At 33.0% G+C, this 57,671-nt stretch carries 53 protein-coding genes and 1 riboswitch (1 of these 54 running past the window's edge); of the genes, 10 read left to right on the top strand and 43 right to left on the bottom strand.

Features of this window, described 5'->3' with window-relative positions; genetic code table 11:
* The 3 genes from L866_RS08980 to L866_RS0101845 all read right to left on the bottom strand — a co-directional run.
* Positions 1-484, bottom strand: partial view of a LysM peptidoglycan-binding domain-containing protein gene (locus L866_RS08980; protein WP_025728601.1) — the 5' portion only. Its footprint begins 146 nt before the window's first position; only the first 484 of its 630 coding nucleotides appear in the window; the start codon lies at positions 482-484; its stop codon lies off the left edge, out of view.
* 92 nt (positions 485-576) lie between these two features.
* On the bottom strand, positions 577-2,037 hold the full coding sequence (locus tag L866_RS08365; RefSeq protein ID WP_025728599.1) for a RecQ family ATP-dependent DNA helicase: 1,461 nt from the start codon (positions 2,035-2,037) through the stop codon (positions 577-579).
* On the bottom strand, positions 2,022-3,053 hold the full coding sequence (locus L866_RS0101845) for a helix-turn-helix domain-containing protein (protein WP_025728597.1): 1,032 nt from the start codon (positions 3,051-3,053) through the stop codon (positions 2,022-2,024). The genes L866_RS08365 and L866_RS0101845 overlap by 16 nt, the downstream gene beginning before the upstream one ends.
* Before the next feature lie 18 nt (positions 3,054-3,071).
* On the opposite strand from L866_RS0101845, the gene L866_RS0101840 reads away from it, so the two are divergent.
* Entirely contained in the window at positions 3,072-3,302 is a 231-nt protein-coding gene (locus tag L866_RS0101840; protein WP_245578422.1) for a ferredoxin, read from the top strand.
* Between the two features lie 167 nt (positions 3,303-3,469).
* Here the strand turns inward: L866_RS0101840 and L866_RS0101835 are convergent, their stop codons facing one another.
* The 13 genes from L866_RS0101835 to L866_RS08350 form a co-directional block, all read right to left on the bottom strand.
* Positions 3,470-4,066 carry an ECF transporter S component gene (locus tag L866_RS0101835; protein ID WP_025728593.1) on the bottom strand — a complete coding sequence of 199 codons (597 nt, stop codon included), beginning with the start codon at positions 4,064-4,066 and terminating at the stop codon, positions 3,470-3,472.
* An 82-nt stretch (positions 4,067-4,148) separates the two neighbouring features.
* Positions 4,149-4,265, bottom strand: a riboswitch (FMN riboswitch).
* Between the two features lie 31 nt (positions 4,266-4,296).
* Positions 4,297-5,025: a pseudouridine synthase gene (locus L866_RS0101830; RefSeq protein WP_025728591.1), complete on the bottom strand. Its 729-nt coding sequence runs from the start codon at positions 5,023-5,025 to the stop codon at positions 4,297-4,299.
* A gap of 27 nt (positions 5,026-5,052) precedes the next feature.
* A complete protein-coding gene (gene scpB, locus L866_RS08360) occupies positions 5,053-5,613 on the bottom strand; it encodes an SMC-Scp complex subunit ScpB (protein ID WP_035445917.1) in 561 nt (186 codons plus the stop codon).
* Between the two features lie 3 nt (positions 5,614-5,616).
* On the bottom strand, positions 5,617-6,393 hold the full coding sequence (locus L866_RS08355; protein ID WP_025728589.1) for a segregation and condensation protein A: 777 nt from the start codon (positions 6,391-6,393) through the stop codon (positions 5,617-5,619).
* On the bottom strand, positions 6,393-6,782 hold the full coding sequence (locus L866_RS0101815) for a GNAT family N-acetyltransferase (protein ID WP_025728587.1): 390 nt from the start codon (positions 6,780-6,782) through the stop codon (positions 6,393-6,395). The genes L866_RS08355 and L866_RS0101815 overlap by 1 nt, the downstream gene beginning before the upstream one ends.
* Before the next feature lie 25 nt (positions 6,783-6,807).
* Entirely contained in the window at positions 6,808-7,635 is an 828-nt protein-coding gene (locus L866_RS0101810; RefSeq protein ID WP_025728585.1) for a purine-nucleoside phosphorylase, read from the bottom strand.
* A gap of 32 nt (positions 7,636-7,667) precedes the next feature.
* The gene (gene deoB, locus L866_RS0101805; RefSeq protein ID WP_025728583.1) at positions 7,668-8,837 is read right to left on the bottom strand and encodes a phosphopentomutase; all 1,170 of its coding nucleotides are present in this window, start codon (positions 8,835-8,837) and stop codon (positions 7,668-7,670) included.
* A gap of 23 nt (positions 8,838-8,860) precedes the next feature.
* Positions 8,861-9,772 (bottom strand): site-specific tyrosine recombinase XerD, encoded by a 912-nt coding sequence (xerD, locus tag L866_RS0101800; RefSeq protein ID WP_084030241.1) that lies wholly within the window; start codon positions 9,770-9,772, stop codon positions 8,861-8,863.
* A complete protein-coding gene (gene fur / locus L866_RS0101795) occupies positions 9,753-10,232 on the bottom strand; it encodes a ferric iron uptake transcriptional regulator (RefSeq protein WP_025728579.1) in 480 nt (159 codons plus the stop codon). Before fur ends, xerD begins: the two co-directional genes overlap by 20 nt.
* Positions 10,233-10,243: 11 nt before the next feature.
* Positions 10,244-11,107, bottom strand: coding sequence for a S1-like domain-containing RNA-binding protein (locus L866_RS0101790; RefSeq protein WP_025728577.1), 864 nt, complete (start codon positions 11,105-11,107; stop codon positions 10,244-10,246).
* A gap of 352 nt (positions 11,108-11,459) precedes the next feature.
* Positions 11,460-13,217, bottom strand: a complete 1,758-nt coding sequence (pyk, locus tag L866_RS0101785; protein WP_025728575.1) for a pyruvate kinase — start codon at positions 13,215-13,217, stop codon at positions 11,460-11,462.
* Positions 13,218-13,230: 13 nt separating this feature from the next.
* A complete protein-coding gene (pfkA, locus tag L866_RS0101780; protein ID WP_025728573.1) occupies positions 13,231-14,196 on the bottom strand; it encodes a 6-phosphofructokinase in 966 nt (321 codons plus the stop codon).
* Between the two features lie 163 nt (positions 14,197-14,359).
* Complete coding sequence (locus L866_RS08350) at positions 14,360-17,701, bottom strand: DNA polymerase III subunit alpha (protein WP_025728571.1); 3,342 nt, start codon at positions 17,699-17,701, stop codon at positions 14,360-14,362.
* Between the two features lie 78 nt (positions 17,702-17,779).
* On the opposite strand from L866_RS08350, the gene L866_RS0101770 reads away from it, so the two are divergent.
* Complete coding sequence (locus L866_RS0101770) at positions 17,780-17,965, top strand: DUF2929 family protein (RefSeq protein ID WP_025728569.1); 186 nt, start codon at positions 17,780-17,782, stop codon at positions 17,963-17,965.
* Between the two features lie 62 nt (positions 17,966-18,027).
* Here the strand turns inward: L866_RS0101770 and queA are convergent, their stop codons facing one another.
* The 16 genes from queA to L866_RS0101690 all read right to left on the bottom strand — a co-directional run bounded on the left by queA (position 18,028) and on the right by L866_RS0101690 (position 39,604).
* Positions 18,028-19,080, bottom strand: coding sequence for a tRNA preQ1(34) S-adenosylmethionine ribosyltransferase-isomerase QueA (gene queA / locus L866_RS0101765; protein WP_025728567.1), 1,053 nt, complete (start codon positions 19,078-19,080; stop codon positions 18,028-18,030).
* Positions 19,081-19,089: 9 nt separating this feature from the next.
* Positions 19,090-20,133, bottom strand: coding sequence for a Holliday junction branch migration DNA helicase RuvB (ruvB, locus tag L866_RS0101760; protein ID WP_211236674.1), 1,044 nt, complete (start codon positions 20,131-20,133; stop codon positions 19,090-19,092).
* Between the two features lie 23 nt (positions 20,134-20,156).
* A complete protein-coding gene (gene ruvA, locus L866_RS0101755; protein ID WP_051452835.1) occupies positions 20,157-20,741 on the bottom strand; it encodes a Holliday junction branch migration protein RuvA in 585 nt (194 codons plus the stop codon).
* A gap of 27 nt (positions 20,742-20,768) precedes the next feature.
* Positions 20,769-21,197, bottom strand: coding sequence for a peptide-methionine (R)-S-oxide reductase MsrB (gene msrB / locus L866_RS0101750; protein ID WP_025728562.1), 429 nt, complete (start codon positions 21,195-21,197; stop codon positions 20,769-20,771).
* A 40-nt stretch (positions 21,198-21,237) separates the two neighbouring features.
* Positions 21,238-23,169 carry a DNA mismatch repair endonuclease MutL gene (gene mutL, locus L866_RS0101745; protein ID WP_025728560.1) on the bottom strand — a complete coding sequence of 644 codons (1,932 nt, stop codon included), beginning with the start codon at positions 23,167-23,169 and terminating at the stop codon, positions 21,238-21,240.
* Complete coding sequence (mutS, locus tag L866_RS0101740; RefSeq protein WP_025728558.1) at positions 23,156-25,720, bottom strand: DNA mismatch repair protein MutS; 2,565 nt, start codon at positions 25,718-25,720, stop codon at positions 23,156-23,158. The genes mutL and mutS overlap by 14 nt, the downstream gene beginning before the upstream one ends.
* A 159-nt stretch (positions 25,721-25,879) precedes the next feature.
* Complete coding sequence (gene rny, locus L866_RS0101735) at positions 25,880-27,445, bottom strand: ribonuclease Y (protein WP_025728555.1); 1,566 nt, start codon at positions 27,443-27,445, stop codon at positions 25,880-25,882.
* A 308-nt stretch (positions 27,446-27,753) separates the two neighbouring features.
* Positions 27,754-28,845, bottom strand: a complete 1,092-nt coding sequence (gene recA / locus L866_RS0101730) for a recombinase RecA (RefSeq protein ID WP_025728553.1) — start codon at positions 28,843-28,845, stop codon at positions 27,754-27,756.
* Positions 28,846-28,980: 135 nt separating this feature from the next.
* Positions 28,981-30,213, bottom strand: a complete 1,233-nt coding sequence (locus L866_RS0101725; RefSeq protein ID WP_025728552.1) for a competence/damage-inducible protein A — start codon at positions 30,211-30,213, stop codon at positions 28,981-28,983.
* A 149-nt stretch (positions 30,214-30,362) separates the two neighbouring features.
* Positions 30,363-30,920, bottom strand: a complete 558-nt coding sequence (pgsA, locus tag L866_RS0101720) for a CDP-diacylglycerol--glycerol-3-phosphate 3-phosphatidyltransferase (RefSeq protein ID WP_025728550.1) — start codon at positions 30,918-30,920, stop codon at positions 30,363-30,365.
* 14 nt (positions 30,921-30,934) lie between these two features.
* Positions 30,935-31,801: a helix-turn-helix domain-containing protein gene (locus L866_RS0101715; protein WP_025728548.1), complete on the bottom strand. Its 867-nt coding sequence runs from the start codon at positions 31,799-31,801 to the stop codon at positions 30,935-30,937.
* A 328-nt stretch (positions 31,802-32,129) separates the two neighbouring features.
* On the bottom strand, positions 32,130-33,089 hold the full coding sequence (locus tag L866_RS0101710) for an ABC transporter permease (protein ID WP_025728546.1): 960 nt from the start codon (positions 33,087-33,089) through the stop codon (positions 32,130-32,132).
* Positions 33,090-34,172 carry an ABC transporter permease gene (locus tag L866_RS0101705; RefSeq protein ID WP_025728544.1) on the bottom strand — a complete coding sequence of 361 codons (1,083 nt, stop codon included), beginning with the start codon at positions 34,170-34,172 and terminating at the stop codon, positions 33,090-33,092. It abuts the gene before it with no gap.
* Complete coding sequence (locus tag L866_RS0101700) at positions 34,156-35,724, bottom strand: ABC transporter ATP-binding protein (RefSeq protein ID WP_035445926.1); 1,569 nt, start codon at positions 35,722-35,724, stop codon at positions 34,156-34,158. The genes L866_RS0101705 and L866_RS0101700 overlap by 17 nt, the downstream gene beginning before the upstream one ends.
* A 183-nt stretch (positions 35,725-35,907) precedes the next feature.
* Complete coding sequence (locus L866_RS0101695; RefSeq protein WP_025728540.1) at positions 35,908-36,954, bottom strand: BMP family lipoprotein; 1,047 nt, start codon at positions 36,952-36,954, stop codon at positions 35,908-35,910.
* A 178-nt stretch (positions 36,955-37,132) separates the two neighbouring features.
* A complete protein-coding gene (locus L866_RS0101690; protein WP_169729063.1) occupies positions 37,133-39,604 on the bottom strand; it encodes an FtsK/SpoIIIE family DNA translocase in 2,472 nt (823 codons plus the stop codon).
* Between the two features lie 105 nt (positions 39,605-39,709).
* Between L866_RS0101690 and L866_RS0101685 the strand changes: the two genes are divergently transcribed.
* From L866_RS0101685 to L866_RS0101675, 3 genes are all read left to right on the top strand, one after another.
* Entirely contained in the window at positions 39,710-39,985 is a 276-nt protein-coding gene (locus L866_RS0101685) for an acylphosphatase (protein WP_025728536.1), read from the top strand.
* A gap of 103 nt (positions 39,986-40,088) precedes the next feature.
* Positions 40,089-41,006 carry a membrane protein insertase YidC gene (yidC, locus tag L866_RS0101680; protein ID WP_025728534.1) on the top strand — a complete coding sequence of 306 codons (918 nt, stop codon included), beginning with the start codon at positions 40,089-40,091 and terminating at the stop codon, positions 41,004-41,006.
* 181 nt (positions 41,007-41,187) lie between these two features.
* The gene (locus tag L866_RS0101675) at positions 41,188-41,994 is read left to right on the top strand and encodes a DeoR/GlpR family DNA-binding transcription regulator (RefSeq protein WP_025728532.1); all 807 of its coding nucleotides are present in this window, start codon (positions 41,188-41,190) and stop codon (positions 41,992-41,994) included.
* 48 nt (positions 41,995-42,042) lie between these two features.
* On the opposite strand, the gene L866_RS0101670 is transcribed toward L866_RS0101675, so the two are convergent.
* From L866_RS0101670 to gndA, 3 genes are all read right to left on the bottom strand, one after another.
* On the bottom strand, positions 42,043-43,515 hold the full coding sequence (locus tag L866_RS0101670; protein ID WP_025728530.1) for a sensor histidine kinase: 1,473 nt from the start codon (positions 43,513-43,515) through the stop codon (positions 42,043-42,045).
* Positions 43,515-44,216 carry a response regulator transcription factor gene (locus tag L866_RS0101665; RefSeq protein WP_025728528.1) on the bottom strand — a complete coding sequence of 234 codons (702 nt, stop codon included), beginning with the start codon at positions 44,214-44,216 and terminating at the stop codon, positions 43,515-43,517. The genes L866_RS0101670 and L866_RS0101665 overlap by 1 nt, the downstream gene beginning before the upstream one ends.
* Positions 44,217-44,522: 306 nt before the next feature.
* A complete protein-coding gene (gndA, locus tag L866_RS0101660; RefSeq protein WP_025728526.1) occupies positions 44,523-45,959 on the bottom strand; it encodes an NADP-dependent phosphogluconate dehydrogenase in 1,437 nt (478 codons plus the stop codon).
* 252 nt (positions 45,960-46,211) lie between these two features.
* Between gndA and L866_RS09210 the strand changes: the two genes are divergently transcribed.
* Positions 46,212-46,376 (top strand): DUF4044 domain-containing protein, encoded by a 165-nt coding sequence (locus L866_RS09210; RefSeq protein ID WP_084030240.1) that lies wholly within the window; start codon positions 46,212-46,214, stop codon positions 46,374-46,376.
* 70 nt (positions 46,377-46,446) lie between these two features.
* On the opposite strand, the gene L866_RS0101650 is transcribed toward L866_RS09210, so the two are convergent.
* The 4 genes from L866_RS0101650 to rpmG form a co-directional block, all read right to left on the bottom strand.
* Entirely contained in the window at positions 46,447-46,851 is a 405-nt protein-coding gene (locus L866_RS0101650; RefSeq protein WP_035445914.1) for a rhodanese-like domain-containing protein, read from the bottom strand.
* Between the two features lie 17 nt (positions 46,852-46,868).
* The gene (locus L866_RS0101645; RefSeq protein ID WP_025728522.1) at positions 46,869-47,840 is read right to left on the bottom strand and encodes an ROK family glucokinase; all 972 of its coding nucleotides are present in this window, start codon (positions 47,838-47,840) and stop codon (positions 46,869-46,871) included.
* A 27-nt stretch (positions 47,841-47,867) separates the two neighbouring features.
* Positions 47,868-48,575, bottom strand: coding sequence for a rhomboid family intramembrane serine protease (locus tag L866_RS0101640; RefSeq protein WP_245578421.1), 708 nt, complete (start codon positions 48,573-48,575; stop codon positions 47,868-47,870).
* 127 nt (positions 48,576-48,702) lie between these two features.
* Positions 48,703-48,855, bottom strand: a complete 153-nt coding sequence (rpmG, locus tag L866_RS0101635; protein ID WP_025728518.1) for a 50S ribosomal protein L33 — start codon at positions 48,853-48,855, stop codon at positions 48,703-48,705.
* A 362-nt stretch (positions 48,856-49,217) separates the two neighbouring features.
* On the opposite strand from rpmG, the gene L866_RS0101630 reads away from it, so the two are divergent.
* Entirely contained in the window at positions 49,218-49,784 is a 567-nt protein-coding gene (locus L866_RS0101630; RefSeq protein ID WP_025728516.1) for a helix-turn-helix domain-containing protein, read from the top strand.
* A 10-nt stretch (positions 49,785-49,794) separates the two neighbouring features.
* Positions 49,795-50,298 carry an endolytic transglycosylase MltG gene (locus L866_RS0101625; protein WP_025728514.1) on the top strand — a complete coding sequence of 168 codons (504 nt, stop codon included), beginning with the start codon at positions 49,795-49,797 and terminating at the stop codon, positions 50,296-50,298.
* A gap of 122 nt (positions 50,299-50,420) precedes the next feature.
* Here the strand turns inward: L866_RS0101625 and L866_RS0101620 are convergent, their stop codons facing one another.
* Positions 50,421-52,535, bottom strand: a complete 2,115-nt coding sequence (locus L866_RS0101620) for a peptidoglycan D,D-transpeptidase FtsI family protein (RefSeq protein ID WP_025728512.1) — start codon at positions 52,533-52,535, stop codon at positions 50,421-50,423.
* Positions 52,536-52,737: 202 nt separating this feature from the next.
* Here L866_RS0101620 and L866_RS0101615 point away from each other — a divergent pair, with 202 nt between their 5' ends.
* Complete coding sequence (locus L866_RS0101615; protein WP_025728510.1) at positions 52,738-54,048, top strand: DEAD/DEAH box helicase; 1,311 nt, start codon at positions 52,738-52,740, stop codon at positions 54,046-54,048.
* A gap of 48 nt (positions 54,049-54,096) precedes the next feature.
* On the opposite strand, the gene yaaA is transcribed toward L866_RS0101615, so the two are convergent.
* The gene (yaaA, locus tag L866_RS0101610) at positions 54,097-54,837 is read right to left on the bottom strand and encodes a peroxide stress protein YaaA (protein ID WP_025728508.1); all 741 of its coding nucleotides are present in this window, start codon (positions 54,835-54,837) and stop codon (positions 54,097-54,099) included.
* A 30-nt stretch (positions 54,838-54,867) separates the two neighbouring features.
* Complete coding sequence (locus tag L866_RS0101605) at positions 54,868-55,629, bottom strand: DUF1189 family protein (RefSeq protein ID WP_025728506.1); 762 nt, start codon at positions 55,627-55,629, stop codon at positions 54,868-54,870.
* Positions 55,630-55,807: 178 nt separating this feature from the next.
* On the opposite strand from L866_RS0101605, the gene zwf reads away from it, so the two are divergent.
* Entirely contained in the window at positions 55,808-57,262 is a 1,455-nt protein-coding gene (gene zwf, locus L866_RS0101600; RefSeq protein WP_035445910.1) for a glucose-6-phosphate dehydrogenase, read from the top strand.
* Positions 57,263-57,448: 186 nt separating this feature from the next.
* On the opposite strand, the gene L866_RS0101595 is transcribed toward zwf, so the two are convergent.
* On the bottom strand, positions 57,449-57,671 hold a 223-nt coding region (locus L866_RS0101595), incomplete at its 5' end, for an IS3 family transposase (protein WP_025728502.1).

Below are 57,671 nucleotides of genomic sequence, written 5' to 3'. Positions count from 1 at the left end.
CTGCTTGATTAGGAGTTGTTTGTTCTGCAACATTAGGACTAGCTTGAGCTTGTTCGTTTTGACTAGCTGCTGTTTGATCTAATTCTTCTTGTTGACGTGCTAATTTAGCTTCCTCTTCTTCTTGTTCTTTAGCTTTCCGAGCCGCTTCTTTAGCTTTTTCTTCTTCTTTTCGAGCCAGTTCTTTTTCTTTCTCAATTTGAACTTTTTTCTGCTCTTTTACCGCTTCTTTTGAAATCAATACTTCATTTTTTGATTGCGATTCAATCGCGTTTGTACGTTGTTGACTATCATAAAAATAGTAAATGATTGGTGATAATAACATAACAATAAAGACAACTAGTAAAATTTTTGTTGTTAAAGATGCGTCATTTGATTCATTATGACGAGCTGCACGAGACAACTCTGAATCGGAATGACTTTCTTCAAATGAATTAGACCATGGCTTTTCTTCAGCTGAGTCTTTGCGCTTGTTCAAATTAAACAAGTCGCCACCTCCTTTAATAGCTTTCGCTTACCATTTTAGCACACAGAGGTATGAAAATGGTATAGTTAAATTTTTTTTAATAAATCTATTGATTAATTCATATAATTTTTGGGAAAAAGTTTTTTTAATCGCTTTAATGGATTGGTCGACATCGGTTTATAAAGGGGTTGCTTTTGATTAAACTGTAATGTCTCAATTAGTGGTTTGATTTCCTGATAACTTCCCTCCCAAAACCCAGAAGTTAAAAATGTTTCAAATGTCTCTCTTGGATTCCTAATACCATTTATATATTCTTGCATCATTTCAATTTGTTTTAATTGATTACTATAATGACCAATTAATAATTTTTGAATTTCATGCACATTATAGTTTAATTGTTTTAACCCTTCAATCGCTTGTGCAATAGGTTCTTCTAATTGATCAACATTTAATAAATTGGTCTGATTTCGTAACTTCTGTATCGTATCAAAAATAATCCGATATTTCCAATTTAAGTATTGCTTATCCTGAAAACAAATGGATTGATTGGATAAACCGTCTCTTCCAGAACGTCCTGTTTCTTGAATAAATTGGGCAATGGAAGCACTTGGATGAAAGTGAATAACTGTTCGAATGTTTTTCTTATCGATCCCCATACCAAATGCACTCGTTGCAATGACAATATCTGCATGATTTTGTAAATATAGTTCTTGTACACGCCAACGTTCATCATTAGTCAATCCTGCATGATAACTTAAAGCTACATAGTGATTGGAACGCAAAAAATCACTTAATTCATCACATATATCTCGAAATCCTGCATATATCAATACAGGATATTCAACATGTTCCAACAGTCGAAGTAAAGCTATAAATTTAACCTCTTCTAACGTCATACCAGATGAAATATTATACATTTCTTTTTCAGATAATATGTTATATGAACGATTCATTGGCAAATGGTCATGTCGAAACATTTGAACAGTTTCTTTTTCACTAAATAAAAGTCGCATTACATCTTTAACGACATTTGGTGGAGCAGTAGCTGTGAGTGCTAATGTTTGAGGGTTATTCAGTTGTTGTCTTAAAGCCTTAAGGCCTAAATAATCTTGTCGAAAATCTCGTCCCCATTCAGAAATACAATGTGCTTCATCTATTACCAATAAAGGATCCTGAATTTTTTTTAGATGGTTTAAAACTTCTTCTTGATTAATCATCTCAGGTGAAAGAAATAGATACTGAAAAGTATTTAATTGCCGATAAATAATATCCTTTTCTTTTCGGTTTAAATCGGAAGTTATTGCAACAGACTGAAAACCTTGATGAACGATTCGACTAACTTGATCATACATTAAAGCTTTTAAAGGCGAAATAATAATTACCGGTCGTTGTTTAAACGCACCAAAAAATTGATAAATTAAGGATTTCCCCGTTCCTGTAGGCAATATCGTAAAAACATTACGACCTAATACAAGTTGTTCTATAGATTCTAGTTGCTGATTATGAAAAGATTCATAATTAAATTTTTTATTTAAAAATCTTTTCATTACTTCTACATTTATTCGATGGTCCATATTTTATCTCCTTGCCTAACTAATTTTGCAAATAAAATATAGCTATAAGTTAATTCAGGACGATTTAACATTTCTTTTATTTCACCAAAACGCAGATGAGAATCTTGCTTTAATAAATCAGCTATTTCTTTTACTAACTGAAAATCGTGTGCTTCTTTAAAAGTAAATGTTGGATACATCAGTTGAAATTCAAATAAATGATCAATAATTGTACTGTCTTTCAATCGTCTTTTTAATGCAATTTCATTAACTGTCTCTCCGCTATGAAATAAATGTGCGGTGTACTCTACACTTTCTGACACAATGCTTCGCTTTTTTATATACGTTTTTATCATTTGTTTTAATTCATTAGAATGATCAATGACGTGTAAGAAAAAATGCCATAATAAATATTTCATCTCTGCTTCTTTCATATCAAAGACTTGTTCTAATGCTTGATAACTAAAAGTTTCTACTTTCGCCCCCACTAATTGACTAACAATTATTTCTTGATAGCTTTCATCATAATGATCTAAACATTCCACTAAAGCCTTAACAAGCTCTTCACTCAAATATTTTTTATGATGCATCAAATTATGAATAAAAAGTTGATTTAGATAAGTTCCTGATGGACGATAATCAGTTAAAAGATCGTGTTGTTTGAATGATAACATTTGATATATACTTAAACAAAGAGAAAATAATTCTTGATCAATTAGTTGATAACGCATTGCATCAGGATGCCAATATTTCTTTAATGATTCATTTTTTTGAATAATTGATGAGCCTTCATCAGTCAAAATTAGTTGATTATTTGAATCATCTACGTAATTTAATTTTATTAACTCATTAACCATTAAATCGAACGACTGATACCTTTGAAATTTAAATGCACCATAAAAAGCGGTTAATTGTCGTTCAATGGTTTCCATCATTTGATAAACCGTGCGTTTACCATATAAAATATGCTTTAACGTATTCCGTTTAATTCCGCGTTGTTCTAAACACATTAAAACGATATATTTAAAATAATCCATTATTTCCTCCGAAAGTAGGTGTTGTTATTGTTTTTTAAAGTAAATCAAGAAGAGTGCATTGCATGTGGTTTATGTGCACTAAAAGCCGAACAATATTTTGAAAATAACCATGAAGGTCTTGCTTATTTAATTCAAGATAATAATTCAGGAACTCATGATTTCAATCAAAATGATATGATTAAAATCAAAGTTGCTTATACAGCTTGCCCAACTGGAGCGATAAAAAGAAAAACTCAACCATTTTCTTAGTATATCAAAAAAGAAAGTCGTGCGCATCGATTGTCATTTGAATATGTCTTATTGATTCTAAGCACTAAATTCCACTAATTAATTCAGTAACAAGCATATGTCCTAAAAAAAGAAGATGCTCATCATATAGTGACGACATCTTCTCTTCTTTAATTTATTTCATTTTTTTATTTTAACTTTGTGGTTGTGCATGTTGGTTTTACTTTTAATCTTTTACGTAAAAATGGATATACTTTTAAATACACAAGTAAATTCACGATTGAAACTAAAACACCTTTAATCATGTTAAATGGTACGATACCATAAACAATCAATTCTTTTAGCGATTCAATTTGTAAGTTAAATAATTTAAAATATATTGGAGTAAGGACAAACCAATTCAAAATCACCATAACAATTGTTAAGATAATGATTCCAAAAATACTACCTTTCACGAAATTTTTTACAGATAATTCCGTTTTAGTTGCTTGTAGTACAGGTAATAACAAACTAATAGAAGCAATAAAACTTGCTGTTACTCCGATTGGATATCCTAAGTCTCCCCCTGTTTGAATATAATGTAATGCACTTCGTATGAAACCTGTCATCAGTACAGCTTGAGGCCCATACAATAATCCACTTAGCAAAAGAATTGTGTCGCTAAAATCAATTTTTAAATACGGTACAAATGGGATAATGGGAAAATGAAAAAACATAACAATAAATGCCACTGCCCCTAAAATTGCCGCACCTATTTGACGATTAATTTTTGATTGTGACGCCATAATGATTTCCTCCTAACGATTCATATCAGGAAGGATAAATAAAAACTCTATTTCTCGTCAGAAAAATAGAGTCCATTAAAAACCCCATCTTCTTTATCCAGACTATACTGTCGGTACTGGAATTTCACCAGTTCGGCTCTTTCGAGTTCGTAGACTATAACTACCGGTGGGGAATTGCACCCCGCCCCTGAAGACGAATCAATTGATTTTTTATTACATTTGCATTTTACTTAATTTTTACTATCTTGTCCACTAAGTTGTTTTAATTTGACAATTTCATAAGGTTTCAATGGACGATGTTCGCCTGGTGTTAACTGACCTAATGTCAGAAAGGCAACACGTTCTCTTTTAAGTTTCATTACGGGATGTCCAATTGCTTCAAACATTTTTTTTACTTGATGGTTCCATCCTTCATGAATGACTAATGAAATAATAGCTGTATTTTTCTTTGTGTTTCTTTTAATGACTTTTACTTTTGCTGGACTAGTTTTTCCTTTTTCAAGTTGAATACCTCGTTCCAAACGTAAAAGTTTTTCATCCGTTGGAACACCTGAAATGGTTGCAATATATTCTTTTTCTACTTGAAATTTAGGATGCATTAACGATTGGCTAAATTCTCCGTCATTTGTCATTAAAAGAACACCAGTTGTGTCAAAATCTAGTCGTCCCACGGGATAAATACGTTTATCTGTTTCAAAATAATCGACAACGACTGAACGTCCCCGGTCATCACTCACACTCGACAATACATTTTTCGGTTTATAGAATAAATAATAGACTTTCTCTTCTTTAGTAATTAAAACGCCATCTACTTTAATATGATCATTCATTCCTACTTTAACGCCTAACTCTGTCACTACTTGACCATTCACCGTCACTCGACCAGACTGAATAATTTCTTCGGATTTTCTTCGAGAAGCAATACCTGCTTGTGCTAAGACTTTCTGTAATCGTTCCATTTATAAGCTCCTTTATTTCACTTCATTTTATTCAAAATTATCTTTATCAAACAAATCAATGGGTTGTTTGATTTCTAAATCAATTGGATCAAATAATGCGGGTAAATCATCAATTGTATTCAACCCAAAATAATCTAGAAAATAATCTGTCGTTTCATATAATTTTGGACGACCTGGCTTCTCAAGTCTTCCTGACTCTTGTATCAATCCGCGAAGAATTAAACGTTGAATGGCTGCTTGTGACTGCACACCACGAATATGATCAATTTCAACACGAGTTATCGGTTGACGATAGGCTATGATAATTAAAGTCTCCAATACTGCTTGTGACAGCTTCACTTGAAGTGGAGAGTGCGCAAACTGTTCAATGATTGGGTAAAATTCTTTTTTAGTACTAATTTTGTAACGTCCAGCTGTTACTATAATAGTTAAAGCAGATGGCCTCCAATGATAGGCTTGTTGTAATGTTAAAATATTGTATTTCACTTCTTGTTCAGATGAAGATAGCAGCATTGTTAGTTCTTCTATACTAATTCCCTCTTCACCTGAAACAAAAAGTAAGCTTTCAATTTGTTGTAATAATTTCATTTATTAATCGTCCTTGCTCATCTTTTCAATCCAAATATCATCATTTCGATGTTCTTGTTTAAATGTTATATCACCATTACGGACTAATTGTAAAAACGCTAAAAAATAACTCACTACAGCTGTTTTATTTAATACGTCAATACTATCGATTAATCGAATGGGTTGATTGGATTGGGTTAATCGATTCATTAATCGTTTCATACTTTTTTCAACAGTTATTGGATCTTTTACCATTGTTCTTACAATGGGTTGATCTAATTTAAAACGTAATGACATTTTAGATAATGCACGAAATAAATCTTGTAATTCAACTTCTCCTGATTCTAACGGTACATGAACCACTAAGTCAGATAAATCAGCAGGGGGACGATGCTTATGAAATCCACGTTTATCTTCAAGAGATTTAAAGGTTTCATCCATTGCCTTGTACTGTTGATACAATTTTAATTGTTGAATTAATTGTTCTTTGGGACTATCTATGTTTTCTTCTACTTCTTTTTCAATTTGTGGCAGTAGCTCTCGTCCTTTAATTTCGATTAGTGTAGCTGCCATCACTAAATATTCACTGGCTACTTCAAGCGATAATTCTTGCATGGAGTGAATATAATTAATATACTGCGTCGTTACTTCACTAATTGGTAAAGTCTCAATATCTAATTTTAAAGAACGAATTAAAGACAAAAGTAAATCTAACGGGCCCTCAAATTGATCAATTTTTATTTGCATCACTTCATTCGAAGTTCCCTCAAAAGAAGTCTCTTTTGCAACTGACTTAATCACTAATCAATCTTCCCATCATTAGAATTATTGGCTTGGTAATTAGCATTTTCCCAATGAGCAACAATTGAATTCATTTCTAAAGTACCAATCATGTTTTTATTCGGGAAGATTTGTTGCAATTGATCTAATACTTGATGTGCAATTCCTTCATTACGAAAAGATGGATTAACGGCTAATTGTCGAATAATAACTTCATCTCCAATTTCAACACCGATTACTGCTACAAAATTGTCTGTTTCTTTATCTGACCACAAGTATAAGTGTTTCTGCTCATTTTCCCGATATGTATCCATTAGTTGGTTCAAACGATCCATGTCTTTAAAATCTGAAATATAAGACAATAATCCCATGGCAATTTTTTGTTGCTCTGGTTTACATCTAACTAACACCTTCTCACCTCATCAATAATCTCTTTTATTTGCTATTATGAATTTCAACAACTAATTCTGTCACTAACTGTTTGAAAACATTTTTAACACGTTGCGTTGTTTCAACTACTTCTTCATGATTTAGATTAACTTGCAAACCAGCCGCCATATTTGTTATACAGGAAATACCCACACATTTAATACCACTATGATTTGCCACAATAACTTCTGGAACTGTTGACATTCCAACTGCACTAGCACCAAGTACTTGAGCCATTTTTATTTCTGCTGGCGTTTCGTATGTCGGACCAGTCATTCCAATGTACACACCGTGTTTAATTGAAATATCTAATTTTTGAGCAACTTTCTCTACTAATTCACGATATGGTCTATAATATGCTTCTGACATATCTGGGAATCGCGGCCCAAATTCTTTCATATTTGGTCCAATTAATGGATTTGTACCAAAGAAGTTGATATGGTCATCAATAATCATTAAATCACCTGGCGTAAATGTTGGATCACATCCACCAGCAGCATTTGTAACAATTAATGATTCAATATTCAATAAACTCATCACACGAATAGGAAATGTCACTGTACCCATTGAATAGCCTTCATAAAAATGAAAACGCCCATCCATAATTAAAACTGAAACACCTGCTAATTCACCAACTACTAATTGACCGGCATGTCCTTCAACAGTAGATACTGGAAAATTAGGAATATCTTCATAAGGAATTTCAATTTTGTTTGATAATTCTTCTGTTAATACGCCTAAACCTGAACCTAAAATTAGTCCAATCTTAGGTAAAACGTCAAGTTTATTTTCTAAAAAAGATTTTGTTTCTGCTAGTTGTGTTGAAATATTCATGCTCATAATACACCTCGGATTTTTTAGTTATTTTATACTAAGTGATCTAAGAAACTTGTACCAAATTCTGTTTTTTCAACATTAAAGTTTTCGGCAATAGTTGCTTGAATATCAGCAAAATGTCCAACTGGTATTAAACCATTTCCTTTAAATTTTGGACTGTAAATTAAAACTGGAATATATTCACGTGTATGATCTGTTCCAGGGAATGTTGGATCATTTCCATGGTCGGCAGTAATGATTAATAAATCATCCAGTTGCATGTGTTCTTTGATTTCTGGAATACGTGCATCAAAATCTTGTAATGCTTCGCCATATCCTACCGTATTACGACGATGTCCAAATAAAGCATCAAAATCTACTAAGTTTGTAAAGCTCATACCTGTGAAGTCTTTTTTCATTACTTCTATTAATTTGTCAACGCCATCCATATTGCTTTTCGTACGAACGAATTCAGTAATTCCTTGACCATTGAAAATATCGTTAATTTTACCAACTGCAATTACATCATAATCAGCTGCTTTTAATTGATCCAATACTGTCTTACCTGTAGGGCTTAGTGCATAGTCATGACGATTTGATGTACGAGTAAAGTTACCTGGTTCTCCCACATATGGACGTGCAATAATACGACCAATTTTGTATGGTTCATCTAAAGTAATTTCACGTACATATTCACAAATTTCATATAATTCTTCTAATGGAATAATTTCTTCGTGAGCAGCAATTTGTAATACAGGATCAGCAGAAGTATAAATAATTAAATCGCCTGTTTTCATTTGTTCTTCACCGTATTCATCAATAACTGCTGTTCCACTAGCTGGTTTATTTGCTAGAACGCCACGCCCTGTATGTTCTTTAATTTGATCCAGTAATTCATCAGGGAATCCATCAGGAAATACACGAAATGGTGTGTCGATATGTAAACCCATTAATTCCCAATGACCAGTCATCGTATCTTTTCCCACTGATTCTTCTTCTAATTTCGTATAATATCCTTTTTCTGGTTCAATTGCTTGTATTCCATTTAATGGTTCAATTTTAGCTAGACCCATTTTCTCCATTTCAGGAAGATTTAATGACATATTTTCGGCAATATGTCCAAGGGTATGTGCTCCAACATCACCAAATTTATCTGCATCAGGTTGTTCACCAATTCCAACTGAATCCATTACAATAACGTGTACTCTTTTAAATTCCATTTTTTGCACCTCATCTATTCTATTTATTCTCTTGGATGTGACTGATTATATATGTGTCGCAAATGACTTGTATTCAAATGCGTGTAGACTTCTGTCGTACTTATATTTTCATGACCAAGTAAATCTTGAATTACTCGCAAGTTTGCCCCGTTTTGAAGCAAATGGCTAGCAAATGAATGCCTTAATGTATGTGGTGAAATATCTTCGCTTAATCCAGCGACAATCAAATATTTCTTTAAATTTTTCCAAAATCCTTGGCGTGTAAAACCACTACCTCTTTGTGTCAAAAAAACTAAATTCGTTTCTTTATCTTTTAATAATTGAGGACGAATTTGGTTTAAATATTGATCTAAAAAAACGTTTAAACGTTCGCTTATAGGAATCAGTCTTTCTTTTTTACCTTTACCAATTACTCGAATAAAACCAAAATCTAATTGTGTTTGATCAAGTGATAATTGACAAAGCTCGCTCACACGTAATCCTGTGGCATACATTACTTCTAACATCACACGGTCTCGAACACCATATAAAGTATTTAATTTAGGTGCTTCAAGTAATCGTTGCATCTCATTGATTGATAAAAATTTAGGAAGTTTGTCTCCTTCTTTAGGAGAAGCAATCGTAACAAGTGGATTATCTTGACGTAACTGCTCATGAATTAAAAACTTTGTAAACAACCGCAGCGAAGACAATTTACGTTGTCTTGTTGATGCGGTTAGATTTCGTTTGCTTAATTCTCCTAAAAACAATTGTATATCAATTATCTCAAATGAGGTCAAATGCTGACTAGACTGATATTCATTGATTAAAAATTCCTGAAACTGCTTAATATCCCTTAAATAACTTTCTACCGTCAATGGTGCTAAGCCGCGTTCTGTTTTCAAATAATTTATAAAATCAACAATTACAGGATGCTCATTTTGACTCATTAGCATATCCTTTTTTATTTAACTGCTTAGCTTGACATTCTGCACATATACCATGAAAAGTTAAACGATGATCAACTACTTTAAATTGGTAATCTCGTTCAACGATTGGCTCGATATCCACTAGTAAATCATCAAATACTTCATCTATTTTGCCGCACTCTAAACAAAGTAAATGATGGTGGAAGTGTTCAGAACCCGTTGTTTTCAAATCATATCGAGCCAAACCATCATCAAAGTTCACTTTATAGATAACACCAATCTCAGTTAATATATCTAACGTTCGATAAACTGTTGCTAAGCCAATTGAAGGGTAATTAGCTTTTAATAACATATAAATTTCTTCCGCACTCAAATGTTCTTCATCTTTATCTAACAACACTTGAAGTGTCATTTCACGTTGAGGCGTTAATTTATAACCTGCGGCTTGTAATTTTTGTTGAATCGTTCGATTGGTTTGCTGCCCCACGCTAACCCTCCTTATTTAATGAGTTCAATCCCATTGTCAATTTTTTTGATTAATCGTGCTTTTAATAAATGACCAATTGCACGTTTGAATTGACCTTTTGAAATACCAAAGTAGCTTTTAATTTCTTCAGGATCGCTTTTATCATGATAAGGCAATTGATTGCCTGGCATACGACGTAACATTTCTAAAATCATTTCAGCATCTTCACCTATCGCTTCATGAGCTCGTGGTTTTGTTGAAATGTTAATTGTTCCGTCACTTTTTACATCAATTACTCGAGCAGAAATGAGTTCACCCAGGGTTGGCTCTTCAATTCGTTCGTTCGGATGTAAGAAACCTAAATAACCTTCTGTCGTTAAAACACGTGTTCCTACGAGTTTTACTTCAAAACAGATTGCTTCTACATTTTTGTTGAATAAGTCGGCTGGTGCTTTAACTAATTTACTTTGCATAATTAAATGATCCGCTAACTTACCCCACATTCTTTCTTTATGATCTGTATATAAAGTTAAGCAGAGTTTGTTGCCAACTTTTGGCCACAAATGCTTCTCACTTGGTAAATCATCCATTGATACAACAATATCCTTATCTTCAAGCCCAACATCGACAAACACGCCTAAATCTTTGCGTACTTTCACAACTTCAACAAATTCATATTGCTCGTTAATAATATTAGGTAGGTTTGGCGTTAAACGCATTTGTCCAAAACGATCTTCATAAACAAAGCCCGTTATTGTATCTCCTAAATTAATCGTCTTTACATCAGCTTTTTTTAAATCCTCTTTACTGACAGCCATTGTGCGGCCTTCTTTTTGTACAAATATATTGTCGGCATTAATATCAATCACTAAAGCTGTTACGATTGTTCCAATCATATATTCACTCCTTTCATTTCCTTCGTTCTCTTTTATTTTACCACAAACAAGCAAGTCTATCATATGAAAAAATAGTATAGGAACATCCATTAGCCTATTATATATAATTTTAATCATACTGATTAAAGGTTTTAAACGTGATTTTTAAATGTTTTCATCCAAAACTATAAGATTGAGTTTTGTTAATATTCAAACAAAAAATGTTTCATATGATTGACTTAATCAACTTGTGGCGCTTTCAAAAAATACTATAGTATAATATTATCTTTAAAAAAGACTAGATGCAATTGATTTATAATCAACAGTACATCTAGTCTCTGATAAAAATAATACAATTTAATTCTTTATTACATTAAAATGCTGTAGTTTCTCCAGCATAAACGATGCCACGACGTGCATCTACTGTTAATGTTTGACCATCTTCAATAATTGATGTTGCATTTTCAGCGCCTACAATTACAGGAATACCACGATCAATTCCTAGTACAGCTGCATGACTTGTTAATCCACCTGTTTCAATAATTAATGCTTGTGCTTTCAAGATCGCATCATTATATGATGGATCTGTTGATTTAACAACTAAAATTGAATTTTCACTCATTTTGCTCATTGCTTCTTCAGGAGAACTTGCTACAACAGCTTGACCTACCATGTTGTCACGACCGATACCTTGTCCTCTTAACAAGATTGTATTAATCGCTTGAACTTTCATGATATTAGTTGTTCCTCGTTCACCAACTGGAACACCGGCAGTAATTAAAATTAAATCGCCTTCACTTGCATAACCACGTTCTGTTGCCACTTCAGTAGCTAATTCAAACATTTCGTCTGTCGTGTTGGGACGAGTAGTTACGTGAGGATATACACCCCATGATAATGCTAAAGCACGTTTTTGACGTTTACTAAATGTTACAGCCACGATATGTGCGTTAGGACGATATTTAGAAATCATACGAGCAGTATGCCCTGATTCTGTTGCTGCAACAATCGTTTTAATATTTAAATTACGTGCTGTATGTCCTACAGAACGACCAATCGCTTCTGCAACATCTGAATCTGAAAAGGCACGCATTTTAAAGATATCGTCTGTTGTTAAAGCTAATTCTGTACGAACACAAATGTTAGCCATTGTACGAACTGCTTCAACTGGGTAATCACCGGCAGCTGTTTCACCACTTAACATAACTGCATCAGTACCATCAAAGATAGCGTTCGCTACGTCTCCTGCCTCTGCACGTGTAGGACGTGGATTGCGTTGCATTGAATCTAACATTTGAGTAGCTGTAATAACTGGTTTACCTAAAGAATTACATTTTTTGATTAATTCTTTTTGAACAATAGGCACTTCTTCAGCTGGGATTTCTACCCCTAAGTCACCACGAGCAATCATTAAACCTTGAGAAACTTTTAAGATATCATCAATGTTATCGACACCTTCTTGGTTTTCAATTTTTGGAATGATTTGAATATGACTTGCGTTGTGCTTGTCTAATAATTCTTGAATTTCAATTACATCACTAACGCGACGAACGAAACTTGCTGCAATAAAGTCAATATCATTTTCGATACCAAATACAATATCTGCACGATCTTTATCTGTTAAAGCCGGTAAATTTACTTTAACATTAGGAACGTTAACACCTTTTTTATTTTTCAAAATTCCAGGGTTTAAAACAGTCGTAATGATATCGTTTGCTTCTTTATCAAAATCAGTTACTTGAAGTTCAATTAAACCATCATCTAATAAGATTTTTGAACCAACATGTACGTCATTAATTAATTCAGGATATGTAATTGAGAAACGTTCTGGAGTTCCTAAGACTTCTTCCATTGCTACGCGAATTGATTGACCTTGTTTTAAGTCAAGTAAACCATTTTCCATATTATGAGTACGGATTTCTGGACCTTTAGTATCTAATAAAATACCAATTTCTGTTCCCAATTCTTCGGCAACTTCACGAATTGTGTTAATACGTGCTAAATGTTCTTCATGATCCCCATGAGAAAAGTTTAAACGGGCAACGTTCATTCCTGATTCAACTAGACGCTTTAATACGTCTTTCGATTCACTAGCAGGTCCAATGGTACATACGATTTTTGTTTTTTTCATTAATTTTCCACTCCTAATATGAAATTTCTTTGTTTAATTGATACAACTCAAGTAACGGACGATGTGGTTCTCCATTTAATGTTTCAATAATGTCTGTGTAAATAATTTGTTCATTTTTGATTCCAACACAAACTCCACCAATTTCTTGTTTCAATAATTCAACAGCTTTAGCACCCATACGACTCGCTAATACACGGTCACGTGCTGATGGAGCTCCACCACGTTGTACGTGTCCAAGAACAGTGGCACGTGTATCATAATTACCACTTTCTTGAGCTAATAAATCCATAAACTCATTAGCAGTCATAACACCTTCTGCCAAAACGATAATAGTGTGTTTCTTACCGCGTTTAAGACCGTCTTCAATCTCTTCAATAACGCGTTTAATATCAAAGTCATGCTCAGGAATAATAATTTGTTCACTACCTGATCCAATACCTGTCCATAAAGCAATATCGCCTGCGTTACGTCCCATTACTTCTACAACAAATGTACGCATGTGACTTGTAGCTGTGTCACGTAAGCGGTCAAGAGCGTCCAATACTGTATTTATTGTCGTATCAAATCCAATTGTATAGTCTGTCCCTTTAATATCGTTGTCAATCGTTCCAGGTACACCAATAGTTGGGAAACCTTTTTTAGTTAAAGCAACTGCTCCTTGGTATGAGCCGTCACCACCAATAACAACTAAACCTTCAATTCCAAATTTTTTCAGTTGTTCAATCCCTTTTTCTTGCCCTTCTTCTTTAGCAAATTCAGGGTAGCGTGCAGAATAAAGCACCGTCCCACCACGACTAATAATATCTGAAACGTCATTTACATCTATTCGACGAATATCCCCAGCTACTAAACCAGCGAATCCATATGATATACCGTAAACTTCAAAACCTTCATAAATACCTTTACGTACGATTGCTCGTATTGCAGCATTCATTCCTGGCGCATCGCCGCCACTTGTTAGTACAGCAATTTTTTTCATTTTAAGTTATCCCTCACTTAATCAATCAAATTTTAGACTTTATTACAGTTCCATTACTAATCATATCAAAAAAAGATGTACTTGTCTTTCTTTTTGGTGATATTAAACGTTTTCATGGCGTTTTCTATTTTATTTGCAACTTTTTTAAGCTAAATTTTGATAATTATTTAGTTGCTACATTATCTTCACCTAACTTGTCTTTTAATTCTTGAACTAATTGGTTGGTAATTTCAACTTGTTTCACTTGTTTTAGTTGGAATGGTTTTCTTAATGGCTGTTGTACAAAAATCACATCTGAATAGCCGGGATATTTCTGAAGTAATTTGATGACTTGATTCATTTTATCCGAAAAATTTTCTGACCAATTAATAAATAAACGTTTATCTTGAGCACTGATCTTTTTTTTAATCAATTCTAAGTCATATACTTGCTCTAAAATCATTTGCCAATCTTTCGATTTAGATAGATCTCCTCTAACTTGTATATAAATAATTTGATGGGCATCTATTTTTGTCATCATTTGATAATAATCTTTTGGAAAAACAATCAACTCCACTCGACTAGTCTCATCACTAACTGTCATAAAGGCCATAGGTTCTCCACTCTTCGTTCGTATTCGCTTAATATCATGAACATATACAATCGTGTCAAACCGTTGTTTTTGTCCTTTAGCTTTGATTAGCTTCGTGCAATGAGAGATTTTTTTTATCCACTCCATTGACTCAATTGGATGAGGACTAATGGTTAATCCCAAAAATTCATTTTCTTGATCTAAACGTTCGACTAAAGGAAATTCTTCTCGTTCTTTATAAACAATTCCTAATTCTTTTTGTGATAGTAAACTATTTGAACCAAACAATTGAAATTGTTCAATTAATGCAGGTAAAGTAGCAATCATTGTATGTCGTGTCACCTTGAGTGAATCAAATGCTCCAGATAAAATTAAAGGTGTAAAATGATCGGTTGTCTGATATTTTTTATCAACAACCGTTAATACTTGTTCTAACGATTCAAAATGGCCTTGACGATTTCTAACAGCTATAATTTGCTTGACTAAATCTTTTGGAACACTTTTCACAAAAGAAAGTCCTAGCTGGATAGTTTTATTATTTAATGTTGTCTTGAAACTCGAATAATTAATATCAGGACCTTTAATTTGAATATTTGCTTCTCTTAATTCGCTAATATATTTTTTTCCTTTGTCGGATGATAGATTAACATTTTCCAGTAAAGCAAAATAAAATTCTGCAGGATAATGAGTTTTTAAATATGCCATTTGGTATGCCAACAGAGAGTATGCCATTGCATGTGATCGATTAAATCCATAATTAGCAAAGCGTTCAATAAAATGGAATACTTCTTGTGCTTCTGATTGAGTATATCCATTATTCATCGCACCTTTTACAAAGGCACCTCTTTTTTCTTCTATCACATGTGGCAATTTTTTGCTCATTGCTCGTCTTAAGATGTCCGCTTCTGCTAAAGAAAAACTGGCCATTTGACCGGTTACTTGCATCACTTGTTCTTGATAAATCATAATTCCATAAGTTTTTTCGAGCAAAGGTTTAATGGAGGGATGAATGTACTTCACTGGTTCTTTTTTAAATTTTCGACGGACATATAAACTAATTTGCTCCATTGGTCCTGGACGAAATAAAGCATTCACAGCAGATAACTCTTCTAAAGACTGCGGTTGGACTTGCTTTAAAACGCGTTTGATTCCATCTGATTCAAATTGAAAGACGCCATCCGTATTGGCTTTTTTAAATAATTCATAAGTAGCCGCATCATCTAATGGAATATCTGCTACGTTAAAAGTTTGATGTCGATTAATTTCTTGAACCACCCAGTCTACAATCGTTAAATTACGAATACTCAATAAATCCATTTTTAATAGACCGATTTGTTCCAATTCACCCATTTGCATTTGAGTGAGTGGTAATAATTGATCTGGTCGTTTATAGAGTGCTGTAAAATGTGTCAAAGGTTCTTCACTAATCACAATTCCTGCAGCATGTGTTGTTAAATGTCGCGCCATCCCTTCAATTTGACAAGCTATTTCAAAGATTCTTTGATTTACTGCTGTCTCATTGATTAATCGTTTAAACGGCACAGATTGGTCATACACCTCATTCAACGTAATATTCAAAGTTTTAGGAATTAGTTTAGCTATTTGATTGATTTGTTCAGTCGCTAAACCTGCTACACGTGCGACATCACGAATCGCTTGGCGTGCTTTAAATGTACCTACCGCAGCAATTTGTGCAACGTGGTCTTCTCCATATTTTTCGGCAACGTATTTAAAAATCTCATCTCGACGATTATCTGGGAAATCCAAATCAATATCAGGCATTGATAATCTTTCTTCATTTAGAAAACGTTCAAATAATAAATCGTATTTTATCGGATCCAAACCAGTAATTTGTAGTAAATAACTGACCAATGAACCGGCAGCTGATCCCCTACCTGGAGACGTGGCAATTTTTTGTGAGCGTGAATATTCTAATAAATCCCAAACAATCAAAAAATAATCAGAAAAACCCATTTGATTAATCACTTTTAATTCATATTGAAGGCGTTGGATATAACGTTCGTCCGCATCAAATTGTAAATCAGTTAAACGCTCAAAACACAATTTTTTTAAATACTCTTGCACAATTTGATGATGATCGGTTGTTGCCTTTTTTAATTTTTGAGCAACATATTCATCTGTAAAGCGAGGAAGCAATTTTTGATTAATCGGTATATTAACTACAGCCCGTTTCATTAATTGCTCATTATTTTTGAGTGCTTCTTGCAATATATAATCATTTGAGAAATTTTGACTAAAAATTCGCTTAGTAATAAAAAATTGATGACCATCCAATCGTTGAGTTATCTCAAGAGCATCCGACTGATCGATGGAACGAAGAACTTGTAAGCTCATTTCATCTTGCGGGTTTATATATCGAACGGTTTGAAGTGCAATTGGTTGTAATGCATCATATTGATTGATTTGTTCCCAGAAAGAACGATCTGTTTCATAAGTGTTTATTCCGAAATAAATTGATTGATTACCTTTGGCTAAATGGTTCATATAACTTAAATGTTGATGATAATATGAACTATTTGCTTGAGAGGGTAATTTAAAAATAAATGCAAGATCATCTTTCCATTCATTCATTGATTGAAGATATGACCAGTAGAATTTATCATCAGGTTGCGTACTTAATTTCAATAATTGACGATATCCTCGATTAGTTAAGGCTATAAAAATACCATCTGCCCAACCACTTAATTGTTCTGAAACAGGTTCAAACGACAACTGATGGGATAAGCCAAAAATCGGTTTAATGTGAGCCTTTAAACAAGCTGTTTGAAAACGAATCGCTCCCATCATAGAATCTTGGTCAGCAAGTACCAATGTTTCATATCCTAAATCTTGTCCAGATTGAACATACTTAGTAATAGTTAATGCACTTTTTAAAAATGAGTAATCACTTTGAACGTCAATCGGCGTTATCATATGAAACACTTCCTTTCCTTGATAATTTGCGTTAAAATAAATTTGAAACGAGATTAGTAATAGAAATGGGGCAGTCAAATGAAATATTTAGTCGTGTTCTTTTGGGCGTTTATATTAACTCAAATGACATTCTTTTTAGGTGCTTCCTTAATGGGTGGTACATATAACTTTATCGGTGCATGTATCACAGCAGTTATTGAAGTAGTAATGGTCGTATGTATTAGCTTTTTAATGGACTGGATTAAACCCAAAACAGTCAAATGATTTAAATCTATCTTAACATATTCGATACAATCAAAAAAGCTGGGAGCAATGCTCACCAGCTTTTAATTTTTGCTTCGAGAAGTTTCAATAAACATAGCGTCTCCAAAACTAAAGAAACGATATTGTTCATTAACAGCATGTTGATATGCTTTTAAAATAAAATCACGTCCACCAAATGCGGAAACTAACATAATCAATGTTGATTTAGGTAAATGAAAATTAGTTACAAACGCATCAACAGCTCGGAATGAATAGCCTGGAGAAATAAAAATATCGGTCCATCCACTAGTTGGGACAAATAAGTCGTCACGACTTGAAACAACAGACTCCAATGTACGAATAGAAGTGGTTCCAACAGCAATCACTCGACGCCCTTCTTTTCTTGCTTTGTTTAAAATTCGACAAGTATCCTCATCAATATGATAATATTCAGCATGCATTTTATGATCATTTAAATTTTCAACGCTTACTGGACGAAATGTACCAAGGCCAACATGTAATGTAACATATGCAATTTCAACACCTTTTGCTTCAATTTCTTGCATTAATTCAGGTGTAAAATGTAATCCGGCAGTAGGCGCAGCAGCCGAACCATTTTCTTTTGCATAAATTGTTTGATAACGACTTTGATCGTCTAATTTTTCTTTAATGTATGGCGGTAAAGGCATTTCACCCAACTCTTCTAATTTCTCAAGAAATACACCGTCATAAATAAACCGTACTTTTTTTCCACCTTCAGATAAATCTTCAACGACCTCTGCTTTTAAAATACCTTCTCCAAAATCAATAATAGCTCCAACCTTAGCACGACGAGCGGGTTTCGCTAACACTTCCCATACATCATTTTCTTCTTGATGCAGTAATAAAAGTTCAATATGGCCGCCTGTTTCTTCCTTTACCCCATGCAACCGTGCAGGAAGTACTCGCGTATTATTTAAGACAAGAACATCACCTGCCTTCAAATGACTTGTTAAATCTGTAAAATGTTGATCTGAAATAGATTCTTGATCAACTATCAAATGCATTAATCGTGAGCTCGATCGATCTTTTAAAGGTGTTTGTGCGATTAACTCTTCTGGTAAATCAAAATTAAAATCTTCTGTTGTGTAATTCAAAAAAGTCCCTCAATTCCTTTTTATATTTAAGTGTGAATATGCTTTATCTGTTACTACTCGCCCTCGTGGTGTGCGTCGTATAAATCCTTGTTGTAATAAATAAGGTTCATACATATCTTCAATTGTCTCTTGTTCTTCTGAAATATTAGCTGCCAATGTGCGTAAGCCAACTGGACCACCTTGATAAAATTCAATCATTGCAAGCAACATGCGACGATCAACTTCATCTAAACCTGCTTGGTCTACTCCTAATAATCTAAGTGATTGACGTGCTAATTGTAAACTAATCATATCCTCTTTCGCAACTTGACTAAAGTCACGAATACGTTTCATTAATCGATTGGCAATACGTGGAGTGCCTCGCGAACGAATGGCAATTTCTAAAGCTGCTTGGTCATCAATCAAACTATTGAATACAGTTGCTGAACGCTTAACAATAATTTGAAGTTCTTCATGTGTATAGTAATTCATGCGTTCTATAATTCCAAAACGGTCACGTAACGGAGCAGATAAATGACCCGCTCGAGTTGTCGCTCCGATTAACGTAAATGGCGGCAATGGATAATGAATACTTTGTGCACTTGCACCAGTACCAGCAACAATATCTACATAGAAATCTTCCATTGCGCTATACAATACTTCTTCCACTTGTCTAGGCAATCGATGAATCTCATCAACAAATAAAATATCGCCTGCTTGTAGCTCACTTAAAATGGCAATTAAATCCCCTGTTTTTTCAATAGCAGGTCCACTAGTTGTTCGAACATTAACGCCTAATTCATTACCAATTACAAAGGCTAATGTCGTTTTCCCTAGTCCTGGTGGTCCATAAAATAAAGCATGATCTAATGCTTCTTTTCGCTGTTTAGCGGCTGTAATATACACGGTTAATGCTTCTTTTAAAGAGGTTTGCCCAATATATTCATTTAAATATTGAGGGCGAAGTGTTAATTGTTCATCATCTTCAATTGAAGTGGATGCAACGATTCGCTCATCATTCAGATGATCAGTTAATTGCTCTTCATTCGTCCATTCATTAAATGAATCTGTCATTTTTCTCCTCCTCAATGCCTCTTTTATTTATCCAATAATAATTTAAATGCTTGTTTTAATAAAGTTTGAGTATTAGTAGTTTTCGCTATATCTTTTAATTCTTTTTCTACTTTAATTATTTCTCGTTTAGAGTATCCTAGTGATTCTAACGCTAAACTCATATCTATTAATGATTGTGGAATTTGTTCAACAATTGATTGCGTAGAAGCGACTAGTTTTCCTTGTAAATCTAAAATAATTTGTGCTGCTGTTTTTTTCCCAACCCCTGGAAATCTTGTTAAAAATTTTTGATCTGCATTTTCAACTGCTGTCACAAATCCATCAAAGTGTTCACTTGCTACTATCGCCAAAGCACTTTTAGGTCCAATACCAGATACACTAATTAATTGCTCAAACAATAAACGATCTTCATGATCTAAAAAACCGTATAAACTTTCATCATCTTCTCTTGTTGCGTGATGTACATAGATTTTTAAAGTTTCATTCATACGATCTTGCAAAGCATAAGGATTCGGCAGATATATTAAATAACCTATTTGATTAACTTCTAATGTAACCGTCTTTGGCGTTAAATGAACTAATTTGCCAATTAAATAATCATACAACACAAACTCTCACCGACCTCATTTAATAATTTATACATATTCTTTATATTCTGCGTATCCTTTTTCTTCCATCTCGTCATAGGGAATAAATTTTAATGCTGCAGAATTAATGCAGTATCTTAATCCACCAGCTTCTTCTGGTCCATCAGTAAATACATGTCCTAAATGGCTACTTGCTTCTTTGCTTTTTACTTCTGTGCGTTCCATACCATGCGATGTATCTCGATGTTCAGAGATTACTCTTTTTTTAATCGGTTGTGTAAAGCTAGGCCAACCACAGCCCGCATCGTACTTATCTTTAGATGAAAAGAGAGGTTCCCCACTCACAATATCAACATAAATACCTCGTTCATCAAATTCATCATATACGCCAGAAAATGGTCGTTCTGTATGTGCTTCTTGTGTTACTTTATAACTAATTTCATCTAATGCTTTAATTTCTTTTTCAAATTTTGACATATTATCCCTCTTTCATTATGTTTATCTTTAACTAGTTTGATTAATCTTGAATCCGTTTAAACAGTCGTTCAATTTCATAAGTTGAAAAATGAACGATTGTCGGACGACCATGCGGACAATTAAATGGATTTTCAACTGTCAATAGTTCACTAATTAATTCACTTGCTTCGTGATCATTTATGTAATGGTTCGCTCGAATTGATGATTTACAACTAATCATCGCTGCTTGACTATCTCGGATATCTTGAATGGATTTAACTGTTCCATGAACCACTTGACTAACGATAAAGGTTAAATCATTTACTAAAGTCTGTTGATTCATCCAATTCGGATAAGAGTTAAATATTAAATCCGTACCCCCAAAGTCATCAAATAGAATACCTAATTGTTCAAAAATAGATTTTTTCTCTAATGCGGATAAGTGTTCGTCTCGACTTAAATGAATAATTTCAGGCAATAATAACTGTTGCTGTTTAATTATCGGATGACTAAGCCGTTTTAACGTTTTTTCATATTGAATTCGCTCTTTTGCAGCATGTTGATCTATTAGATAAAACCCATCTTCTGATTGAGCAATTAAATATGTTCCATGAATTTGTCCAACATATTCTAAATGAGGTAATTGAGAAGTATTTTTTAATTGGTCATTTATTTCACTCGTTTGACGAGTAGTTGGTTCATCATGTTCAACCGTATAGTCCTTATAATTTTCAGAAATGCTTTCTTTGGCTATTAATGTTTGAATCGGTTCATCTACATTACTTGCATTATAAGAGTAACTTGATACTTGATTTAACTCCATATCGGTCATTTCTCTATCTTCTTTAGCATCATAATCATCCGTTTGTTTCATATCAGCTAATTGCTTAACATGAGGTGGATTATTATGGTGAATTTCTTCTAAATGATTAAAGGGTAAATCCAATTTATCTTGAACCCGTCTGATTGGTTTAACATACTTTTCTGATGTGTTACTCTCTGGAATACGAATAGTTTGTTGAACTTTCGATTTAATTAATTCAATAAGTAATTGTTCTAATTGCTCTGACTTACTTAATCGAATATCTAATTTGCTTGGATGTACGTTAACGTCAACTAACATTGGATCAGTCGTCACACTTAACACGACAATGGGATATCTTCTCGTCATTAATGTTGTGCCATAACCACGTTCAATGGCTTGAAATAAGGGGAAATGTTTTACATATCGTCCATTAATTAATAGTGAGATGTAATGTCGATTGGAACGACTTAACAGTGGTGGTGAAATATATCCATCTACTTTAAAGTCATCTTTTTCACCAGAAATATGCAACAATTGTCGAGCAACTTTTGGTGTATATATTCCAGCAATCGCTTGAATGAGTTGTTCGTTACCGGGCGTCTTCATAAGCAATTGTTCATCATGCCATACTTCAAATTGAATATCTGATCGACTTAGCGCTAAACGATTAACATAATCGATAATATGTTTCAATTCTGTTTGAAGTGTTTTCATAAAACGTAAACGGGCAGGCGTATTACCAAACAATTGCGATACTTTTATACTTGTTCCTTTTTTCTTCGCTAATTTACGAACTTCTTTAATTGTCCCAAATGCGATATTTACACCCGTTCCGTTCATTCCATCCGATGTCTCTAATTCAATCACGCTGACCGAAGCAATACTTGGCAATGCTTCTCCACGAAAACCTAATGTTTTGATACGAAATAAATCTTCTTGTTGACTTATTTTACTTGTAGCGTAACGATCAAAAGCTCTGACTGCATCGGTTTCATCCATGCCTTCTCCATTATCGATAATTTCTATCGATTCCAAGCCACTTGATTTTAATTTAATAATAATACTTGTTGCTTTCGCATCAATTGCATTCTCTACTAATTCTTTCACAACCGATGCTGGTCGCTCCACTACTTCACCAGCCGCAATTTGATTAGTTAATTGAATGCTTAACTCTTTAATTTTGCTCATTCATGTTCAACTCCTTTTGCAACTCTTCTAGTTGTTTTAGGACATCTAATGGTGATTGCGCGTACAAATTGATTGCTAATATTTTATTTTTTAACTCATCATGACGTTTCAATAAAGTAGAATCCGTCGTAATAACAGACGCATGATTATTATTCCGAATATTTTCTAAACGTGGTAACTCTTTATCTTCGAATATTCTTAGTAGATTATGCGCTCTCTCTACAACTTGATTGGGCATTCCTGCTAATTTTGCAACATGTATACCATAACTTTTATCAGCTGATCCTTCTTTTACTACATGTGAAAAAGATAAATGTCCATTTTCTTCTAAGGCTTCCATATGTACATTTTGAATGCCAGCGTATTCATCAGATAGGTTTGTTAATTCATGGTAATGTGTTGAAAATAAAACTACGGCTGGAATTTCTTTTGCTAAATATTCGATAATAGATTGGGCTAGAGCCATCCCATCATAAGTCGCCGTCCCTCGTCCAATCTCGTCAAATAAAATTAAACTGTAACGATCAGCATTTATTAAAGCTTCTTTTGTTTCCATCATTTCAACCATAAAAGTACTTTTACCGGTAGATAAGTCATCACTGGCACCAATTCTCGTAAATAATTTAGTGAAAATAGGTAAAGTTGCAGATTCACACGGTACAAAGCTACCTATTTGAGTCATTAATATTATAAGTGCAACTTGTCTCATGTACGTTGATTTCCCAGCCATATTAGGTCCTGTAATCATTTGTATTCGTTGAGCATCACTTAAAATGATATCATTTGGGACAAATTTACCTGCTTCTAATACTTCTTCTACTACAGGATGTCGCGCATTTTTCAAATGTATTGAACGATCCTTTTCATTAATAATTGGTCGAGCATATTGATTAGTTTGAGCAATTTGACTAAATCCTTGTATTACATCAATTTCTGCTACAAGTTGAGCTAATTTCTGTAATTGTTCTTGATATGGTAATAGTTTTTGACGTAATTTTTCATATATTTTCAATTCAAGTCGTTCAATTTCTGCCTCAGCATTCAAAATATCTGTCTCTAATTCTTTTAATTCTTCAGTAATAAAGCGTTCCGCATTGGTTAATGTTTGTTTACGCTCATACCCAGTCACATCTGCATGATTTAACTGTGCTTTTGTAATTTCAATATAATAACCAAATACCTTGTTAAAGCCAATTTTAAGCGTTTTCGCTCCCGACTTTTGTCGTTCTCTTTCTTGAATTTGAAGTAGCCACTCTTTCGAATGTAAAATAATATCACGATAACGATCTAATTCTTCGTTAGCACCATCTCGAATTACGCCACCATCTTTAAATGTTAATGGCGGATCTTCAACAATAATTTCTTCAATCCAATCTCCTAATACTAATACACTCATGATTTCATCAATTTTTTCTAACCAAAGTGCATCACCATCAATCATTTTTATTGTTTCAAATAAAGATGGTAAATTTTTTAATGAACGTTCTAACTGTTTTAAATCACGAGGACGTATACTGCCTAATGACAAACGTGTCACCAAACGTTCTAAATCGTAAACACGTTCTAAATATTCTTTAATCTCCATTAATTCAAAATAGTGATCCACAAACATCTGAATGCCATTTTGTCTTCTTGATATCTCATGAACATTAATTAGTGGCTTCTCAATCCATTTCTTTAATAATCGACTTCCCATGGCTGTCTGAGTTCGATCTAATACATTTAGTAATGATCCTTTTTTTGACTTGCGTTGATAATTTTGCATGAGTTCTAAATGTTCTCTAGCTTCTAGACTTAAATACATCGCATGATTTGGTTTATAGTATTCAATCGGTTTTAAATGAGTCATTTGTTTCTTTTGTGTTTGCATCAAATAACTCATAATTACTTTAGCACTATAGCGACTCGATTCTGGAATAGTTTGACCATTGGCAATTGTAAGCATTGGTAATTGGTCACTTATTTCTACCGTACTCACTAATACGTCACGCCATAGTGGTTCATCAATTGAATCTAAAATTAAAGGATCGACAACTAATATTTCAGTTGGATGTAAACTAGCAATTTCTGTCGAAAGATTCGACAATGAAACTTCTGTTGCAATCCATTCTCCTGTACCTAAATCTACTGCACTGATTCCATAATCATCTTTTACTTTTACTAATGAAACTAAATACCGATTAGTTAATTGACGATGATCATCATCTTCTAGATAAGTTCCCGGTGTAATGACTTGAACAACTTCCCGCTTAACCATGCCTTTTGTTAATTTAGGATCTTCCATTTGTTCACATATTGCAACTTTGTATCCTTTATCAATCAATGTTTTTATATATTCTTTAGCCGAGTGATGCGGCACACCGCTCATCGGGATAGGATTTTCAGCATTTTTATTCCGACTTGTTAATGTAATTTCTAGTATTTGACTTGCTTTAATTGCATCTTCATTGAATAACTCATAAAAGTCACCTAAACGATAAAATAAAAAAGCATCTGGATATTGACTCTTTATTTCTTGATATTGTTGCATCATCGGTGTTGTTTTACTCATCCTATCACTTCCTTTTAAACTCTATCTTTTGCTGAAAAACACTCGTTAATTATTATAACATATTCTTTCTTTTCATATAAATTCTGACAAAATTATCAAATAGAAATGGTCAAATCGTTTTATAAAAAATAAAAAGGAGCACCTGAGTGCTCCTTTTGACTACTTCGCATACTCTACGGCACGCGTTTCGCGAATTACTGTAATTTTAATATGTCCTGGATACTGAAGTTCTTCTTCAATCTTATTCTTAATATCACGAGCTAAAATAGTCGCTTTAGCATCATTAATTTGATCTGGTTCTACAATTACCCGAATTTCACGACCTGCTTGAATTGCATAACTCTTTGTCACGCCGTCTTCTTCATTTGCGATTTCTTCCAAACGCTCTAGACGATGTATGTATGTTTCAAGTGATTCGCTACGAGCTCCTGGTCTTGCTGCAGATAAAGCATCAGCAGCTTGTACCAATATTGAGATCATTGAGTTTGGTTCAATATCTCCATGGTGAGACGCCACAGAATTTATGACGATTTCATGCTCATTATATTTACGAGCTAGTTCTGTCCCAATTTCCACGTGTGATCCTTCAACATCTCGGTCAATTGCTTTCCCAATATCATGTAATAATCCTGCTCTCTTAGCTAGCTGTGGGTCTTGGCCAAATTCACTCGCCATAACTCCTGCTAACTTAGCTACTTCAATACTATGATTTAACACATTTTGACCATAACTTGTTCGATAGTGTAATCGACCCAATAATTTAATTAAATCTGGATGTAAAGCTTGAATTCCTAATTCAAAAACAGCTTGTTCTCCTGCTTCACGAATTCGAACTTCCATTTCTTTACGAGATTTTTCAACCATCTCTTCAATACGAGCCGGATGAATTCTTCCGTCTGAAATTAATTTTTCCAACGTTAGTCTCGCAACTTCGCGTCGAACTGGATCAAATCCACTTAAAACGACTGCTTCTGGTGTCTCATCAATAATAATGTCAATTCCCGTTAAGGCTTCCAATGTTCTAATATTACGTCCCTCTTTACCAATAATACGACCTTTCATATCGTCGCTAGGCAAAGATAAAACTGACACTGTACGTTCAGCTACTAAATCTGCTGAAGAACGTTGAATCGCTTCTAAAACAATATTAGCTGCACGAACTTCTGCTTCATCTTTAGCTGATTGAATTGATTCTTTAATGGTGATTGCTTTTTCGTGTTCTAACTCTTGATCAAGAGTTTTCATAATTATCTCTTGTGCTTCTTGACGAGAAAGCATGGCGACACGTTCTAACTCTTTACTTTGTGCTTCAATTAATTCATCAGCTTGAATCTCTTTTTCTTTTAGTTGATGATCACGTGTTAAGTAATCTTCTTCACGCTTTTCTAATGTCAGCTCACGCTTCTCCAAATTATTGTCTTTACGATCTAAATTCGACTCTTTTTGGAGTAATCGCTTTTCTTGTTGTGCTAGTTCTTGTCGTCGTTGTTTTAGTTCTTTTTCAATTTCATCTTTATAACGATGACTTTTTTCACGTGCTTCAACCAGTGCGTCTCTTTTTAAACGTTCTGCATCTTTAGTTGCTTCATTTAAAATAGCTGCTGCTGAATTTTTAGCACCTAAAATTTCTTTTTCGTGTTGACTTTTTCTTAACCAGTAACCTACGAGACATCCTAAAATTAAAGCAATTATCGCGAAGGAAACTGTTAATACGTTGACTTTCATGTAGTCACCTCCGTCCAATTGTTTAATTTAAAATGTTAATATGCGTAATGATTTATGCACATCTCTAATCATAGCGTTTCTAGCTAATAAAGTCAATGATATACCGTTTTCAATTATTAATCCATATTCATTAAAAATAACAATAATAATTATAAAGAAATTAGTCTAATTAATTTATTTGCTAACCTTTAATCATTCTAATAAAGCAATCAATTTTTAATACAATGTGTTAATTTGATTGTGTATTTTAAAATTTAAAAAACACTCGCTTTGACAATCTTTGCCAAAGCGAGTGTTTATTTTGATGACTAGCTTTCTTCAATAACTTCTTCTTTTTCAACTGGAAGTTCTACTTGCTCTTTTTTATCTTTTGGTAGAACAACTGCTGAGACATCACGTTCGACAATTGGTATATTATGATGCTGTCTTACCTTAATATCGATATCTTGAAAGACTGCTGGATTGTCTTCAATATATTTTTTAGCGTTCTCGCGTCCTTGTCCAATTCGCTCTTCACCATAACTATACCAAGAACCCGCTTTGTTAACGATATCTAATTCCGCAGCCATATCAATTAATTCTCCAGACTGTGAAATACCTTTTCCATACATAATATCAACTAACGCTTGTTTGAAAGGTGGTGCAACTTTATTTTTAACTACTTTAATTCGTGTTTTATTCCCCACGATATCCGCGCCATCTTTAATTTGTTCAGCACGACGAACTTCTAAACGGACTGTTGAATAAAATTTTAATGCACGTCCACCTGGCGTAGTTTCAGGGTTTCCAAACATCACACCAACTTTTTCACGAATTTGGTTAATAAAAATACAGATTGTTTTAGTTTTATTAATTGATCCTGATAATTTACGAAGTGCTTGAGACATTAAACGCGCTTGTAAACCAACATGTGAATCTCCCATTTCTCCATCTATTTCAACTCGTGGAACTAGTGCAGCCACTGAGTCAATGACTACTATGTCAATTGCTCCAGATGAAACCAATGCATCCGCAATGCCTAATCCTTGCTCCCCCGTATCTGGCTGTGATAAAAATAAATCATCAATATTAACGCCTAGATTATGTGCGTATTCCGGATCTAAAGCATGTTCAGCATCAATAAAAGCTGCAACACCACCTTGTTTTTGAACTGCTGCAATTGCATGCAAAGCAACAGTTGTTTTTCCTGATGATTCTGGACCATATACTTCAACAATTCTTCCTCTAGGATATCCACCTACTCCTAAAGCTACATCAAGTTGAAGTGATCCACTAGAAATGGTTGAAATTTTTGTATCTATTTTTTCACCCATTTTCATAATCGAACCTTTTCCATAACTTCTTTCAATTTTCTTCAATGCTTCATCTAAAGCTTTTTGTCTTTTATCTTTATCAGCCATTTAAATTCTCCTCTTTAACACTCAATTGATATATTTAAGTCTTCTAATAAATTAATTTTATCCATACCTCTTACTTTAATAGAATAACTTGTTTAAACATTAAAATCAACTAAAAAGAGAATATATGTTCTCTTTTTAGAATAATTTTTTTAAATAGAACAATGCTTGCATTGCACTTCTTTCTTGAATAGCTAGTCGATTGCCACCAAAATGCTCTTCGTACACATAAATTTTGTCCTGTTTAGCTATTGCTAAAAATACGGTACCAACGGGTTTATTGTTAAGTGTTGACGGTCCAGCCACTCCAGTAATTCCAATTCCTACATCTGACTGAGCTAAATATTTAATTGATTGAGCCATTTGTTTAGCAACTTCTGCACTGACTACACCTTCTTTATCAATAATTTCTTGTGGAATATTTAACCATTTCTCTTTAAAAGATGTTTGATACGTCACCATGCCTCCTTTAAATACAGAGGAAGCACCTGACACATTTGAAAATTTATGTGCAATTAATCCCCCTGTCAAACTTTCCGCAGTTGCTACTGAAATATTTTGGTCTATTAAATGTTGAACCACAATTTCTTCTAATGCTTGTTCCCTGCCATAGCCATATACATAAGGTGCTATAATTGAGCTGATTTGATTTTCCAATTGATTAATTAAAGAAATAGCTTTTTCAGTTGTATCAGATTGAGCTGTTAATCTTATCATTACTTCATTAGGTAGTGCATACAATGCTATCGTTGGATTAGTCTGATTCATCAATATTTCATTCAATTGATTCGCAAGAACAGATTCACCAATTCCAAATAATCGAATTACTCGACTCTCTAAAACACCTTCTTGATTGAATAATTTTTTTAAAATAGGTAAAGCACTTTGTTCAAACATTTCTTTAAGTTCATATGGTGGACCAGGAAAAATAAATAAATGTTTGCTATTCTGTTTGTAATACACTCCTACCGCTAGTCCATTTGGATTGTTTAAAGGTATACCACCTTTAATGTATTTGGCTTGATTCCAATTATTTGGCGTAATTTCTTTTTGCAATTGCTCATACCTCAACTTTATTCCTTTTACACTCAATTCATCCATAATAAGGGGTAACTCGAAGTATTTAGCAATCGTCTGTTTCGTTAAGTCATCTGGTGTTGGTCCAAGGCCTCCTGTAATCAAAACCACATCACTTCTTTTCCAAGCCTGATTAAATACATCCAATAATCTTTGCTCATTATCTCCTACAATTTGATGATGATAAACATCCAAATTAAACTGAGTACACCAATCTGCTAAATAACTAGTATTTGAATTAATAACTTCACCCATCAACAATTCTGTACCTACTGCAATTAATTCAGCTCTCATTGTTAGAACCTCACTTCTTAAGACGTAAAATTTCCTGATTAATTTTATTATAAAATAAAAAAAATTTTATTTACAGAAACATACTAATTTAGTAGTTTAAAATATTTAATGACAAAATAAAAAAAGTTGGGCAAAATCCCAACTTTAAATTACATAGAAGATTTAAAAATATGCCAATTTTTTGAAAAATATTCGTAACCAGAATAAATAGTTGCTAATAATGCCGCATACAACAACGCTGTACCAATCTTACCATCAGTAAATGTTAGTGGCCAATCATTTAAAATTAAAAATAGAATGGCTAACATTTGCGTCATTGTTTTAATTTTTCCAGATTTAGCTGCAGCCATCACTTGGCCTTTTTCAAGTAATATTGTTCGTAATCCTGTTACTGCTAATTCTCGACAAATAATAATAGCAGCTATCCATGCAGGTACTTGATTAATACTTACTAACATAATAAACGCTGACATTACAAGCATTTTATCAGCTAACGGATCAGCGAATTTTCCAAAGTTAGTTACTAAGTTATCACGTCTAGCTATGTATCCATCAAACCAATCCGTTGCACTAGCTCCTAAAAATATAATAAACGCGCCAATACGCCATCCATCAACTTCATTAGCATTGGTACTTAATAGCATAAGTAACACAAATACTGGAATTAAGAACATACGAATAACAGTTAATTTATTAGGTAAATTCAATGCTATGCCCCTCTCTATTCATCACGATCAGATGCTTTAAAAGTTAACTCATAATATTGCGTCTGATATTGTTTTGGATCTTGTGGAAATTCCATTTTTCTTCCTTCAATTTCAATAAATGTTGCTGGAGCATATCCGGCATTGATTGCTATTTTTTTTGTGTTTTTAGGAATTTCTAGTGTTTCAGAATTACCATAACTTAGTAATCCTTCATAAAGAACAACATCATCCGCTTGTACACTAATCCACGTTTGTCCATCTTCTGAACTACTAATTTTAATTGGTGCAGGTAAGTCAACATCATCTGTTTCCAAATAACTAAATCGATTATCATTAGAAATGATTGAATAATCAACCGATATTCCTTTTTCTTTAATTTTAGTTTCTGGTTCCTTTTTCTCTTTATTTACTTCCGTTTGAGTTTGTTGTGTAATAGTTGGACGATTAAATGTTCCATGAGAATTTTCAGTACGATTAAACGCTGTAACAAGTAAAATAATTAACATGACTACAAACCCTAACAATACAAAGAGTGGCAAAAAGCTACGAACAGTATCTGTCACAACTTGCCACGTTGAAAAGCCAGCGCGAGACGCTCGTCGAGAAGGAACATTTAATGGTTCATTTGATTGTTCCGCTGCTTTCAAATCCGACGTTGAAAAGTCAAAAGTATTGAGTAACCAATCTCCATCAATATTAACTGCTTCTGCATATTGTTTAACGAAAGCACGCGTATAAAATTGACTAGGCAATTCATCAAAATTATTTTCGTCAATTGCTTCCAAATATCTTTGTTGTATTTTTGTTAATTGTTCTAGGTCCTGATATGAAAAACCTTTCTCTAATCGAGCAGCTTTTAGCACATCACCAATTTGCTTCACTTCATCACCTACTTAGGATCTTTCTTAATTTTTTTGCGACTTTCTTCTTTCACTAATTATACACGTTCCACATTATAAACGCTATTTTTAAAAGAAAATAATAATAAATTATTACTACAATAGTGAATTGTACATGTTTTTTTTTATTTTTTCAAACTTATTATAATCTTATTACCTCTTAAAATAATGGTGAAGATAAAATTAATTTTCTGAAATATTCTTCAATGTCTTTTTTTTATTTTGAACGATATTTCTCATAAAAACTAAATCAGAATAAAAAAGAGATTTTCATCAGATAGAAAATCTCTTTTTTTATTATTCAAATCTGTTATTTACTTTTAACATAAGTTGTTCCATTGGCAGCTGGAGAATCACTACGTCCAATGAATAACACAAGAACAACAACAGTAATTAAATATGGTGCAATTGATAACCATACACTTGGAATATCTTGAACGATAGGGATATAACTACCAATTACACTTAAACTTTGAGCCAATCCGAAGAAAATAGCTGCACCCATTGCACCAATAGGATTCCAATTTCCAAAAATCATCGCAGCCATCGAAATAAAACCTTGACCTGCTATTGTTAAGACAGAGAAATTTAATGAGATTGATTGAGCAACTACAGCTCCACCAATTCCACCTAACACACCCGATATAATGACACCGCTATAACGCATCAAATATACATTAATACCTAATGTATCAGCAGCTTGCGGGTGTTCCCCTACAGATCTCAAGCGAAGTCCGAACGTTGTTTTAAATAGAATAAACCAGCAAATAAACGAAACAACAATGGCTAGGTAAGCTGGAGCAGAAGTATTCGTAAAAAATATCTGTCCAATAAATGGTATTTTAGAAAGAAATGGGATAGTTGTTTTACCAAAACTGTATTTAATAATTTCTGTCTGCCCATGTTGTTCGTATAAAATACGTGTTAAGAAAACAGTCAAAGCAGGGGCTAACATATTAACAACTGTACCAGAGATAATATGATCAGCACGCAAATGAACGGTCGCTACAACATGTATTAATGAGAAAATTGCACCAAACAATGCCCCAACTAGCAATCCAATCCAAGGTGTCCATCCTTCAAAAATATGACCAAATGTCAAATTAAAAACAACTGAAGCAAACGCACCAACAACCATGATACCTTCTAATCCAACATTGACAATACCACTTCGCTCAGAAAAAGTACCGCCTAAAGCAGTGAATATTAGTGGCGCAGAATAAATTAAGGCGCTAGATACAACAATAGATAATAAAGTGATCAGATTCATCTACTCCACCTCCTTATTCAATGAATTTTTAACCTGTTTATTTTTTTTCATATTAACTAATAATTTAATAACATAATTAATTCCAATAAAGAAAATAATCGAGGCAATTACGATATCAACCACTTCATTCGGCACACGAGCCATCAATGGCATACTATTTCCACCAATTCTTAACATAGCAAATAAAAGACCACTAAATATAATACCTAACGCATTTCCTTGTCCAAGAAGAGATACAGCTAATCCATCAAATCCGACTGTAGGTAATGAGCCGAATACAAAGATGTTTTGGAAAGTTCCTAATCCTTCCATTACACCACCTAATCCAGCTAAGGCTCCACTAATCAACATAGATACAATAATAATTCGTTTGGATGAAATACCAGCATAATCAGCAGCATATTTATTTAAACCAACTGCTTTAATTTCAAATCCTAAGGTCGTGCGATTCATTAAATAATGCAGTAATATTGCTGTTACTAAACTAATAATAATTCCCATATGAATTGTTGAAAATTCAAAAGCATTAGATAACCAATCGACACGAAGAGACGCATTTTGTGAGATAGCATCAGTTGCATCTCGACTGTCTGTTAACACATTTCTAACAATGTAGTTTGAAGCATAAAAAGCTGTATGATTAAGCATAATCGTTACAATAACTTCACTTGTATTAAAGAAAGCTTTTAAAGCCCCAGCAATTCCAGCCCATAATGCACCCGCTGTCATCCCAGCAAGAATTGCTATTGGTAAAACAATTACTTTAGGAAGACTGCCTAATGCGTCTGCCACAACAACACTTGCTAACCATCCACAAACAGCTTGTCCACTCAACCCAATATTAAAGAATCCAGCTGAACTAGCTACTGCAAACCCTAAGGCAATAACAATTAATGGTGCAGATTGTCTTAATGTCTCACCAATGTAAAACGGCGAACCCACAGATCCTTGTATCAAAGCAGAGTATCCTTTTATGGCATCTAATCCAAAACAAATCATTAGAACAGCACCTAAAAGAAGTCCAAATATAACTGACAATACGGGTGCTAGAATACTTTTAAATTTACTATTCAATGACGACACCTTCTTTCTCTATTTCATTCGAAAGTTTTTCATTAACTTTTTCTTGGTCTAAACGAGCTTCTTCAAGCGTTGATCCTGCCATTAGCAAACCAATTTCACTTTCATTAGTTTCTTTTGCGTTAAGAATCGCCACAATTTTACCTTCATACATCACTGCAATTCGATCTGATACATTAAAAATTTCATCTAATTCAAAACTCATTAATAATACAGCACGTCCTTTGTCACGTTGCTCAATTAATCGTTTATGAATAAATTCAATAGCACCCACATCTAATCCACGTGTAGGTTGCGCAGCGATAAGTAAGTCAGGATTACGATCAACTTCACGCGCAATAATCGCTTTTTGTTGGTTGCCACCAGATAATGATTTTGAAGGTACTTTTTCGCTAGCTCCTCGCACATCAAATTCTTTCATTAAATGTTTGGAATATTGATTAATATCACTGAAATTTAATACACCCTTTTTAGAAAATGGTTCTTTATAATAACTTTGAAGAACCATATTCATTTCAACACTCAATGGTAAAACAAGACCAAACTTATGTCGATCTTCCGGGATATGTCCTACTCCTGACTCGGTCACTTGTCGAGGTGGCAAATTTGCAATATCTTTATTATTTAATGAAATTGTTCCTGATTCAATTTTTCTTAATCCTGTAATTGCTTGAATCAATTCGGATTGACCGTTTCCGTCTATACCAGCAATTCCTAAAACTTCTCCCGCATGAATATCTAGGTTTAAGTGGTCAACAGCAACTAAATTGCGATAATCTTTTACGACCAAATCACGAATACTTAAAGTCACTGGTCCAATTTTCGGATGTTTTTTATCTGTCTTAAATCGCACTTGGTGACCTACCATCATATCAGCTAATTCTTGTGTAGATACACCTGCTACATTGACCGTATCAATTGAACGACCTCTGCGAATAATAGTACAGCGATCGGCAATTGCTTTAATTTCATTCAATTTATGCGTAATTAAAATGATGGATTTACCTTCTTTAGTTAATTCGCGCATAATAACAATTAATTCGTCAATTTCTTGTGGTGTTAAAACAGCTGTAGGCTCATCGAAAATTAAAATTTCTGCACCACGATATAAGGTTTTAATAATTTCAACCCGCTGCTCCATTCCAACTGAAATGTTCTCAACAATTGCATCCGGATCAATATCAAGTTGGTAACGCTTAGATAATTCAAGTATTTCTTCGCGTGCTTTTTTATTATTGATAATACCTTTTTTACTAATTTCTTTACCTAACATAATATTTTCTGTAACGGTAAATTTATTAACTAACATAAAATGCTGATGGACCATTCCAATTCCTAATTGATTGGCTTTGTTTGGTGAATCAATCGATACTTCTTTACCATTTACTTTAATCGTTCCAGATGTTGGTTCTAAAAGTCCCGAAAGAATATTCATTAATGTCGACTTACCAGCACCGTTTTCTCCAAGTAAAGCATGTACTTCACCTTTTTTTAGTGAAAAGTTAACATTTTCATTTGCTGTAAAATTCCCAAACACTTTAGTAATATTTTCCATTTCGATTACATAAGGCTGATTACTCAAAAAAACACCTCTTTCTATATACTTAATTCATTATAAATAGAAACCTATCAAATTTTTAAATCAATGATAGGCCCATAAACGACAAAAAAATAAATATAAAATAAGAGCTCTAAAGCAATATTGACGCTCTAGAGCTCAAACCAATCAGTAAGATTGTTATGGTTTTTCTGGTACTTCAATCTCGCCATTTAAGATTTTTTCTTTAAATTCATTAACTTTTGCTTTAACTTCTTCAGTTAAATTACCATCAGTTAAGTCAACAGCTCCTTCTTTTAGACCAAGCATAATGTGTTGTCCTGCAGGGAATTTACCTTCAAGACCTTCATTAGCTAATTTTTGAATAGCTGCTCCTACTCCTTTAAGTGTAGAAGTTAAAGTTAAGTTTCCACCATCATAGTTTCCTTCGTCTGTTTGGTCACGGTCTACACCGATAACCCAGATAGCTTTTGAACTATCAGATTTCTTAATATCTTTAGCTTCGGAAAAAACACCTTTTCCAGAAGCCCCAGCAGCTTGGTAGATAATATCTGCCCCGTTTGCGTACATTGCTGCTGCTAATTGCTTACCTTTAGCTGCATCTCCAAAACTATCTACATATTCAATATTGACTTCAACATTAGGATTAGCCGCTTTTACTCCAGCAGCAAAACCTGCTTCAAAACGGTCTATAACAGGACTATGTGCTCCACCAATAAAACCAACTTTATTTGTTTTAGTAGTCTCTGCAGCAGCTACTCCTGCTAAAAAAGCTGCTTCATTATCTTTAAAAGTATAACTTGCCACATTGTCTGCCAACACCACTTCGTCAATTATTGCAAAATACTTGTCAGTATGTTTTTTAGATATGTCGGTAATAGCTGGCTTTAGCTTATATCCAATAGCAACTGTAATGTCAAATCCATTATTAATTGTAGTATTTAAGTTAGGAATAAAATCTGAATCTGAATTAGATTGAATATAGTCGAAACCATCCGCTCCACGTTCTAATCCATTCTCTTTCCCCCATGCTTGTAACCCTTCCCAAGCACTTTGGTTAAAACTCTTATCATCAACACCACCGATATCAGTAACCATCGCTACTGTAAATTGGTCGTCTTTACTTTCTGTTGCTTTACTATCGTTACCATTACCTGAACTACATGCTGTTAACGCTAAAGCTGCGAAAGCCCCTACCGATGCTTTGATCCATTTTGATTTTAACATTGTGACACCCCATCCTCAGTTATTTTTTTAACTACATTTAGTATAGCATATTGTTAATAAAAAACAATTAAGAATTAAAAAAAGAAATGTTTCGCAATCGTTTTATAACCGTTTACACGAATTAAAAACGTTGTCACTGGTTCTTTTAATGACTAAATCTTAACATTAAACTTTTTTTTTAGTTTATTGTTTGTATATCAGATTGACTGTTCGATTCAATTAACACTTGACGGGGTTTTGATCCTTCAGGAGGTGAAACCATTTGACGAGCTTCTAAATCATCAATTAATCGTGCTGCACGGTTATAACCAATTCTAAATTTGCGTTGTAACATTGAGATAGAAATTGTTTCTTGACTTTTAATCAATTCCACTACTTCATAAAATAGTTCGTCTTCTGGCTCGTCTGTACTACTCTCGCTTTGCAAAGTTGGACTCATCTCTGCAACATAATCAACATTTTCTTGTTCTTTCACAAAGTTAACAATTCGTTCCACTTCTTCATCAGAAATAAAAGCGCCTTGCACACGATCAGGTTTACTTGCCCCCATCGGTAAGAATAACATATCGCCTCGTCCTAAAAGCTTTTCAGCACCATTAGAATCGATAATAGTTCTTGAATCCGTTCCACTAGAAACAGAAAAAGCAATTCGACTCGGTACATTCGCTTTGATAATCCCAGTTATAACGTCAACAGATGGACGTTGAGTGGCTAGCACCATATGAATACCCGCCGCGCGAGCCATTTGTGCTAATCGAATAATCGCAGATTCTACTTCATTCGATGCAACCATCATCAAATCAGCTAATTCATCGACAACAACAACGATGTAAGGAAGAACTTCTGGAACGTTCCCTGTTTCATCTGCATATTTTTTCGCTTCTTCATTGTAACTTGCCATATTTCTAGTGCCACTTGCCGCAAATAATTCATAGCGACGCTCCATTTCTTCCACGACTTTTTGTAAAGCTTGTGCGGCTTTTTTAGGATTAGTCACTACTGGAGTCAATAAATGAGGAATGTCATTATATACAGATAATTCAACTTTTTTTGGATCTATCATTAACATTTTTACTTCGTTTGGCTTTGCTTTTAATAATAAACTAGTAATCATTCCATTAATGGCAACCGATTTTCCACTACCTGTTGCTCCTGCAACTAATAAATGAGGCATTTTAGCAAGGTTTCCTAAAATAGTTGCCCCACTCATTCCACGTCCAAGTGCAACATCCAAAATGTTTTCAGATTGAATAGCAGGCTCAACGACCTCTCTAAAACTTACCATATTGACTGTTTGATTTGGAACTTCAATACCAACAAATGGTTTGCCAGGAATCGGTGCTTCAATTCTTATATCTTTTGCCGCTAAAGCTAAAGCTAAGTCATCTGTTAATTGAACAATTTTATTTACCTTAACCCCTAGTGCTGGTTTAACTTCAAACTTAGTAACAGCTGGTCCTAAATGTGCATTAACAACGGTTGCATCAACGCCAAAACTTTTAAATGTTGATTCTAGTTTAATAATATTTTTCTCAATCACATCGTATTCACTGGATTGATCAATTGTTTCAATTTTATTGAGTAAATTTAATGGCGGTAACTGATAATTTTTATTTTTTAATTGATTAGCTTCTTGCATAGAAACAAAAGTTTTGTTGCTTATCAAATGCTCATCTGAATAATTTTTTTCTACTTCTTCATCCAAACTTGCTTGTTCATCTTCGTTTACGTCAAGTAAGGTTCGTTCATTTTTTTTCGTTTTTAACTTAGCTTCATAAGCTTCTCGTTCTTTTTTTATCTTTTCTAAAACGGCTGTAGCTTCATCCGATTGAGTTTCACTCTTCAGTTGAGATGGTATACTACTTATTTTTTCTATCTCTTGCAATTTCTCATCAGCTGGTACTTTACCTTCTTTAGGAGCAGGTTGATTGTCATCATCTAAAACATCCGAAACAATCAACTGATTCGCTTGATTTTTTAAACGAGCTGCAATGCTCTCTTTTGGTTTACCTTCTTTTATTGACGATGGGCTGTGGTTCAATCCAGACATATTTTTAAATGTATCGCTTATCTTTCCGTAAAGTAATCGTCCTTGAGCTACTACATCAGCCCAAGTTGCTCCAACTGTAATTAATCCTCCAAAAAGAATAATTATCACTGCAAAAGATAAACTTCCCCATTTTCCTAAAAGAATAGACATCATCTGATATAATATGCCACCAATCAATCCACTCCCTATATCATTTGTGATGGTTTTCGTGCGAAACATACTTTGTAATGCTTGAATGGTAGAAGTCCATATTGAAGATTGATTTCCATCGATATTTAATGACTGAGAGTGTATTATAATAATAATTCCTATCGCTAATAATGTAATACCGATTATCCGTTTATTCGTTTCACTATATGATTTACCTTTAATCATTCGAAATAGTGCATATGATGCTATAAGAAATAAAGCAATCCAATGTAATGTTCCTACTATAGAAGCAAACAATAAATTAATCCATTGTCCAATAATTCCTAAATTAAAAATTCCTACTAAACAAAATAGAATAATTAGTAAAGCAATAAATTCAATTGATAATTTTTTTCTTTGACTTTTCTTTTTTGTTTGTTGTTTTTTCTTTTTTATTTTTTTATTTACCATCATTCATTCTCCTTATCTTATTCTGATATAGTATACCATGCTTGAATCGAGATAGGAAAGTTGATATATTTGATTCAAAATTAACCTAGGGAAAGGAGAATCAACATGCGTTCTATTCATTTAATTGTTAAAGGACAAGTACAAGGGGTTGGTTTCCGATATATGACTAAAGAACGTGCCGATCGTTTAAATATTAAGGGAACCGTTAAAAACTTAATTGATGGTAGCGTTGAAATATTTGCAGTTGGTCGAACAAAAGATATCGAACATTTTATTAATATTGTAAAACAGTCACCTTCCCCAGCAGGAAAAGTAACCGAACTTATACAAGAAGATATATTAGACAATCAAGTAGTATATCCATCATTTGATATTATTTAAAAATTATATTACTTATATTTCAATGCATTCTTTAAATTTCAATTGAATTTTTACGATTTGTTAGTTAACATAGAGATGTTATTTAAAAATTGGAGAGTGACTTATGATAAAAAAACATTCAAAACAAAAGTTATTACTTCTAGCAATAGTATTACCACTATTAGCTGGATGTATGAGATTAGACCAGAGTGGTAACCCTACAGGATTTATGTATGAATATTTAGTAGTTCCAACCATTCATCTATTGGACACGTTAGCGGGAGTTTTTAATAATAACTATGGTTTAGCTATTATTCTTGTAACTTTAATTGTTAAACTCGTTTTAATGCCGTTACAATTTAGTCAAATGCGTAAGCAATTGACAACTCAAGAAAAAATGGCGTTTATTAAACCGAAATTAAATGAAATTCAAGAACGTTTGAAAAATGCGGAAACGGTTGAAGAAAGAAATCAAGCTTCTATCGAAATGAGAAACATTTATAAAGATAACAATGTTTCTATGTTAGGTGGCGTTGGCTGTTTACCACTATTTATACAGATGCCAATCTTTATTGCTCTGTATAATGCTATTAGATTAACTCCTAATATTGCTAAAAGTACCTTCTTAACAATAGATTTAGGTAAAAGCAGTATTATATTAGCTATTTTAGCTGGTGCAGCTTATTTAATTCAAAGCCAACTCATGATGCAATCAATGCCTGAAGAACAACGTCAACAAATGAAAGTTATGACTTATATGAATCCGGCAATGATTTTCTTCTTCTCAATAAATGCAAATGCTGGAACATCGCTTTACTGGTTTGTAGGTGGATTGCTTGCTGTATTGCAAACTTGGATTCAAAACAATTATATTCGTCCAAAAATTAAAGCAGAAATTGATGAAGAATTAAGAAACAATCCATCATTTAAAATGCCTTTAAAAGAAGCAAAAACAGTAGAACCTAAACAAAATATAGTGAAAGAAAAAGGTCCAAAATTAAATACAGGTCGAAATAAAAATATTCAGCAAAAACGTAAATAATCTCTATTATCTTTCGAGTCAGTTAGCCAAACACTAGCTGGCTTTTCTTATGATTTAAAATATAGAGATTTTAAATAAGAATATTTTTAACGATGATTTTTTGCAATTTAGAAATATGATATAATAATAAAGGCCATTTAAGATTCAAAGCGATAAATTTTGAATGAAAGAAGGGATTGTGTTGTCAAAAAAAGAAAAGCGCCAAGACGATATCATTCATATTTTACAAAATACTAATGGTGCTTCCGCAAAGGATTTGGCACAACACTTAAATGTTTCAGAAATGACTATTCGTCGCGATTTAAAAGAATTAGAACAAAGACAAGTTATTGATAATTTTCATGGTGCAGCTGTCTTAAAAATGAATTACTCAAAGTCCAATGACGCAACTTTACCTCAAGAGTTTCAATATAATTTATCAGAAAATTCTAAAAAAATGACAAAAGAAAAATTTGCCATTGGGAAAACAGCTGCCTCTATGATTGAACCAGATGATATTATAGCAATTGATATTGGAACAACTACTGAAAAAATGACTCAACAAATTAGTGAAGATTTATCTTTTACTGCGTTAGTCTATAGTGCTAATAATTTATTACATTTATTGCCTAAATCAAATGCAAATATGATTCTTTCTGGCGGAATGTTCCATCGGACTAATGGTATGTTTGAATCAGCAGGTAATCTGTCATTGATTGAAAATACACGTGTTTCTAAATTTTTTCTTTCAGCAGCTGGGGTACATGAATCTTTAGGAATTACAAGTGCCTATTCTTACGAAATTTTAGTGAAACGAACCATTATAAAAAATTCTTTACAAGTTATTCTTTTAGTCGATTCGTCAAAATTCGATGTTATTTCAACCTCATTTATTACCGAATTAAGTAACATTGATCATATTGTGACAGACAATAAAATTAGCGATGAATGGATTAACATTATTCAATCCATGAATATTGCACTAACAATCGTTGATCCTGACCATTAAAAAATACCGCACAAACGGATAATAGATAATCCATTCGTGCGGTATTTTTTATATGACATCGTCTTCTGAATCATTTGATTTCAAAGGCAAGACAATTCGAAAAATTGATCCATGATTTAGAACACTTTCTAAGCGAATATTTCCGTTATAATTATCGATTAACTTTTTAGCAATTGATAAACCTAACCCATTACCTCCGCTTTCACGAGATCGTGCCTTATCCACTCTGAAAAATCGAGAGAATACTTTTGCTTGATCCGCACTACTCATTCCTTCACCAAAATCTTGTACAGCAATATGAATATTTTGCGAATCTAACGATAGCGAGATATGAACCTCTTTGCGATCTAATGAATATTTTACAGCGTTATCCAACAATATAACAAGAACTTGTTCATAATGGTTGGAATATATTTGTGCATAGACTTGATCTGTATTAAGTTCATTATGTAAGAAAAATATAAAATCAGGATAAAGTAATTCAAAGTTATGATGAATCATTTTAGTATGACTCACAATTTCAGTAGTTTCTTCTTTATACATCATAACCGCTTGATCAGCTCGTTGTAAATCAAGCATTTCCTGTACTAAAATTTTCATACGTCCAATTTCAGATAATGACGCCTGTAACGACTCTTCCAATACTTCTGGATCATCTTTCCCCCAACGATTAAGTAAATTTAAATGCCCCTCGACTATCGCTACTGGTGTACGTAGTTCATGAGACGCGTCCTCGACAAAATGTTTTTGTTGATCTAAGTAATAAGAAATCCGCTTTAACAAATGATTTAAATGAAAAATAATATCATAAAACTCATTTTTTCGTTTAGGTTCTTGAAGAAGAACTTGGTGAATATTATCCTCATCAACATTTGTAATTATTCTGGATAAACGATGAATAGGTCGGAACAAGATTGTTGACATTATATAGCCTGCAATTGTTGAAAATAATAAAGAAAAAATAACAAATATAATATATTGATTTACAGCTTCTCTTTTTAACGCTTTATAATCCCCCAGATAATCAACAAATTGATAATAACCAAGTAATTGATTGGACGAATGGTTGTATATCGGACCAGACATTTGAAATACTTTAGTTTTTCCAAATTGAGTCGCTCGCGATCTTGGTAAACTGGTAAAATCCATTTGTACTGGATTTTTGACAGTGGAAAAAATCGCTTCGCGTGACCGATTAAAAAAGCGAACTTCTAAAGGATGATTGACGACGTCTGAATATGGAGCGTCCTCTAAATATGGTTGATTAAAATTAAACGAATTTTGAGTAATTTTAAAAGAAGTCAGAACATTTTCATTTTGAAGTAATGAAATATTATAATTTGCACGTTCTTTCGCATCTTTAACCGATGACTCATAAGCATAATTTAAAAATAAAAATAAAAATACTGTGCTTAGTATAAGACATACCGAAAAAAAAGTGACTGTTAAAAACAGCCACCAAGATTTTTTTAAACGTTGTGGTTGATTTTTCCGAACGTGATACCAACGACTTTCGCTCATTAAACATCCCTCATAACATAACCGGTTCCACGTACAGTTTGTATATAACTTGGTTCATGTGGTCGATCGATTTTATTTCGTAAATAACGGACATAAACATCAACAACATTTGTCTCTACTTCATTTTTATATTCCCATACTTTTTCAAGTAATACTTCTCTTGATAGGACAACGTTAATATTCTCCATTAACATTAATAATAATTCATACTCACGTTTTGTTAAATCGATGATGTCATCACCGCGACGAACAATACGATTTTCTTTTTCAATTGATAAATCTTTAAACGCAATCATTGTTTGCTTATTGTTACGAATATCTTCTTCGATTTCAATTCGTCTAAATAATGATCTAATACGTGCTAATAATTCTTCAATGGCAAACGGTTTAACAATATAATCATCTGCTCCTTGATCAAGACCGGAAACTCGATCCATCACTGAATCTCTAGCTGTCATAATAATAATTGGTGTATCTTTTGACGGTCTAATCCGTCTAACAACTTCTAATCCATTCAACTCAGGTAACATTAAATCTAATAAGATGATATCCCAATCTTCTTCTAGAGCTAACTCTAACCCTTGTCTACCATTAGCAGCAATTTGTGTTTCATAACCTTCATGCTGTAATTCCAATTCAACAAAACGAGCTAAATTTTTCTCGTCCTCAATAATCAAAACGCGTTGTTTTTTATTCGTCATGATACCATCCCTCTATAATTTTTTAAGTCAATTTTCACTAAGGGTTAACGCTTTGATTATATCACATATCTTTAAGATTGTTCAAATTGTTTTTTAATGTGCTATGGGTAATATTTATAATAATTATAAATATTAGTGATAGTGTAATGTTTAAAAATACCTACAACATATTATAAAAAATTAGTTATTTTCAAGAAATTAATATTTGAGAAAACTAGCTACTTTATGACAATAAAATAAAGAGGATAGCTTTAAAACTACTATCCCCTTTATATAATTGCTCTTATTTAAAATTGTTAACTACTTTTATTCCCAACCTTCTTCTGTTTCATCTTGCCAATTGAAATGGAATGTTCCAGGTTGATCAATACGTTGATATGTATGTGCTCCAAAGTAATCACGTTGAGCTTGAATTAAGTTAGCAGGTAATTGTTCGGAACGATATGAATCAAAGTAAGCGATAGCTGAACTTAATGTCGGTACTGGAATACCTAATTGAACGGCCATGCCTATAACGTCTCGAACATCTTGATGATAAGACATTGCTATATTTTGGAAGTAATCGTCTAATAGTAAGTTAGTCAATGATGTATCTTTTTCATATGCATCAGTGATATATTGCAAGAATCCTGCACGAATGATACAACCAGCTCGGAAAATTTTGGCAATGTTACCTAATTGTAAGTCCCATTCGTATACTCCGCTCGCTGTTTTCATTTGAGCAAAACCTTGAGCATAACTCATAATTTTACTAAAATATAATGCTCGTCTGATTTTTTCTACCCATTCGTCTGTACTTAAATCATCCTGACGTTGGCCTTTTATCTCTGGAATTGATTGACTAGCTTTAACTCGTTCATCTTTTAAAGCAGAGATATAACGAGCAAATACAGATTCAGTAATTAAAGGTAAAGGTTCTCCTAAATCTAAGGCCGATTGACTAGCCCATTTACCTGTCCCTTTATTACCTGCTGCATCTAAAATTAATTCCACCATTGGCTTACCTGTTTTAGGATCATTTTTACTTAAAATGTCTGCTGTAATTTCAATTAAGTAGCTATCTAATTCACCCGTATTCCATTCAGCAAATATTTTAGCTAATTCTTCATGTGGTAAGTGAAGACCTCGTTTTAATAAGTCATAACTCTCTGCAATTAACTGCATGTCACCATATTCAATGCCATTATGAACCATTTTTACATAATGACCTGCTCCATTAGCTCCAATATAAGTTACACAAGGTTCTCCATCTTTTGCTTTAGCAGCTATTTTTTCTAACATTGGTGCAACTAATTCATATGCTTCTTTTTGGCCACCTGGCATAATCGATGGTCCCCACAAAGCTCCTTCTTCACCGCCAGAAACACCTGTACCAATAAAATTAATTCCAGATGACGCAAGTTCTGTGTTGCGTCGCATCGTATCTTTAAAGAAAGTATTCCCACCATCAATTAATACATCACCTTTATCAAGATGAGGTAATAATGATTGAATAGTTAAATCAGTTGCTTGACCTGCTTTAACCATTAAAATAATTCGTCTAGGGATTTCAAGTGATGATACAAATTCTTCAATCGTTTCAGTTGCCAATAAATTTTTTTCTGGATTTTCATTAACTACTTCAAGCGTTTTTGAATGTGTCCGATTATATAAAGCGACACTATACCCATTTCTTTCGATGTTTAAAGCTAAATTACGACCCATTACGGCCATTCCGATAACGCCTACTTGTTGCTTGTTCATTCAATCCGCTCCTTTAATTAAATATTCTAAAAGATTAATTAACGATTTTAATTGGTTAATCTCGATAGAAATTATCCTATTAAATATTACACCCGTTATTTCCTTATAATTATAACATACATCTTAGACCTTAGAGAATGTCGTGCTTATTTTTTAGTTTTGTTACTCAAATCTATAAGTTCAATCTAAAAAGTATTGCATTTCTTTAAATATACAGTAAAATAATATAGTATCAGTTTGAGGAGGCATACTATGAGGAATCAACCACTTTATAAACGCGGAAAAAATAGTCCTAAAAAACGTACGACTTTTGATATCGTCACAAAAATTGTTGTATGGTTAATGCTCTTTGCAATGGTTGGAACTATTTTAATTTCAACAGGTATTGCTGTGTATGGACAATTTTTTTCTAAATAGACAATCATTTGTGAAACTTAAAAAAGCAGTTAGTCATTTAATGACCAACTGCTTTTTATTTTGAACACTATTACTTTCTCGGACTAACTTTTCCAGTCCATGCACTAAATCCATCTTTCAAGATGAAAATATTTTCATATCCAGCTTTGTGCAAAAATAAAGCAGCCCGTCCTGGTAAAGTAACACCATTTCCGTACAAACGAATTGGTTGATCTTTTCTTATTTCATGCATTCGTTGCTTAAACTCTGTAAAAGGAATATTTCTAGCACCTAAAATATGCTGTTCATTGAATTCTGACTTTTCACGAATATCAATTAATTGTGTATGTCGGATTAAATGATTAAATGCTTCAGAATCAAGCAGTTTCGTTACTTTTTTTCGCATGAAGTATAAATAAAGTAACCAACCACCGTAACCAATTAAAATAATAAATAATACTATATTGATATAGCCAAGTACTGTGATTTGTCTCATCTACTTATCGCTCCTATTTATTTAGATTCATTCATTAAAACAAGTGATGCGGCACCTAAAACACCAGCATCATTTCCTAATTGTGCTAACGCTAAATGTGAAGTTTCTTTAATTTGTGGGAATAAATATTTTTCATAATGAGGAATGACATGATCAATTAGAAATTGCCCTGCTTGCGAAACACCACCACCAATAACAATAAATTCTGGATTTAAAATATTGGCAATTTGACTTAAAGCTAAACCTAAGTATTGACTGAATTGTTCAACAACTTTTAACGCCATTGAATCATTTTCTTTGGCTAAATCAAAAATATCTTTAGCCGTTACTTGATTTGCTGTTTCAAGTAATTCTTTCAATTGACTCGGTTCGGTCTCTTTATCTTTCATGCAACGAGCTAGATTAACTAATCCAGTAGCGCTTGCTACTGTTTCTAAGCATCCGTCTTTGCCACATGTACAAGTAAATGGATGATTTGTTTCAACTGTCATATGACCAATTTCGCCAGCTGATCCACTAATTCCATGTAGTAATCTACCGTTAGCAATAACACCGCCACCTACACCTGTTCCTAATGTAACAAATACAACGTGATCACTTTTATTACCAGCACCCATCCAACGCTCACCTAAGCCAGCTACGTTAGCATCATTGTCAATATATACTGGGACACCAAAAGCTTTAGTCAATTCTGCTCCAACCGGCTGAACAGTTTTCCAATTTAAATTGTACGCACCTACAACTGTTCGTTGTTCTAAATCTACCTGTCCTGGTGAACCCATACCAATTCCTAATAAATTCTCTAGAGAAATATTTTTTTCTTTTAATACGTGTTGAATAGATTCAATAATATCTGGAATGATGTATTGGCCTTCTGATTCAATACGTGTTTTTACTTCCCATTTACTGAAAATTTCACCATTTGGTTCGACTAAAGCAATTTTTGCAGTTGTTCCACCTAAATCAATTCCGATGATATAGTTCATAATCTCTACCCCTTTATATTTTTAAATAAATTAAATTCCATACTGATTGATTGTGATTATTTGACCACGATAAAAAGCATAAATGCTAATTAATATAAAAATTAATGTCACTGATAGCATAATTAAAAATCGTCTTGGATAATTTTTAGGCGTTGCAAGTAACAGTCCAATAAGTACACCACCAATAATGCCACCAATATGTCCAAAATTATCAACGCCACCACTGAAAAAGCCAAAAATGATATTCAACCCAATTAACACTTTAAAACTTTGTCCAGTTTGTGCTAAGTAATTATTATAAGGAAATAAATAGCCTAACACGACCATGAAGCTAAATAATCCAAAAATGGATGTTGATGCACCTGCTGACAATGATGGACTAAATCCAAAACTAATTAAATTCCCCATTAGTCCACTTAATAAGTACAATATACTGAATCGCACTGTGCCGATAAGACGTTCAATCATATCACCTAAGTAATATAAGGATAAACTATTGATCACTAAATGCATAAATCCAATATGGATAAAAATGGGGGTAATCAATCGCCAATACTCTCCCACTGTAATTAAAGGATTAACTTTTGCTCCATAAGTGAGTAATACGGCACTATTTGTTGATCCACCTTGCCATTCTAGAAAGATAAAATAAATAATTTGAATTGCTAAAAATACTGTTGTTGCAATATTTTGGTTATATTTAATATTAAAAGATGATCGTCTATTATATACTCGCACATGTTACCTCCTTTACTGTGAACATTATCTTTATTGTAACATATTGTATATGATTCAGTTGAAAAATTTAATGAAATATTTCATAAAAAAAGCCTATACCCGAATATGGTATAAGCTCTTCTAATGATTATTTTTTCACTTCGCGGTGAAGTGTCATTTTACGCAATCTTGGGCAATATTTCTTAACTTCTAAACGTTCTGGATTGTTACGTTTGTTCTTTTTAGTTAAGTAGTTACGATCGCCACACTCTGTACATTCTAATAAAATATTTACACGCATTGAACTGACCTCCTCTAGCATTTCAAATTCACAAGAGGACAAAGCCTCCAACTACAACATTATAACATTATCTTTTTAATTTATCTAGTGTTTGAATCAAAATTTTATATGAAAACTAATCTAATTCTGATCATACATATGATTTATCACGTAATCATTAACATTTAAATAAATTATAGTGCTGTGAATTGATTTTGATCTTTATTTTTTATAGGATAAACTGTGTTAATTATAATTTATGATGGTCCAATAACTTATTGCTAGATAATCTATTATATTAATAATGATAAAATCTTGCAATCATGTAAAGGGTCGATTATGATTAAATTATAAACTTAAATAAATAAGAGAGGTGTAAAAATATGCAATGGTCAATAATTATCGTATTACTTATCTTTGCGATTATTAGCTTTATTATTTCGCTAATCATCCCTGCAAGTAAAACAAATGACGCAGATGTCAAAAATTTAAATGATGAATTGCTCAAGCAAAGTAGAGAAAATTATCAGTTAAAACGTCAAATTCAAGAATTGGAAGATCAGTTGAATCCAAGACATAGTTTGACAAATGAGGAAATTTATCCAACAAATGAATTAGATCATTCGTATGAAAAGGATAACACTGAATATCTAGACTACGACTCGGATGAATCATTTTCTACTTCATCATTAAGTAATGATTATGACGATTATGATTCATATGGCAAGAAGTCCGATGAAATGGGATATCAATTTTATCCAGAAGAAGAAGAATCTACTATTGAGTCATCTTATGATTTCTTTAATAGTACTCTTTCAAATAAAGAGACAATCATTTCTTTATATAATCAGGGTGAAGCGCTTGAAGATATCGCTCATGAACTAAATGTACCTGTTTCTACAGTTCAACTAGTTATTGATAGTTACTTAGAAGAACAATCTTTAAGATAGGAGGAAAATGATGAAAACTACTTTTAGATCAATTGGAATCGGCTTTTTATTATCTGCAATCATTGTTACAGCAATGATTTTTGTTAAGCCACATCTACCTGCTTCCATTACTAATATGATGGCGCAAGATGCTGTAGCGTCTAAAGAATATGACAACTTAAAAGCTGAGTTTGAACAATACAAAGCAGATAAAGAAAAAGAAATCGAAGATCTTAAAAAAGAGCAAATGAAAAATGATAAGAAAGATAGTACTAAAGAATCTAAAAATGAAAATTCTGCTGATTCTAGTGAAAAAGAGTCATCTGAAGGTGAAAGCACATTAGTAATTAATCCAGGCGAATCATCTTACGATGTATCAAGTCGTTTAGCTAATATGGGATTAATTGACAGTCAAGCTGATTTTTCAGCTTATTTAACAGAAAACGGTTATGATGTGAACATACAACCAGGTGAGTATCAATTAAGTCCAGGTATGACATATAGTCAAATTGCTCAAATTATTGCAATTAAATAACTAATCAGTTACTCAAACAGAATGTCGATGACATTCTGTTTTTTTACAGTATTAAATTAAGTTAAAAAAAAGCTAGTTAATCGAAATATCGATTAACTAGCTTTATATCTTTAATGAAAAAATTATTCAGGCGGAGTATCTTGCGTTTCGGAATTTTCTTCAACTTTAGGTACACTCCATTTTTGATTAAAATACAAGTCAAACACTTTACGTGCTATGTTAGTTGCATAAGTATCTTCTTCACCAGTTGATTGATAAGGTAATACTACTGCAACAACAATTTCTGGATTTTCAAACGGTGCAAATCCTACAAATGTCGAGTTAATTACTGCGCTTCCCTTTTGATCAACAATTGGACCATCATAAAAGGCCTCGGCAGTTCCAGTTTTTCCTGCTACATCTACGTTAAAACCACTGAAAGCTATTGAAGCAGTCCCTTTTGAGCCATGAACTACTTGATATAAACCTTGTTTAACACGATCAATTTCATTTTTATTTGCTGCAATATGATTCATTATTTTAGTCGGCATAGAAGCCTTTAATGAGCCAATATCGCCATTGTCCGAAGTATCATAAATTGATTGAACAAGCCGTGGAGAAACACGGATTCCGTTATTAGCAATCGTACTCATGTACTGAGCTAACTGTAATGGAGTGTATAAATCATACTGTCCATAAGAAAAGTCCAAGGCATAAAAGGTTTCTCTTGACTGCCCTTTAAAGCCAACACTTTCGCTTGGAATATCAATTCCCGTTTTTACACCTAAACCAAATTGTGCATAATAGTTTCTCAATTTATCAAACACGCTGGTTTGAATATCAAGAAGTCCACCTTTTTCATAAGTAGACTGTCCACCCATTCGCATAGCCAGTTTCATCATATACACGTTAGAAGAGCGTTCGAGCGCATCAATATCACTCATCGGAATTTGTTGTCCATCACGGTTAAAGACAGAAGACTTCGGTTGAGAACCTTGAAATACAATTGGCTCATCCACAATAACATTGTCATCTAGAGTGATTACACCATCCATATAACCGGCTAAAACGGTCGCTGCTTTAATTGAAGATCCCATACCGTAAGAACTATTTATTGCACCTAGAGAATCATCCAAAATACCATTATCACTTCGTTCTACTTCTTCATCTGAAGACGCATATTTTTTCCCAGCAACCGCTAGTAAATCCCCTGTTTTTGGATTCATGACAACGATATATGCCCGATCTGCTAATCCAGATTTAAACTGTCTAACAGTTTCTTCAGCAATACCTTCTACTCGTTTTTGAAAATCAACATCTAATGTTAAAACGAGATTATCACCCTTTTTACCATCATATACAATTTTAGAATCGAGTACATCTCGGCGTGCATTGGTTATATTTTTTATTTTTCTTTTTGTTCCTCTTAAAATCGGTTCATATTGTTCTTCTAAGTAACTATTACCTACACGATCATTTAAAGCATATCCCTTGTTTAAAAAGGCAGTTGCACGATCTTCAGGTAAACCTGTTGTTTCAGTAGTAACATTTCCTAATAAACTTCTTAATAAATTTTTTTCAGGATAGTGACGTGTCCAGTCTGTTGAAACATCAATACCATCTAATTGATTCAATCGCTCATTAACTTCAGCCACTTCATCGTTAGTCACCCCTTTATTTTTAATGGTTACCGTTGATAAAGCATATGCTCCATTCATTTTCTTATAAATTGCGATTGCATTTTTGGTCTTATCATCATACTCTATTTCATTCGATTTAATTTGTTTTAACTGTTCTTGATAAACATCACCAGGCGACAATTTCCCAAGATTTTTAGGTGTTCGTTTAACTAATTCTTTTGGATTCATTGCTGCCCAATAATCTTTTAAATCTCGTTCAGTTAAGTTATCAATTGGTACTTTGATCAATCGACTTAATTCATTAGCTGTTGCTACAATATCAGAGGCATCATGCGTAATATCTCTTGAATAAATGATAGCTCGTTCTGGGTCATTCCCTACTAAAATACGTCCTTTTGAATCATAGATTAGTCCTCGTGGTACTGACTGATTAGATATAGTTGTCTCCGTTCGTTCAACAAGAGCTGTAAATTCTGGCCCTTTTACTATTTGAAGAAAAGTTAAACGAATGATTAGTGCCGCAAAAGCTACAAAAACAATGATAAATAATAAATTTAATCGAAAAGGTATATGTGATCGTTTTTTTTCATGATTATTAATGCGAATTGATTTTGCCATGTCTTCCCTCTTTACTTTCATTCTATACGCTTTTTATAGTATAACAAAATTCATTCCTTTCATCACGATAAACAAAAAAATTTAATATTTCTTTCAACAGAAAATTGTACTGTAGGAGTCTGTATAACATTGTGTTACAATGGATACATGCTAACGCATCAAATATAGTTATGATACATATCGTAAGAAAGGCGATGATTCAATGAGCTTTACAACTTATAATTTGCCTCCATTTATTTTGGAAGCAATCAATCACTTAAATTTTAAACAACCTACTCCTATACAAGAGACTGTAATACCTGCCATACTTAGAGGGGAAAGTATCGTTGCACAATCACGTACTGGTTCCGGAAAAAGTCATGGCTTTTTATTACCATTACTTGGTCAAGTCGATCCTGAACAAAAAGAAACACAATTAATTATTACAAGTCCAAGTCGTGAATTATCTGAACAATTATATCAAATGGCTTTATCGATTGAAAAATTTCGGGACCAACCAATTGTAATTGATCACTTAGTCGGTGGTAGTAACAAAGCACGTCAGACAGAATTACTTAAAAGAAGACAACCACAAGTAGTCATCGGAACACCTGGAAGAATATATGATCTCATTCAAAATAGTGGGCTTGATATTCATACCGCTCAACATCTAGTTATAGACGAAGCAGATATGACGATGGATTTAGGCTTTTTAAATACAATCGATCAAATCGCTAGTCGCATGCCAAAAAATTTAAAAATATACGCTTTTAGTGCGACTATCCCACAACAACTATTTGCCTTTTTAAAAAAATATATGGAAAATCCAACCATTTTCTCTTTAGATCAAAATGAAGTAACATCAACCGTTACTAATTATTTACTAAATACTCGATCAAAAAATGAAATCGATTTGTTACATCAAGTTATTCAAATTGGACATCCTTATTTAGTACTTATATTTGCTAACACGATTGAACGTGTTGACTCTATTCATTATGCTTTAGAACAACGTGGTTTAAAAGTTGCTAAAATTCATGGTAATTTAGAAAATAGAGAACGCCGTCGCATTATGAAACGAATTCGTGATTTAGAATTTCAATATGTAGTCGCTAGTGATCTAGCCTCAAGAGGAATTGATATTCCTGGAGTATCTCATGTTATCAACGTTGACATACCTGATGAATTAGAATTCTTTATTCATCGTGTAGGACGAACAGGTCGTCAAGGGATTGAAGGAACTGCAATTACTTTCTATCATCCTGATTTAGTTCCAGCCATTCAGGCATTAGAAAAACGTGGGATTAATTTTATTGAAGTTCAATACCAAGATGAAGAGTTAGTCCCTACAGCTAGTCGATTAAATCGTCGCATTAGAAAAAAAGACAAAAAAGTAGAACTTGAAGCTAACACTTTAGGCTATATTAAAAAACAAAAGAAACGTGTTAAACCTGGGTATAAAAAGAAAATTAAAGATAAAATATCAGATCAAAGAAAACGAAATAATCGTTTAAATAAACGCCATTCCAAATAAAAAACGTTTGTTACTGAAAGCTATTAGGCTCCAGTAACAAACGTTTTTTTATTTTATGAAGTAGAACTGATGATTATTCGATCGTTCTGAGTCAAATGTATAATTTAATTCATTAAAAGCTTTTATTGGATCAATTGTTTGAATATTGTGCTTAGCCATATATCGAACCATCTCTCCTCTTGCCATTTTTGCATACGTCGCTTTTTGAACAAAACGCCCATCCTTTAATTCTCCAAAATAAATATCAATTAGTCGATCATCCGAAGTTAAATACTTAGAAACACATTTAGCATATTCTTTAGATGCTAAATTAATGATGATTTTTGAATCATCACTTACTTCATTATATATTTTTTCCGCCCAAAAATTATACAATCCTTTAATTCCATTAATATCTAACTTTGACTGCATTTCAAGCCGATATGGGGCAATACCATCAAATGGTTTTAAAACACCATACAATCCAGATAAAATACGCAAATTAGACTGAATGTAAGTTAATTCATCATTCGTGAATATATCAGGCGACATATATTGATACTGTATTCCTTCATAAGCAATAATAGCTGGAGTCAATAGCTTATAAAGGTCCATTTCATACAGTCTGACAATATTTTCTTGTGTCAATTTATCATTAGTTTTCCATAAAGACTGCAATTCTTGATTAGATAACTGCTGCAACGTCTGAAGAATGATAGTTGCTTCATTCAAAAAAATAGGTTGCGTTAAATCTGAAAAAGAATCGGTATCTTTCTTCATTTTTTTAGCCGGTGAGATAATTATTTTCACAAACAATCCTCCCTTTCGTCCATCCTATATTTATTGCTTTGTTTTAGATTTTGTTTTTAAAAATACACGAATCGCACCGATAATGAACAATAATATTCCTACACCTAAATATGAAAAATTGAAAGGTAGTGCCACATTAAGCAAAGCACATATAAAAATTGGAACGACGCTAAGAACGATTGTTAAACGTTTAAAAGCAAATGGAGAGATTAGTACGCCCATCATAGTCGAAACTGCTTTTAATACGATGCGATAAATAAATTGAATAAAGAATAAATAAACTGTGCTAACAATAAAAGATAATACTGTAAAGTAAGTCACAATGATTAGCGGATTATTAAAGAGACTACTCATTATTTTTTTAACGACCTGCTGATTAAGCTCTGGGTATTCCGAATATTTTAAACTAAAATCTTGAATACCTGTCTTTATTGAGACATTAGACTTTAAAAATTCGACAGAAATTAATTGATCGTCACTTCTTACTGGTGCTTGATCTTCTTCTGTCATAATAAAATTAAAAGTATCTGAATAATAAACAAATCCTTTTTTTGAATCATTATCTAATTTTAAATAATTTTGTTTATCAATTTCAAATGTCGGAATATGCTCTTCTAATTGGTTGATATCATTTTTTATGGAATAACTCACTGTTAACATTTGAATCATAAAAGGTATCATCATTATTGCTACAGTAAAGAAATATATTTGCCAATATGATGGCTTACGACGTCGCATCATTTGATTTAATTGTTCTGGTTGAGTTAATAATGTTTTTAATAATTTAATCATACAATCTTCCCTTCTCTTCCAGTAGTTTAACCAATTTTTCTACGATTAGCAATTGTTAAAAAATAAGATATCTGATTTTTATGCTTGAATATTAAATGAATCATTTAGACAGAATAATTTACATCGAGACCTTTATCGTTTAAACTAAGTGTGAACGGATTTGACGAGGAGGTTCTATATGGAAACGATTGAAAGGCCCACTTTAATAACTATTTTTGGTGCTACTGGTGATTTAGCACGTCGTAAATTGTTTCCCTCAATTTACCGATTATACAAAAATGGTTATTTAAATAAAAACTTTGCTGTAATAGGAACAGCAAGAAGAGAATGGGATAATAAGATATTACAACAAACTGTTTTCGAAGCCATTTCGGATGAAAATGATTCATCTGATGAAAATCAAATAAAAAAAGAATTTATTTCCCATTTTTACTATATCGCTCATAATATTAATGATCGATCTCATTATCAAGAATTAAAAAAATTAACAGAGTCATTAGAATCTACCTATGAAACGCAAGGCAATCGCTTATTTTATGTAGCACTTGCACCTGAACATTTCGAGACCGTTACGAGTCATTTAGCTTCTGAGGGACTTAAAGATACAGACGGATATACACGTCTTGTTATTGAAAAACCATTTGGCCATGATTACCCTAGTGCCAAACAATTAAATGACGGAATTAACAAGGCTTTCAGTGAAAATGAAATTTTTAGAATTGATCATTATTTAGGAAAAGAAATGGTTCAAAACATCTCAGCCATTCGTTTTGCTAATCCTATTTTTAATTCTCTATGGAACCATCATTATATTGAACATGTACAAATTACACTAGCTGAAACAGTTGGTGTTGAAGAACGCGGTGCTTACTATGATACTAGTGGTGCTTTAAGAGATATGGTACAAAATCATGTTTTACAAATTATCTCCTTACTTGCAATGGAACCACCTGCAAACTTAAATTCTTCTGATGTAAGAAAAGAAAAAATTAAAGCACTTGCAGCCTTAAAACCTTTAACGGATCAACTTGTTCTAAAGAAGACTATTCGTGGACAATATCGAGGTTATCGAGATGAAGAAAATATTTCTAAAGATTCAACTACAGAAACCTTTGTAGCAGGTGAATTTTATATTGATAATTTTAGATGGCAAGGTGTTCCTTTCTTTATTCGTACTGGAAAGAAAATGAAAGAAAAAGAAACTGTCATTCATGTTTTCTTTAAACCAATTGAAAAAAATTTATTCTCAAACACTAAAAATGAACACAATATTCCACTTCAAAATGTACTTACCATTCATATTGCTCCAAATGAGGGATTTGCATTAACAGTCAATAAGAAAAGCCAACTTCAAGACATGGCTCTCGATCAAACCAATCTTCATAACTTTGATGATAAAATTGTTCAAATGAACACTCCAGAAGATTATGAACGATTGATTTTAAACGCAATCGATGGAGATAATACATATTTTACACATTGGGATGAAGTAAAATATTCTTGGCAATTTGTCGATGAAATATTAAAAAATTGGACTGAACACTCTGCTCCACTATACGAATATGAGCCTGGCCAATCAGGACCCGAAGAAAGTCATTCTTTCATCCAATCCAAAGGGTTTGAATGGGTATAAACGTTAACTATAGAAACACCATCTAAACTAAGTTTAGATGGTGTTTTTATTACTACTGTGATTTCTCTCTATGTCATTTATCGAATAAATGAAAAAGATGGGAACTTGTTTTGAACTGCTCCCTGTCAAGTAGACAGGTAAAAAATAAATTTTATGCACCTATGGTTTTTCATCCATAGGTGTTTTTTATGCTGGAATGGCTAACCCCATCTTTAAGGTGATTCGTTTAGTGTTAAAGAAATGAATATATTGATCAATATCTTTTGTTAAACTTTCAAATGTATCATATTTATTTAAATAATATAATTCTGATTTGAGCATGCCAAAAAAGTTTTCCATTGGACCATTATCGATACATTTTCCTACACGTGACATACTTTGAATGGCTTGGTGATCCTTAATAAATTGA

Origin of the sequence: Atopobacter phocae ATCC BAA-285 (assembly GCF_000526675.1) — a bacterium.
Classification (GTDB): Bacteria; Bacillota; Bacilli; order Lactobacillales; family Aerococcaceae; genus Atopobacter; species Atopobacter phocae.
This window is presented reverse-complemented; position numbering and strand designations above follow the sequence as displayed.

Coding starts and splice junctions, on each gene's coding strand:
- L866_RS08365 (WP_025728599.1), bottom strand. CDS start 2,037: ATGGACCATCGAATAAATGTAGAAGTAATGAAAAGATTTTTAAATAAA.
- L866_RS0101845 (WP_025728597.1), bottom strand. CDS start 3,053: ATGGATTATTTTAAATATATCGTTTTAATGTGTTTAGAACAACGCGGA.
- L866_RS0101835 (WP_025728593.1), bottom strand. CDS start 4,066: ATGGCGTCACAATCAAAAATTAATCGTCAAATAGGTGCGGCAATTTTA.
- L866_RS0101830 (WP_025728591.1), bottom strand. CDS start 5,025: ATGGAACGATTACAGAAAGTCTTAGCACAAGCAGGTATTGCTTCTCGA.
- scpB (WP_035445917.1), bottom strand. CDS start 5,613: ATGAAATTATTACAACAAATTGAAAGCTTACTTTTTGTTTCAGGTGAA.
- L866_RS0101810 (WP_025728585.1), bottom strand. CDS start 7,635: ATGAATATTTCAACACAACTAGCAGAAACAAAATCTTTTTTAGAAAAT.
- deoB (WP_025728583.1), bottom strand. CDS start 8,837: ATGGAATTTAAAAGAGTACACGTTATTGTAATGGATTCAGTTGGAATT.
- xerD (WP_084030241.1), bottom strand. CDS start 9,772: ATGCTAATGAGTCAAAATGAGCATCCTGTAATTGTTGATTTTATAAAT.
- L866_RS0101790 (WP_025728577.1), bottom strand. CDS start 11,107: ATGATTGGAACAATCGTAACAGCTTTAGTGATTGATATTAATGCCGAC.
- pyk (WP_025728575.1), bottom strand. CDS start 13,217: ATGAAAAAAACAAAAATCGTATGTACCATTGGACCTGCTAGTGAATCG.
- pfkA (WP_025728573.1), bottom strand. CDS start 14,196: ATGAAAAAAATTGCTGTACTAACAAGTGGCGGCGATGCGCCAGGAATG.
- L866_RS08350 (WP_025728571.1), bottom strand. CDS start 17,701: ATGATAACGCCGATTGACGTTCAAAGTGATTACTCATTTTTAAAAAGT.
- L866_RS0101770 (WP_025728569.1), top strand. CDS start 17,780: ATGAAATATTTAGTCGTGTTCTTTTGGGCGTTTATATTAACTCAAATG.
- ruvB (WP_211236674.1), bottom strand. CDS start 20,133: ATGACAGATTCATTTAATGAATGGACGAATGAAGAGCAATTAACTGAT.
- msrB (WP_025728562.1), bottom strand. CDS start 21,197: ATGTCAAAATTTGAAAAAGAAATTAAAGCATTAGATGAAATTAGTTAT.
- mutL (WP_025728560.1), bottom strand. CDS start 23,169: ATGAGCAAAATTAAAGAGTTAAGCATTCAATTAACTAATCAAATTGCG.
- mutS (WP_025728558.1), bottom strand. CDS start 25,720: ATGAGTAAAACAACACCGATGATGCAACAATATCAAGAAATAAAGAGT.
- rny (WP_025728555.1), bottom strand. CDS start 27,445: ATGAAAGTCAACGTATTAACAGTTTCCTTCGCGATAATTGCTTTAATT.
- recA (WP_025728553.1), bottom strand. CDS start 28,845: ATGGCTGATAAAGATAAAAGACAAAAAGCTTTAGATGAAGCATTGAAG.
- L866_RS0101725 (WP_025728552.1), bottom strand. CDS start 30,213: ATGAGAGCTGAATTAATTGCAGTAGGTACAGAATTGTTGATGGGTGAA.
- L866_RS0101710 (WP_025728546.1), bottom strand. CDS start 33,089: ATGAATCTGATCACTTTATTATCTATTGTTGTATCTAGCGCCTTAATT.
- L866_RS0101700 (WP_035445926.1), bottom strand. CDS start 35,724: ATGGAAAATATTACTAAAGTGTTTGGGAATTTTACAGCAAATGAAAAT.
- L866_RS0101695 (WP_025728540.1), bottom strand. CDS start 36,954: ATGTTAAAATCAAAATGGATCAAAGCATCGGTAGGGGCTTTCGCAGCT.
- L866_RS0101690 (WP_169729063.1), bottom strand. CDS start 39,604: ATGGTAAATAAAAAAATAAAAAAGAAAAAACAACAAACAAAAAAGAAA.
- L866_RS0101685 (WP_025728536.1), top strand. CDS start 39,710: ATGCGTTCTATTCATTTAATTGTTAAAGGACAAGTACAAGGGGTTGGT.
- yidC (WP_025728534.1), top strand. CDS start 40,089: ATGATAAAAAAACATTCAAAACAAAAGTTATTACTTCTAGCAATAGTA.
- L866_RS0101670 (WP_025728530.1), bottom strand. CDS start 43,515: ATGAGCGAAAGTCGTTGGTATCACGTTCGGAAAAATCAACCACAACGT.
- L866_RS0101665 (WP_025728528.1), bottom strand. CDS start 44,216: ATGACGAATAAAAAACAACGCGTTTTGATTATTGAGGACGAGAAAAAT.
- gndA (WP_025728526.1), bottom strand. CDS start 45,959: ATGAACAAGCAACAAGTAGGCGTTATCGGAATGGCCGTAATGGGTCGT.
- L866_RS09210 (WP_084030240.1), top strand. CDS start 46,212: ATGAGGAATCAACCACTTTATAAACGCGGAAAAAATAGTCCTAAAAAA.
- L866_RS0101650 (WP_035445914.1), bottom strand. CDS start 46,851: ATGAGACAAATCACAGTACTTGGCTATATCAATATAGTATTATTTATT.
- rpmG (WP_025728518.1), bottom strand. CDS start 48,855: ATGCGTGTAAATATTTTATTAGAATGTACAGAGTGTGGCGATCGTAAC.
- L866_RS0101630 (WP_025728516.1), top strand. CDS start 49,218: ATGCAATGGTCAATAATTATCGTATTACTTATCTTTGCGATTATTAGC.
- L866_RS0101625 (WP_025728514.1), top strand. CDS start 49,795: ATGAAAACTACTTTTAGATCAATTGGAATCGGCTTTTTATTATCTGCA.
- L866_RS0101620 (WP_025728512.1), bottom strand. CDS start 52,535: ATGGCAAAATCAATTCGCATTAATAATCATGAAAAAAAACGATCACAT.
- L866_RS0101615 (WP_025728510.1), top strand. CDS start 52,738: ATGAGCTTTACAACTTATAATTTGCCTCCATTTATTTTGGAAGCAATC.
- L866_RS0101605 (WP_025728506.1), bottom strand. CDS start 55,629: ATGATTAAATTATTAAAAACATTATTAACTCAACCAGAACAATTAAAT.
- zwf (WP_035445910.1), top strand. CDS start 55,808: ATGGAAACGATTGAAAGGCCCACTTTAATAACTATTTTTGGTGCTACT.